Below are 57,671 nucleotides of genomic sequence, written 5' to 3'. Positions count from 1 at the left end.
CGTGGCTAGTAAAAGTACGGTCTTCCCAAGAAGCTCCCACTTCAATTTGGGAAGCAAATAAGTGGTGAGTAGTTCACAATGAAATGGAAACATACTATAATTATAAAGAACGATACCAGTTTGAGGAGAATGTCTATGAAAGATGATTTTTACAAGGATGTAGAACATAAGCGTGCTTCCCAGGCGAAAAAGGAAAAAAGCGACAAGAAGCAATCATCAACGGCGGGTGGGGAAGACACCAATAGCCTGAGCCGCGCAGAGCGCCATCGGCCGAAGGACAGGGATGGGCATAAGGCGACGCCCGGAGACCGGTTCAAAGCATGGAGGGGCAAATTCACCGGATATATCAACAGAGAAAATCTTGATAAGGGAAAGGCATTCTTTGCGGGCCGTCTTTCCTCCTACAATAGAAGATTCAAAGATGAGATCAAAGTATCGAAGGAAAAACTGTCGGAACTCAGGCCACAGAAAAACCGCGCCGATGCCGATGGAAACGGGGAGAGGCGAAGGGACAGGCGGCTTGTGCCCGCCATAATCGCAGGCGTTCTCGTCCTCCCTCTGACAATTATATTGGGAGTACTCATCATCAGCAACTTCTGGCCATCGGGAAATGGGACCGGAGGCGTTGCGGATAATGCCGGGGAACCCACCGAAGAGGCTTCTGAAGCACCTTCGGAGGAAGTCGATGAGGAACTTGAAGACCAGAAGGCTGAGATGGAGCGTGAGCTGGCCGAATCCAGGGAAGAGACGGATCAGAATGACTTGGGTACCGGCGCCGTGGAACTCGATTTGAGCGAGGATCAGGAGGCCGAACTTGAAGAGGCGGCTGCCACAGCCATAGAGGAGAAGGAGGCGGGAGAAGCCCCCGAGTCCAGCACAAGCATTGTGGAAGAACCTGAAGCCCAACAGGAAGAGGAAACTGAAGAAGCGCCGGAAGCACCTGAAGAGGAAACAGCCGAAGAGCCTGAAGAAGATTCTTCAGACGAAGAGACGCCTTCTGGCAGCACCACTCATATAGTGCGTCCCGAAGACAACCTGTTCCGCATCGCAATCAGGTACTATGGCAGCGGCAGTTCAGAGAACATCAGAAAAATCCAGGAAGCCAACAACGGCGTGGATGCCGATTCATTGTCAGTCGGACAGGAACTGGTGATACCAGAATAGAAAGGTGTTAAACATGAAGCATATAGAAACCATCATCATAGGTGCGGGGCCGTGTGGCCTGTCTACGGCCATAGAGCTGCAGAATAGGGGGATGGACTACCTCGTCATTGAAAAAGGGAATATCGTCGAGGCCATCTACAACTACCCGACCCATCAGACATTCTTCTCTTCGAGCGAGAAGCTCTCCATAGGCGATTTCCCATTCATTACAGAACAACATAAGCCGAAAAGAAACCAGGCGCTGGTCTACTACCGTGAGGCAGTAAAGCATTTTGACCTGATGATAAATACTTATGAAGAAGTCTCATCCGGCCGGAAGGCTGGAGACGAGTTCATACTGGAGACATCCAAAGGCCGCTATAGCTGCGATCATCTCGTGATTGCCACAGGCTATTACGGGCAGCCGAACAAGCTGAACGTCCCGGGGGAGCAGAAGGATAAAGTATTCCACTACTTCAAGGAGGCCCATCCCTTCTTCAACCAGAATGTACTCGTGGTCGGCGGAAAGAATTCCAGTGTGGACGCAGCCATTGAACTCGAGAAGGCCGGCAGTAATGTTACAGTCGTCTACCGACGGGGTGCCTATTCCAAAAGTGTAAAACCATGGGTACTGCCACAGTTTGACTCCCTTGTTAAACATGACAAGATAGAGATGCACTTCAATACGGAAGTTGTCGATATCAAGGATGACAGCGTCGTGCTTGAAAAAGAGGGTGAAACATTCGAAATACCAAATGACTACGTGTTTGCCATGATTGGCTATCATCCCGACTACCGGCTGCTGAAGTCGTTTGGAGTCGAGCTCAATGAGAACGAACATGGTGTTGCTCCGATGCATGACAGGGAAACGATGGAGACCAATGTTGATAATCTCTACATTGCAGGTGTAATAGCCGCAGGCAATGATGCCAATACCATCTTCATAGAGAATGGCAGGTTCCATGGAGGTGCCATTGCCGAAGACATCTTGAAGAAGAAATAAATGCATTAAGAATGCCCTTTGCCTCCCACAGGCAAAGGGCATTCTTAATTTTTAATGCTGGAAAACCTCTTCGAGCGCTTCTCCATCAAGTGCGTTGCACAATGCGAGAAGCAGTTTGATCCGTGCCTTCTGTCCGTTCAGGCCATTTGAAAAGATGATCCCCCTGTTTTTAAGATCATGACCGCCACCCTCGTAATCATAGTAGCTGCCGACGATGCCGTTGAAGGATCGCGAGACGAGAACGGTACTGATGCCGGCATCCAGTGCCCTCTGGAGGCCGTCGAGTGCACTCGGTGGCAGGTTGCCCTGCCCCAGTGCCTCGATTACAAGCCCGTCGTACCCGCCCTCGACCAGGGCATCGAAGAAGGTGCCTTCCAGGTCGGCATGGGCTTTGATGAGACCCACCTTCCAGCTCGAATCGGCAAGTTCGAACTGGTCCTGGACACTCACCTGGTGATGGTAGTGGATGTCATCCTTCGTCAGTATGCCGATCGGCCCGTGGTTCGGGCTCTGGAAAGTCGCGATATTGGATGTGTGTGTCTTGGTGACGTTCCTGGCCGTATGTATTTCGTCATTGAAGACGACAAGGACGCCTCTTGAGACAGACTGGTCGTCCATCGCAGTACGCAGGCTGGACAGGTAGTTGTACATGCCATCAGAACCGATTTCATTGAACGAGCGCATTGCCCCTGTAATCACCACAGGCTGGGGGAGATCCAGGGTTAGGTCGAGGAAATATGCAGTCTCTTCAAGCGTATCCGTGCCATGGGTGATGACAAAGCCGTCATAATCGTGTGCTTCCCTTCGGATGATGTTCCTGATTTCGATCATATCGTCCAGGGTCATATGGGGGGATGGCTTCTTCACGGGGTAGCTCTCCTCAAGAATGATGCCCAGATCCTCTGCCCGGTCCATCTTCACCGGATTTTCAGCCCCTGAGGTGATCAGGCCTTCAGTTGAGGACATGCTGATCGTCCCCCCCGTGTGAATCGCCAAAATTTTCTTCTGCATATGACTTCCTCCTAAACGAATTTATAAAACTATGATAAAATAAACTGGAACAATGAACAAGGCGGGTTTATATGAATATGAAAATCAATATCGCGATTGATGGTCCTGCTGCAGCAGGCAAGAGTACGATTTCCAAACGTGTGGCCAAAAGAATGGGTTACATATACATCGATACCGGCGCAATGTACCGTGCGGTCACCCTCCATGTCATCCGGAATGGGAAGGGTATCATCGACCAGTTGGATGATGTGGATATACGTTTTGGCACCGATGGCACTTCCATATATCTGAATGGTGAAGATGTATCCGGGGACATACGCAGCCAGGAAGTGACGAACAGGGTAAGTGAAGTTTCAAGCCTTGCCACGGTAAGAAGTTATCTTGTCTCGATGCAGCGGAAGATTGCCGAAGACAAGGGCGTGGTGATGGACGGCAGGGACATCGGCACCACGGTACTGCCCGATGCGGAACTCAAAGTCTATATGAAAGCTTCTCCTGAGATACGGGCAAGGCGCAGGTTGAAGGAAGAAAAGGAGCGGGGCACCGATATCAACCTCGAAACGTTGACCGACCAGATCATCCGGCGGGACGATTTGGATATGAACAGGGAGATTTCCCCACTTGTAAAAGCACATGATGCAGTGCTGCTCGACACAAGCCATATGAGCATTCCTGAAGTCGAGAACAAAATCATCAGAATGGCTGAAGACCTGTTGAGGGAGGACTAGAGATGCTGTACAACACAGTTAAAACAATCGTTAAAAGATTCTATCACACAAGATATAAAATCCGGGTGATCGGTGAGGACAGGATTCCACCCGATGGTCCTGTAGTAATCTGCAGCAACCACATCTCCGAGTTGGATCCCCCTCTTGTGGCCATCAGCGTCAAAAGGGAAATGTCCTTCTTCGCAAAATCGGAATTGTTCAAAATACCAGTCCTCGGCTACCTTATCAGCCGCCTGAACGCACTGCCGGTGGAGCGCGGAAAGGGTGACAGGGCTGCACTGAAGAAATCCATCGAAGTGCTGAAGGAGGGGAACATGCTCCTCATCTTTCCGGAAGGCAGCAGAAACAAGTCAGGAACACTGAAGGATCTGCAGCAGGGGGCAAGCTTCATGGCCGTGAAATCCGGTGCAAAGATTGTGCCGACTGCAATTAAAGGCAACTATGATAGGAAAAAAGGTGTTACAATAATATTTGGCAAACCTATTGATACCGCTGCATTGATTGCAGAAGGCAAGAACCGCAAGGAAATAACGGAAAGAATCAGGGAAGACATCAACAATCTTCTAATTTCCGCATAATTACTTGACAAATCAATATATTTGTAAGAACTTAGATATATACACTTTTTAGTAATGTAATTGGAGGCAGGCATATGACGACAGATAATATTATGAACGAAGAGAACAATGAAGAAAGCAATGAGGAACAACTGAACGAGGAAGTGAACACTTCCGAAGAGACGGATGCAAATACTTCTAGCGAATTTGAAATCGGTGATACTGTAAGGGGCACCGTTTACAAGATAGAAGATAAATTCGTAAAAGCGCACATCGAAGATTCCGACTTTGAGGGTATCGTTCCAATCAGTCAACTCACCAACAAAAGAATCGAGCGCCCCGAAGAAATTGTTTCTGAAGAAGATACAATCGAAGGCGTAGTCATCAAGGTGGAAAACGAGGAAGACCGCAAGAATGTCATTTTCTCCATCAGAAAGCTCGATGAAACAAATGCCTACGACAGTCTTCAGTCTGCAAAGGATAATGACGAGACGATCACAGGTACAGTAATGGAAGTTGTAAAAGCTGGACTTGTCGTGGATGTCGGTGTCAGGGGATTCATTCCTGCTTCACTCTTATCCGATGCGTATATCGAAGACCTCGACCAGTTCGAAGGACAGGAACTGGAAGTCAAAGTGGAAGACATTGAACCGGAGAAGAACCGTGTCATCCTTAACCGCAAACGCATCGTCGAAGCCGAAAAAGCGGAAGAGCGCAAAAAACAGCTCGAATCCCTTGAAGCAGGCAGCATCGTTGAAGGTGAAGTTGTCCGCATCACTACTTTCGGGGCATTCATCAATCTCGGTGAAGTTGACGGGCTCGCGCACATTTCAGAGCTTGACTACAGCAGGGTTGAGAAAGTCGAAGATGCAGTGAACATCGGCGACAAGGTCCAGGTGAAGATCCTCGACGTAGATCCTGAACAGGAACGGATCAGCCTTTCCCTCAAACAGGCACAGGAGAGCCCTTTCAATACGTTCGTGAATGAACATTCAGAAGGTGATGTCCTTGAGGGTACTGTGAAGAGGCTTGTCGACTTCGGTGCATTCGTCGAAGTGACACCAGGTGTCGAAGGACTGGTTCATGTATCTGAAATCAGTCATGAACATGTTGCTACGCCATCCGATGTACTGAAAGAAGGACAGACGGTGACAGTTAAGATCCTCTCACTCAATGAGGATTCCGAAAAAGTATCCCTTTCCATCAAGGAAACATCCGAGAGACCATCCAGAGAGGAACAGACCAAAGTTTACCGGGATGATTCGGATGATGAAGGTCCAACACTTGGAGATGTATTTGGCGATCGTTTCAGGGACCTGGATATCTAGAACGACTTCAAATCAATAGTACAGCAATTGACTTAAAGAGCGATACTATCGCTCTTTATTTTATTTTTATGTTAAAATGACCTTAAATATAGGAGGTAGGATATGTACAAACCAACAATAGCCGTAGTAGGGAGGCCGAATGTCGGCAAATCCACCCTGTTCAATCGCATCATTGGTGAAAGAAAAGCGATTGTGGAAGATACGCCGGGCGTTACACGGGATCGCCTCTATGCTTCGGGGGACTGGCTCAATCATGAATTCAATGTCATCGATACAGGTGGAATAGAGATAAAAGATGAGCCGTTTCAGGAACAGATCAAAATGCAGGCAGAAATCGCGATATTGGAAGCAGATGTCATCCTGATGATCACCAATGGCAGGGAAGGGGTTACAGAGGATGACCTTTTTGTTGCCCGTATTCTGCAGAAGTCCAAAAAACCGGTTGTGCTTGCGGTAAACAAAATAGACAACTTTGAGATGCGCAACGAGATATATGAATTCTATAACCTGGGTCTCGGAGATCCTTTCCCTGTCTCCGGCTCCCATGGACTCGGGCTCGGTGATGTGCTCGATCAGGCGGTCGAACACTTCAAATCCATAGAGGAAGAGGTAGAGGCAGACGACTCCATCAGAGTTTCCCTGATCGGCCGCCCAAATGTCGGAAAGTCGAGCCTCGTCAACGCCATCCTTGGAGAAGAGCGGGTCATCGTCTCGGATATTGCAGGCACGACACGTGATGCAATCGATACAGAATACTATTATGATGATGAGCACTATACACTGGTCGATACTGCCGGCATGCGCAAAAGAGGCAAAGTCTATGAAGCTACGGAAAAATACTCCGTACTGAGAGCGAACCGTGCGATAGAAAGATCGGATGTCGTCCTCGTAGTCATAAATGGGGAAGAGGGCATCATCGAACAGGACAAAAGAATCGCCGGACTCGCCCATGAAGCCGGACGTGCGGTTGTGCTTGTAGTGAACAAGTGGGATGCTGTTGAAAAAGACGACAAAACGATGAAGAAGTTCGAAGACAAGATACGGCAGGAATTCCAGTTCCTGGACTATGCACCCATCACTTTCGTCTCTGCATTGAACAAGTCACGTCTTGCGACACTCTTCCCATTGATTAAACTGGTCAACGATTCCCATAAGAAGCGTGTCCAATCAAGTACACTGAATGAAGTCCTTGTAGACAGTGTAAGTATGAACCCGACGCCTACCGACAAGGGACGCAGGCTCAACATCTACTACGGTACCCAGGTCAGTGTCGCTCCGCCGACGTTCGTATTATTTGTCAATGATGTCGAGCTGATGCACTTCAGTTATCGGAGATATTTGGAGAACCAGCTGAGAAAAGCTTTTGATTTTACTGGTACACCAATACACATCCTCAGTAGAAAAAGGAATTAGGAGGGGACAGGCCTTATGAAAATTACAGTGGTTGGCACCGGAAGCTTTGGTACAAGCCTCGCGATGGTGCTTATCGACAATAATCATGATGTGCTCATCTATGGCAGGAACGAGGATGTCGTCAAGGAGATCAATGAGAGACATACAAATACCAAATACCTGAAGGATGTCTCCATACCCGATGGGGTCAAGGCGGTTTCCAACCTTGAAGAGGGGGTCAGCCATGCTGAAATCATCGTCCTTGCGGTCCCTGTCAAGGCGGTAAGGAGCGTGACGAAGGAAATCAACACGCTTTTGACCTCCCTTGGCAAAAAAGTATTGATTGTTCACGTCGCAAAAGGGTTGGAACTGGATACCCATCTAAGAGTATCCGAAGTCATTGCTGAAGAGACGACCGGGGATACCGTCCATGACATCTGTGTACTCAGTGGACCAAGCCATGCCGAGGAAGTTGCCAGAAAATCTCCAACAACTGTAAGTACGGCTTCACTCAAACCTGAAAGTGCCAAGGTCATCCAGGATGTCTTCATGAACAAGTACTTCCGCGTCTACCATAACGATGATATGACCGGTGTGGAAATCGGAGGTGCATTGAAGAATATCATTGCACTGGCCATCGGTCTGCTGCATGGACTGGATTTCGGCGATAATGCCAAAGCAGCGATCATTACCCGCGGACTGCAGGAGATCGCAAGACTGGGTACACGTATGGGGGCCAACCCTCTTACTTTCCTGGGACTTACAGGCATGGGTGACCTCATCGTTACAGCGACGAGCATGCATTCCAGAAACTATAGATGCGGAATCATGCTCGCAGAGGGCAGAACCATAGAGGAAGCGCAGCAGGAGATGGGCATGGTGGTGGAAGGCGTCAATACCACTCGGGCGGCATATGAGCTTGCGGCACAATATGATGTCGAGATGCCGATTACAAAAGTACTCTATCAGTACCTTTTTGAAGACATCAGTGAAGAAGAGGCCTTCTATGCATTGATGATGCGCGAGAAGACCGGGGAAACCGATGAACTGAAAGAAGTGCTGGAGAAACAATATAAAGATTGGACTAGAGAGTGATAAGATGTTTGATATATCGAGAATGGATTTAATGTGGATATCGTTCTATTCATTGGGTGCAATGGCCCTCGCCGCTGTACTTATCTATGTCGCAAGATACAAGATATCTTCCAGGATCATCAGCACCATCGTGTCGCTGGTAGCCTGGGCACTGCTCATCATCGCATTCCTGCTGATGATTCCTGTACTGGGGGGCAGTACCCATGCGTAGACTCAGATTGATCTTCGCCACCCTGGCCAGCAGCCTCCTGATGGCAGGCTGCCTGTATCCGGAATCGGAACAGGTCCAGAACCAGATGCCTGAAGAGATGCAGATAGAGATGGTGCAGAACGCAGTGGACCAGTTCAGGGAAGACTCCGATGGCCTGCTGCCGATAAAGACGACGGAGGGCCAGAGGGAATACCTGGAGTACCAGGTTGATTTCGAAAGGCTCGTGCCGAACTACCTTGAAGAGAGGCCGGAGAGCGCCTATGAGATGGGCGGCCATTACCAGTATGTGATTATAGATGCCGAAGAGGACCCGAAAGTGAAGCTTGCAGACTTGCGGATTACAGAAGAGGTCAGGTCCCTGAACATCCGTCTGAGGGCCATGGGCGAACATGTCGAACTGGATGATCCGATTGGTCCGAATGTGTATCCGCTGGACCTCGAGTTCTATAACCTGGATGGCAACCCGACCGTAACCAGTCCATACACAGATGCTTCTTTGAATGTATACTATAATGGCGGTGAGGAATTCATCGTGGACTACCGCGAGGACATAGCCAGAATCATCAACGAAAACGATCTGTCATTTGAAACCGGGGAGGATGTCCGTCATGTCCTGTATGAATATACACCTGTCGTCCCCCTCTATTCACCGGAGATCACCGTCAACGATGAAAACGAGCCGATCTTCATGACGAACCGCCACAAAAGCGATTGATACGGCTTTTTTTGGCTCCAAAACGGTGAAATCCGTTGCAGTGCAACATCCACTGTGTTAAAGTCAAAACATAATGATAATCATGGTTATCATTATAGTCATATAAGGAGGTGGATCTGATGAACAAAACAGATTTGATCAATGCTGTCAGTGACCAAGCTGACCTCACGAAAAAAGAAGCAGGTGCTGCTGTCGATGCAGTATTTGACACTATTCAGGAATCATTGAAAAATGGTGAAAAAGTACAACTGATTGGTTTCGGTAACTTCGAGGTACGTGAACGTTCAGCAAGAAAAGGACGTAATCCACAATCTGGAGAAGAAATTGAAATTGCAGCATCCAAAGTCCCTGCATTCAAAGCAGGCAAAGCACTTAAAGATGCGGTAAAATAATTGATTACTTTAGGCCTAACGTCATGGTTAGGTCTATTAATTTATAAGGTGATATTTGTCATGAATGCTCTAAGGAAAGAACTAGAATCCGACCTGGGTTCCAACTCATGGATCCTCGACCTACATAATGACCCTTTTTTTGAGTTTTTTTCAAATAGGGAATATATCCTTCATAGCCCCCATGTGAACCAGGCGGTTCTGCTTTTCAATACTGCCCTCAACTTTCTGGATACTGTCCCGGATGATGACAGCAGGGAACTGCATGTGCTGGCTGGTGATTATCTGTTCAGCAAGTTCTATATGATGCTGGCCGAACACGAGGAATACAGGGTGCTTCATGATATGATGGATATGTCAAAGGCACTGAGTTCAAAAAAATCCGAATTGGCAATGACTGGTGAGAGCACTCATCCGGAAGAGTTGAAATGGCTCCTATATGGACCAATGCTCTATCTTATCTCCAATGAATACATAGACAGACGTTTGACTGATGTCATAGATGGCCAGTTGGAGCAGCTGGATATCACTTCGCTTCCATACATAAACCCAAAGTAAAGGTGAGTTGAATGGATAAAGAGAAAAAAGTTCAAAACATATTTAATTCTATTTCCACTGATTATGATCTGATGAACAACATCATCAGCTTCAACCAGCACAATCTATGGCGGAACAGGACAATGAAGGAAATGTTTGTCAAAGATGACCATGACATATTGGATGTGTGCTGTGGCACCGGAGACTGGACGATACAACTGGCTGAGGAAGCACCGGAAGCAGAAGTCATCGGTCTGGATTTCAGTGAAAGGATGCTGGAAGTCGCGGCCGAGAAGACAGCCGACCATTCCAATATAGAACTGATCCAGGGGAACGCCATGGCACTCCCATTCGACGATGGTTCTTTCGACTATGTCACGATTGGTTTCGGACTCAGGAACCTTCCCGAATACAGAAAGGCAATAGAGGAGTTCCATAGGGTATTGAAGCCGGGGGGTGCACTTGTAGTCCTCGAGACTTCCAATCCTGAAAACAGGCTGGTCAGCAAGGGATTCGATTTCTATTTCGGCACAATCATGCCGACCTTGGGCGGAATCATAGCCAATCGGACCAAGGAGTACGAATGGCTGTATGAATCGACAAGTTCCTTCCTTTCGAAAGATGCGCTCAGATCAATGATGGATGAGAGCGGATTCATCAACCTTAAGGTCATCTCCCATACTTTCGGCACCGCCGCCACCCACATCGGATACAAGCCGCTTGGGCGGGTGGGTCGCAATTGAAGACGGTAAAGCAATATCTTTCTTCAGATTTCGAAGCGGTCACCAGCATCATCAAGGAGCACCTCAATCCAAATGAAGTACTCGTCAACGATAAAAGTTACGAACTTTTCATATCGGGCGGCAAGAAGATTCGTCCCACATTCACCCTGCTCGTCGGAAAGCTTGGTGAAAGCGACAAATTTCCCGATGTGTTGAGGGCAAGTGCAAGCCTGGAGCTGATACATATGGCAAGCCTCGTACATGATGACATCATCGACAACAGCGAATTGCGTCGGGGCAGGTCCACTGTATATTATGAACATGGATATCTCCAGGCGGTCAATACAGGAAACTATCTTCTGTCCACCTCCCTCTCACTGGTGAGCACCATAGAGCATCAGGCGCTCCATGCAGCCTTTTCAAAAGCGATCCGGGATATCATCGACGGAGAACTTTTCCAGCTCGATCATCAATTCAATGCACACCAGACCATGGATGACTATTACAGGAAGATATACAGGAAGACGGCCCTGCTGATAGAGCTCAGCATTAAAATGGGGGCTTACGCATCCAACCTCGATCAAAGAACACTGGATGCACTTCTTGATTATGGCTACCATATCGGAATGAGCTTCCAGATTGTAGATGACTGTCTGGACTTCATCGGAAATGAAAAGACGCTTGGCAAGCCCAAATTCTCCGATCTGGAGAATGGACATTACACACTGCCGGTGCTGTTGCTGAGGGATGAAGACCCGCTTTTCAGGCGGCGGCTGGAAGCATTCGATGGAGGAGCGGAACAGCTCGATGGGCTCATCGAAGAGCTGCTCCGCTCCAATGCAATAGATCAGGCGATTGCCATCAGCAACTCCCATATTAGGAAAGCCCTGGTTGCCATTGAGGGGATTGAAGAGCCAATCAGGAAATATTTGCAGGAAATTGCAGAAAAACTTTCAAATCGTCTGAATTAAATTGAAAAATCAAAATTGATAATGTTAGAATGATATGGACTGGATTTCAACTAAAGGAGAATACAAAATGGAAAAAACGTTTCTAATGATCAAACCGGACGGTGTCCAAAGAAACCTGGTAGGCACTATCGTGTCACGCCTTGAAAACAAAGGGTTCAAATTGGCAGGTGCCAAGCTGATGCAGGTATCCGAGGACCTGGCAAAAACCCACTATCAGGAACATCAGGACAAGCCGTTCTTCGGTGAGCTTGTGGACTTCATTACTTCAGGACCTGTTTTCGCCATGGTACTTGAAGGGGAAAACGTAATCGAGACTGCACGTCTAGTTGTCGGTTCGACAAATCCTCAGCAGGCGGCTCCGGGTACAATCCGTGGGGACTTCGGACTCACAGTAGGCAAGAATATCATTCATGGTTCAGACTCCACTGAGAGTGCAGAGCGTGAAATCTCACTCTTCTTCGATGACAGTGAAATTCTTGATTACAACCTGTCCAACAGTGCCTGGATCTACTAGAGGGAATCGAATAGCAGAAGCTGGGTAAAGCACTCAGCTTTTTTTAATATCCATAAATAAGAGGAGGCTATAAAATGAGATTTATGACAGCGGGTGAATCACATGGGCCGAAACTGTCGGCCATAGTGGAGGGATTCCCAGCGAACCTTCCGATTGATAAGGAAAGGATGACTGCGGAACTCATAAAGAGGCAGGGCGGCTATGGCAGGGGACGCCGCATGCAGATTGAGAAGGACACTTTCCAATTCGGCAGCGGCATCAGGCACGGCAAGACTCTGGGAAGCCCGATCATGATTGAAATCACAAATGATGACTTCAAGCACTGGAGCAAGATCATGGGCAGTGAACCGTTGACTCCCGAAGAAGAGGAGTCCATGAAAAGGGTCATCACGAAACCACGGCCGGGACACGCCGACCTTGTTGGCGGGATGAAGTACAACATGCGCGACCTTCGCAATATACTTGAGCGCTCATCGGCACGCGAGACTGCCTCAAGGGTCGCTGTCGGTGCATTGTGCAAGGAACTGCTCCACGCGCTCGATATACGCATGTTCAGCCGTGTAAACCAGATCGGAACTGTCAAGGATGAGGGCGATTACAGCATCGAGGAACGCGCCACCCGTCCTGATGCCTCTTCTGTGCGCATGGTTTCCGAAGAAAAAACGAAGGAAGCCGAGCAACTCATTGACGAGACGAAGAAAAAGGGTGATTCCATCGGCGGCATAGTGGAAGTCATTGTAGAAAATCCCATCCCTGGACTCGGGAGCTATGTACATTATGACCGTAAGCTTGATGCGAAGATCGCGGCAAGCATAGTCAGCATCAATGCCTTCAAAGGCGTGGAATTCGGCATCGGCTTCCTGGCAGGGGAAACCCCCGGGTCACAGGTACAGGATGAAATCCTCTACAGTGAGGAGCAGGGATACTACAGACGTACCAATAATCTCGGCGGTTTTGAAGGTGGCATGACGACCGGCATGCCTGTTGTAGTCAAAGCTGTCATGAAGCCGATTCCTACATTGTATAAGCCGCTCTTCAGTGTGGATATCAACACCAAGGAACCATTCAAGGCGACGATTGAACGCAGTGATGCATGTGCTGTCCCTGCAGCCTCCGTCGTATGTGAACATATGGTAGCCATCGAGATGGCAAGAGCCATTCTTGAAAAGTTCCCTCATGATGATTTTAATGAGCTGCAAGAGGCGGTTTCCCAATACAAGAACAGAGTGAGTGAGTACTAGGATGGAAATAAGGACAAATTATGCTGATGACAACTACACGATCCACGTAGACCACGGCATTCTGGAAAGCCATCTTGCAGATTACTCGGAAGGTTATGATGATGTGCATTTCCTCGTGGACCAAAATGTATATGAACTGTACAAAAACAGCGTACTGTCCTTCATAGACAGTCCCATCATACTGGAAGGCGGCGAGGCATCGAAATCTTTCGATGCCTTCAAGCATATTACCGAAGTCCTGCTGGAAAGGGGCATTCAGAGGCACCATCTGATCGTAGTGGTCGGGGGCGGGGCCGCGGGAGACGCAGGCGGCTTTGCTGCAGCGACGGTACTGCGCGGTGTCGACTATATCCAGGTGCCCACCACACTGCTTGCACATGACTCTTCCATAGGCGGCAAGACAGCCATCAACAGCATCCATGGCAAAAACCTGATCGGTGTCTTCTACAGACCCAAGGCGGTCATCTATGACCTGACTTTCCTCGAGACACTGCCAAATGATGAAATACTCAGCGGCTTCGGGGAAGTGTTCAAGCATGCCCTACTGAATAGTGAGGAGAGTGTAAGGGACCTGATGGCCAAAACACGTCAGGAGATCTCACTCGATGTCATGAAACCTTTCATCATCAGTGGCATAGAGACAAAGATGCATCATGTACTGAACGATGAAAAGGAGTCCGGAATCAGAAAATATCTTAACCTTGGACACACCCTTGGACATGCCATAGAATATAAATATAAAATGCCCCACGGCATTGCGGTCGTACTCGGCCTCTATTTCATGATGTTCCTGTCCAACAGAGTGGAGGGCCGGGAGCTGTTTGACCTTGATCATTTCAGACAGTATTTCATCCATCATGGCTATCCGATCCAGAAATTGAAGGCCATCGATGAAGAAGAAATGATGTCACTCATGGGAAGGGACAAGAAAAACCAGAGCCGGCGGGCAACCGGATTTGTACTGATGAAATCCATAGGACAGTGCCATTTCATTGAAATAGAAAACACCGAACTAAAAAAATATCTTTCTTATTTAAAGGAGAGCTTATGAAGTCTTTAATGAACAGCAAATTCCACGGTACTTTGAGGGTGCCGGGAGACAAGTCCATCACCCATCGCGCCCTCATGTTCGGCGCACTTTCTGAAGGAGCGACCCACATCCATCATCCGCTGCCAAGCGAGGACACCCGCCGCACCATGGAGTGCATGCGGGCCCTTGGAGCCGAAGTGGAGGAGAAGCCGGAAGAATGGGTGGTCACTTCACCAGGTGCCAAGAAGCTTCATTCACCCCGTAAAACGTTATATACAGGAAATTCCGGCACTACGACCCGCCTGCTCACCGGCCTGCTTGCCGGCCTGGGTCTTTCTGCTGAAATGGAAGGGGATGAATCCATCGCGAAACGGCCAATGGACCGCATTAAGCGGCCTCTTGCTGAAATGGGCGCCGATATCACCCTGAAAGACGATAAGTTTCCGCCGATCATCATCAGACCGGCTGAACTTTCCCCGATCAGCTATACGATGCCGATCGCAAGCGCCCAGGTGAAGAGCGCCATATTGCTGGCTGCCCTCTATACTGAAGGGACGACTGTCATCCATGAACCTTCTCCTTCGCGAAACCATACTGAAATCATGCTGAAACAGTTCGGTGCAGATGTTTCGGCAGAGAACGGCGTAATCAGTCTTGAAGGCGGAAATGATCTGTCGCCATCTGATGTGACGGTGCCGGGGGATATTTCTTCAGCTGCCTTCCCTATAGTACTGGCCGTTCTGAAACCGGGTTCCAGCATTTCAATTGAAAATGTCTCCCTCAATGAAACCCGTTCCGGAATTCTCGATGTACTCGAAATGATGGGAGCCGATGTGACGATCGAACAGACCTCCAGTGAAGGGGAAGCAATAGGAACAGTCCATGCCTCCTATACGTCAAACCTCAAGGGGTTTGAAATCTCCGGCAGCATCATCCCGCGCCTCATCGACGAAATCCCCATCATCGCACTGCTTGCTGCATTCAGCTCCGAGACATGTACAATAAGGGATGCAGATGAGCTGAGATACAAGGAGACGGACCGGATCCGCGCTGTCATCGACGAACTTTCAAAGTTCGGCATCAGGTTTACAGAACATGATGATGGATTCACTGTTCACCCGGGCCAAGTCTCCATAGAGGAAAATACAGAGACGAAAGGGTATAATGATCACCGCATCATAATGATGCTGATTATTTCTTCCATAGTCATGGATACGCCGATAGAAATCGATGATATATCTGCGATTGATATATCCTATCCCGGATTTATGGAGGACCTGGAAACATTAAGGAAGGATGCCTAAATATGCAGGACCAGATATATGAGATTATTGATCAACTGAAAAAAGGGGAATACCCTGAAAAGAGATTGGAAGCGGTGCTTGGCAACATCGGCCAGCTTGTCGATGAAATGGACCTTGAGGCGCTCTTCATCCTTGGAGATACACTTGTGGCCTCAGGACTCCACAAGCCGGCAGAAACCATATTCTCCCATCTTCACGACCATACCGGACATGATGATGAAGTACTGTCCTACCTCGTGGACATACTGATTACAGACGGCCGCCTCGATGAAGCATTGAGTCTGGTGAATGAAGCGGAAAAAACCCCGCCTGTGCTCATGCTGAAAGCGGAAATCTTCCAGCAGCTCAATATGAGTGATGTTGCTGTAAGATCACTTCTTGAAGCCAAGGGGTTGAGCGATGATCCCATACTGGATTTCGCCCTGGCTGAAATCTATTATGAGGATGGAGAATTCCCGGATGCCATCCGACACTATGAAACGCTCATCAGCGATGGAATCCAGGAAGTGAATGGCGTGGAGTTGAATCTGCGCCTTGCCGAGCTGCATATGAATCAGCTGGACCTGGAGAACGCCCAGATGTACTTTGATGCTGCGGATGAAAAGTACTATTCCAACGACGACTACTACAGAAAGGCGCTTATGGAGTATCAGCTGCAGTCGTATGAATCAGCCAAAAACCTACTTGCCCAGGTGATAGAGAATGAGCCCTACTACGTCAATGCCTATATCCTGCTCATGAATGTCCACGAGACGGAGCACAACCTCGATGCGGCCATAGAACTGCTGGAGGATTATATTAAAGAGGACGATACGGAACCCCTGTTCTTCTTCCATCTGGGGAGACTCCATTTCCGCAACGGGGAAGAGGGCAGGGCGATTGAGAACTTCAACAGGGCAATCTCACTCGACCAGGATTATGATGATGCCTATCTGATGCTTTTCGAGACACTTCTGAAAACCGGACGGACATCAGAAGTCGGAACATTTACATCAGGACTCGACATCCACGCACTCTCTGGAGAAAGTCTGTACCTGCTTGCAAAGATCCAGCAGGAGAATGAAAATGACGAAGATGCGCTCTCCCTGTATCAGGAGGCATCAAAACTGATCGGGGATTCCATCGAGTTCTATACGGACTACTATGAGTACCTTACGGAAATCCGTCATCCTTCAAGAAGGGATGTACTGGAAAAACTCATCATTATGGAACCTGACAATGTAGGTTGGCAGTTCGAGAAGGAGCGTTTGGATGATGAATATGACCAAGTATAGAAAAGATTTCATTGACTACATCCTGTACAATTATGACTTTGACGACCGGACTGCGGTATGGATACTGAACTTCATCAAGTCGCACCCGACGGTATCGAAAAATGTCGTCTTTCTTGATGAAGGCACCGTGGACAGGAAATTGCGTATCGCCGACAGGGAAAGTGGGAGCCCGACGCTCCTCTTTGAAAAGGGGAATACGGTCACTGTGGATGGTGAGGTCATCTTCCATGAATTGAACATGAACCAGGATCATACACTGTTCCTGCATTTCAACCTCAGTCGTCATGATGCACGCTATCAAAAGGTGAAATCACTGGAGACGTACATGGACAGGACACTGGAGAAGATGGGGCACGAAGCCGTTAAAAGACAGATAGACGAGGCACTCGATGCAAAAGACCATAGGAGATTCATCAGGCTGACTGAGTATCTCAATCAGATAAAATAATTGGAAAAGGTGAGAGAATGCTCTACAACCATCAGGACCTGAAAGTATTGAAGGATGAAATAGAATTTGTCGATACTGCAGTGATTCCCTTTGCCAGTGCGGATATGAACGATGGTTCGAGGTCCAATGCCAGCGACATGGAAATGATTCAGATGGTGACGATACAATTGGAGAAACAGCTCAAGGGCCGTCTTTTCATCACCCCTGCCATAATGACCGTAGACCAGATCACATCAGTGCTTGAAGCGTATATCGAACAGTTGAAGTCCTATGGCTTCAGGAAAATCGTCGTCCTTACCCATCATGATTTCACCATGGAGGATGCGCATTTCATCGTCCTGAACCGGATTCCTCTGGAGGACATGGACATCGAGATGAAAATGAGCCTCATCAATGATGAGGTCAAGGATGTCATGAAAAGAATCATATCAATCTGGAATCTCAAGAAATAGGCAGTTTTACACGATTATGCCATCCGTCAATATCAAAAGTTGAGATAGCTTATTGACCGGTATGAGCTAATAGGCTAAAATTGAAATGTCCTAGTTATATTAATATGTAAAAGAACGCGCGTTTGAGGGGGGAAATATGAATGTCGCAAAAAGTAACAAGACGCCAATTCCTGAACTATTCCTTGATGGGAGTAGGATCTTTCATGGCGGCTGGTGTTATATTGCCAATGGGAAGGTTCGCACTGGATCCACTGTTCCAGGAGGAGGCAGCAGGCTCCATGATTACAACAAGTGTGTCAGCTGATGAGATTACGGAGACGCCGGTCAAGGTTGACTTTTCCTATGAACAGCAGGATGGCTGGTATGAAAGTGAAGTCACTGATTTCGTCTGGGTATACCGTGATGGGGAGGATATCATCGCCCTGTCCCCAGTATGCAAACACCTCGGGTGTACGGTGACCTGGGCGGGTGACGAAGCGAATCCGAACCGTTTCTTCTGCCCATGCCACAATGGCCTCTACGAGAAGAATGGTCAGAACGTACCGGGTACACCTCCAAGAGGGCCGTTGGACCAGTATGAAGTCGGCGTGTCCGATGGTTACATCACAATTGGCGAAATGAAGGCCAATGAACTCGTAAACTAGTATAGGAGGGAAAAATGTGCTTAACAGAATCTATGATTGGATAGACGATCGCATTGATATCACTCCTATATGGAGGGATGTTGCCGACCACGAAGTGCCGGAACATGTTAACCCCGCGTACCACTTCTCGGCGTTCGTCTATTGCTTCGGCGGGTTAACGTTTTTTATTACAGTTATACAGATTTTATCAGGAATGTTCCTGACAATGTATTATGTGCCTGACATCGTCAATGCATGGAATTCAGTCTATTACCTGCAGCATGATGTTGCAGCCGGATTGATCGTCAGAGGCATGCACCACTGGGGCGCCAGCCTGGTAGTAGTAATGATGTTCCTACATACTCTAAGGGTATTCTTTACAGGTTCATACAAAGCGCCACGCGAACTCAACTGGGTCGTCGGCGTACTGCTCTTCCTGGTAATGCTCGGACTTGCATTTACAGGCTACCTGCTGCCTTGGGACATGAAGGCATTGTTTGCCACAAAAGTAGGTTTGGATATTGCAGAGAGTGTACCGTTTGTCGGTGAATGGATCAAGACACTGCTTGCTGGTGATGAAACCATCATCGGTGCACAGACGCTGACACGTTTCTTTGCCATCCATGTATTCTTCCTGCCTGCTGCTCTATTCGTATTGATGGCGATCCATTTCATCATGATACGTAGACAAGGTATCTCAGGACCACTATAGGAATGACAAGGGAGGTAAAATGATATGAAACGTGGAAAAGGGTTGACATTCGTCGGCGATTCACGAATACAGAAATATGACAAACCAAAACTTAACCGCGACTATTCGGAATTCCCGGGTCGTACTGAAGAGTTCTATCCAGACTTTCTTCTGAAGGAATGGGTGACCGGTGCAGTATTCCTCATCGGTTTCCTTTGTCTGACAGTAGCGCATCCAGCACCACTCGAACGGGTGGCAGATCCGACAGATACAGGATATATACCTCTTCCAGACTGGTATTTCCTATTCCTTTATCAAATTCTTAAATACACATATGCATCAGGACCATTCAACATCATCGGTGCCATGGTCATCCCAGGTCTCGGTGTGGGCGCACTTCTCCTTGCACCTTGGCTCGACAACAACAAGGAGCGCCGCTGGACGAAGCGTCCCGTAGCAGCTGCCATGATGCTCATCTCATTCGGCATCATCTTCTATACTACATGGGAGTCGGTTGCCTACCATGACTGGGAAACACAGAACCAGCAGGGACAAATTGTATTCTCCAATCTGGACACTGAAGACCCTGTCTTCCAGGATCTGATACGTTCGAACTGTACAAGCTGCCACGGTGGCGAATTGACTGGTGGATCGGGACCCAACCTGATCGAACCGGACCTCAACGCTGAAACAGTGAATGCATTCGTAACAAACGGTTCTGGTGATATGCCGGCATTCGAAGACCAGTTGACAGAAGAAGAAATCCAGCAGATTTCCGAGTTTGTTGCGAATCTTGAGCTGACATCGCGAGATGAGGCAGAGAATTCTTCGAACTGATGACGATATAGAATAAGAAAAAGCCCTAGCAATAGGGCTTTTTTTAATAGGAGTTCATCCCAAATGTATAAAATTATCGACCTGATGTACAACAGATGGTTCCTGATCCTGCTCCTCATATCCAATGGGTTGGGAACGATATACGGCTACTGGTGGTACAGGGGACAGCTTTCCGATACAGAGTGGTATTTCCTCCCCTTTGTTCCGGACAGCCCGACAGCGACCCTCTTCCTCTCTGTCCTCATCATCATGATCCTCCTCGGGAGGAAGTGGGGCCTGATTGATGCTTTGGCATTCACAACACTGATTAAATATGGCGTCTGGGCAGTGGTCATGAACCTGCTCACCTTCATCGAAACTGGCTTTGTGTCATGGATTGGCCTGATGCTGATCGCCTCGCATGGCATAATGGCCTTCCAGGCAATCCTGTTCCTGCCACATCTTGAAATCAGACCCGTACATCTCTATATTACAGCCATCTGGCTCTTCCATAACGACATCATAGATTATGTATATGGACAGTATCCAGTCTATGGCAACCTGGCCCAATATGAGGACCACATCGGCTATTTCGCCTTCTGGCTGAGCGTGTTCGTGCTTGTGCTGCTCCATCAGCTTGTGCCAAGGCGTTCTGATTGACTATATAAGAAAAATTGGAGTAAAATAAAGTATGAAAAACTTTTGGAGGTTGGAATCCACGTGTATATAATTTTATATTTTGTGATTTTAATGGTTGTTCCAATGCTCGCGCAGATGAACGTCAAGTCCACATTCAACAAGTACTCCAAGGTACGTTCCACGAGTGGTCTTACAGGGCGCGAGGTTGCCGAGGAGATCCTCAGGGAAAATGGCATCTATGATGTCTCCGTAGAAAGAGGCCAAGGCTTCCTGAGCGACTATTACGATCCTAAGAATAAGAAGCTCGTCCTTTCCCCACACAACTATGATACACCGAGTGTGGCCGGAACGGCAGTTGCAGCCCATGAGGTCGGACATGCTATCCAGCATGCGACAGGCTATGCATTCCTGAACTTCCGTTCTGCACTTTTCCCTCTCGCACAACTGGGGAGCAACTTCTCGTACTTCCTGATCATTGCAGGCATGATCATCACGTATGCCCAGAGCAATGCAGGCGGAGGCCTTGGGGACATGCTTCTGTGGGGCGGAATCGCCCTTATGGCATTCGCCGTCCTGTTCCAGATCGTAACGCTGCCCGTCGAATTCGATGCATCGAAGCGGGCGATGAATCAGATTGAATCACTGAACATCGTCAACGAAAAAGAATACCGACATGCCAAGAAGGTATTGAATGCAGCAGCAATGACTTATGTTGCAGCGACTGCAGTTGCCGTGGCTGAACTTGTAAGATTCATTCTGATTGCCAGAAGCGGCAACTAGAAATAATTCAGGAACCCGTGAAGGGTTCCTTTTTTATTTGTCCGGAATTCTGTTAATATTATTATGATATGATATGAAGCCTTCCGCCATCATATGACGAAACACCGGAATCGGCTTCACACCAGACAGAACATTATCTATAATCAATACTAGCAACCTAAAGAATGGATGATAATATGAAGATCGCATTGATTGCACATGATGAAAAGAAGGATGACCTCCTCAGGTTCATAGACAAGCACATTGAATTTTTCAGGGAACAGGTACTGTATGCGACAGGAACGACCGGCGGCAGAATCATCAAGCATACCGGCCTTGACGTTCACAGGTGCAAATCAGGGCCGCTTGGAGGTGACCAGGAGATCGGTGCCATGGTCGCAAACAACACGATAGACTGCATCATCTTCTTCAGGGACCCGCTTACTGCGCAGCCCCATGAACCGGATGTCAGCGCCCTGCTGCGGCTCTCCGATGTATATGATGTGCCTCTGGCCACCAATGAGGGCACTGCTGAAGCTGTGCTCTATCACCTGAGCCATAAAGACAGGGGGTAGCGAGGATGAAGATAGGCATAACCTGCTACCCGAGTGTCGGCGGCAGCGGCATCATCGCCACTGAGCTCGGCATACAGATGGCCAGACGCGGACATGAAGTCCACTTCATCACTTCAAATGTCCCGTTCCGCCTGGACGCGAATCATCCGAACATATACATCCATCAGACGGATATAAACGATTACAGTGTGTTCCGCTATCCACCCTATGATATCACCCTGGCAAGCAAGATTTCCGAAGTCATTGTAGAATATGACCTGGATGTCATCCATATGCACTATGCCGTCCCCCATGCCGTATGTGGCATACTGGCACGCCAGATGGCCCAGAAGGATGTAGGCATCGTCACTACGCTCCACGGGACGGATATAACGGTTCTCGGTCATGACATGTCCCTGGTCAGTGCAATACGGTTCGGCATCAATGGATCCGATGTCGTCACAGCCGTCTCTGAAAGCCTGAACAAACAGACCCTTTCACTGATAGAGCCCGATAAGGAGATACAGACCGTCCACAATTTTGTTGACGAGAAGTACTTCAATATGACCGATCGGGAGGCAATCAAAACGGAAATGAAAGCAAGATATGGCATCCCGCAACAGACGAAAGTGCTGATGCATACGTCAAATTTCAGAAAGATAAAGCGTATCGATGACATCGTAAGGGCGTTCCATAGTGTCCATGGAAGAATCGACAGTGTGCTTGTGCTCGTTGGGGACGGTCCCGAAATGAACAGTGTCAGGCTGCTGGTGAAACGCCTGGGACTGCAGGATGCTGTCATATTCGCAGGCCAGCAGACGGATGTGAGGAGATTCTATCTGATGAGTGACATCTTTCTGCTGATGAGTGAAAAGGAGAGCTTTGGACTGGCATTGCTGGAAGCGATGAATTGCGGTGCGGTCCCGGTCGGCACTGTTGCCGGTGGCATAAGCGAGGTCATCCAGCATGAGAGAACAGGATACCTTGTGGAAATCGGGGATTACGCCCGGGCAGGGGAGCGCATCATCAATATCCTGGAGGATGAAACCCTGTACAATGAATTCCAGAGCCGGATGCTCGAGGATATCAAAAGACGCTTCCATTCGGATGTGATCGTCAGTAAATACGAATCCTTGTACAGGCAACTGATCGGAGAAGATGGCAATGCATGAACTTTTTAAGGTAGGCAATAAGATACTGACCACTTTGGAAGCAAATGGATATAAGGGATATTTTGTCGGGGGATGTGTCCGCGATCATCATATGCAGCGTTCCATTAATGATGTGGACATCACCACGGATGCGCTTCCGGATGATATTGAGCGCCTCTTCGAGCGCACCATCGATGTTGGAAAAGAGCATGGCACAATTATTGTGCTCATTGACGACACAACATTTGAAGTGACTACGTTCCGTACGGAATCGGGCTACAGCGACTTCCGCCGGCCGGACCAGGTGGCATTCACAAGCCGGCTCAACAGCGATCTCGAACGCAGGGACTTTACAATGAACGCGATGGCCATGGATGAACATTTCCAGATCATCGATCCCTATGGTGGCAGGAGGGATATAGCAGAGAGGGTCATACGTACCGTCGGGCGTGCAGAAGAGCGATTCAACGAGGATGCCCTCCGAATGCTGAGAGCCGCACGGTTCTCGGCACACCTTGAATTCCAGGTCGCCCCTGAAACAGAACGTGCAATGGCTGAACATGCACAAAACCTCGAATACGTTGCTGTGGAACGGTGTGTTGTCGAACTCCTTAAACTATACAGGGGGCCAGGCGTTAAAGCGGCGAAGTCCCTCATGGTTGAAACTCATCTGAAAGATCATCTGGCTTTCCTTGAAAACATTCGAGATGAAGATTTTCTGGATACGGAAGTCCATTCATTGGAAAATGAGATTGCACTTCAGATGTGGAGGAACCCGGAACTGAGACGGCATCTTCATGAATTGAAACTTTCCAATGATATGAAAAAAGAGATACAGAGCACAACCGGGCTGATTGAAATGATCCATAGGCCGGCCACCGTGAAGGAGCTCGCCTACAGCCATGATATGAAAATATTGGAGAACGCATCTGCCATCATGGAGTCGAATGCCTTCAGTGAATTGGAGGAGAAAAGGGAACGCATCCAGTCGGCTATTGACCTGAAGCCACACTTGCCGATTTCGAATATTGCCGACATCGACCTTGACGGCAAAATGCTCATGACTTTCTTCAATGCGCGTGGCGGCAGATGGATCAGGAAGGTATTTTCAGCCATAGAAACAGAGATACTGGACGGCAACCTGGAGAATGATAGAAAGAAAATAATGGAGTGGGTGGATGCACATGTCGAATATGAAGCAGGAGATATTAAAATTATTGAAGAATGACCGGTTCGTTTCCGGCCAGGAAATGGCTGACAGGCTGGAAGTTTCGCGGACTGCCATCTGGAAGAACATAAATGCCCTGAAGAGCGAAGGATACAGCATCGAATCCGTTACGAACAAAGGGTACCATCTGACCGAGCCCCCGCGCTACATAAGTCCGACTGCACTGGAGCTCCTTGTGGCACAGTCGAGCCTGTTCAGCCATATGGAATACCTCCAGACGACAGGGTCCACACAGGTGGAGGCGCTCCAGAAGCTCGAACACCATGGCGGGGCCTACATTGTGGTGGCCGAGGAGCAGACAAGTGGCCGTGGGCGGTTCAACCGGGAATGGTCCTCCCCAAAAAACAGGGGACTCTACCTTTCCATCGTCCTCAGGCCCAACATACCCATCTCGGAGATCATCCGTTTCAACCTGTTCATTTCGCTCGCCATTTCCAAATCGATCGACCAGGCTTTCAGTATGGAAAGCGGGATAAAGTGGCCGAACGACATTTATATCAACAACAGGAAAGTTTCCGGCTTCCTTACCGAAGTCGTCAGCGAAAGCAGTGTGATCAATGCTATAATCTGTGGTATTGGCATCAATATATTTGAAGACGAGCGCATAGGGGCAATTCCGAATGCCACTTCAATCGAACGGGAGATGGACGCGGGCAGACATATGGACCTGGATGGCTTCATGGAAAAGCTCATCAATAATATCGAACACTACTATCATCGGTTCATCAATGAGCCATTCAGTGAAATCAGGGAAGAGTGGAAGGCCCGAGCCATCGTATTCAATAAGGAACTGAGGATTACTGAAGCGGGCGAGAGCTATATGGCGAAGGCACTCGACATCGATGATGATGGATTCCTGGAAGTGCTCGACCAATCAGGTGAAATAAGAAAAGTCATAAGTGCAGATATAGAACTATAGTGGGAACTGGTGATGAGATGCTGAATCAGAAATTTGCGGTAGTGGATCTGGAGACTACCGGCAATAATAAAAACAAAGATAGTATCATCCAACTGAGCATTGTTATTGTACAGAATCTGAAAATTATCGATCAGTACACTACTTTCCTGTCGGATCAAACGGAATTGACACCCTTCATAAAAGAGCTGACGAATATTGAAACCTCCATGCTCGAAGATGCACCGAAATTCAGGGATATCGCTCCCCGGGTCGCCAGTCTCCTCGATGGCTGCATCTTTACAGCCCATAATGTTGAATTCGACTTCGGGTTCCTGCAGGCTGCATTCAAGGCATGCGGCATCGACTATCAGCCCAGTCATCTGCTGGATACCGTGGAGCTGTCGAAAATATTCCTGCCGAGGCTTGAACGCTTCCAATTGAACGAAATCGCCCAGGCCCTCGGCCTGGAGCTGTCGAATGCGCATAGGGCGGATGAAGATGCGAAGGCTACAGCGGATCTGCTCCTTCATCTGCTGCGGAAGATGATATCACTCGACACGGAGACATTGAAGCATCTGTATCATTTGTCGAAGCCACTCAAATATAACCTGTCGGATGTCATCTTCTCCATCGTCGCAGAGTCGGGCACAGGCGGGGTCGAAGACCTCGAGCGCCATGGGAACTTCTATATAAAACGCCCAAAGCCGAACAGCAAAAAAATGGAGGCCGTTACTGTCCGGGAACTGTATGAAAGCTACATTGCACATTCCGGCAGACAGTACAGGACGGAGCAGCTGCATCTCGCCAATGAGATCTTCGAAGCGCTGGAACAGAAGGAGAACCTTGCACTGGAAGCATATACGGGCGTCGGCAAGACGATCGCATTCCTCATCGCGACCATCAGCTTCCATTCCCTCTATGGCCGAAGGGTGCTGATTTCAACATCCAAGAAGATTCTGCAGCACCAGATCCTCATTGAGGACCTGGCGGCACTGGAGGAGGCCGTCGGCATGCCGGTACCTGCTGTCGCATTGAAGGGCAGGGAGAATTATCTGAACCTGGATGCGTTCAAGCTCCTGCTGTCGATTGATGACAACAATACTGAGATCATCCAGCTGAAAATGAAACTCCTCGTATGGCTCCTTGAGACCGATACGGGCGATTTGTCGGAAATCCATTTGAAAGGTCCGGAGCGTGCCTACTACAGGACAGCCTCCATACAGGCAGGGGAGAATGCCAGACACTTCTTCTTCAACAGGGCGCTTTCCGAAGCGGCAGAGGCCACCTTCACCGTGACGAACCATTACTTCCTCACAGACTGCATCGACCACCTTCCGGATATCGATACAGTCATTGTGGACGAGGCCCATCAGCTCAAACGTTCACTCGAGGAACGGATGAAGACCACATTCAGCTATCAGACGATGAAGTTCTTCATCGGACAGATCGGCACACCGAGTCAGGAACGTCTGCTGTCGAACTATATCAGCCATAATGACGGAGCCTCCATCTATCTCCTCGAGGATATACTGAAGCATCTGAACCAGAACATAGACAAGATGTTCGGCGCCATCGCCGCCAAAAACACCAGTGATCTGCTGCACCATGTTGAAACGGGCATCCGGCATGCCTCCACCTTCCTCGGCGCTGTACGCGGCACCCGGAACTACCAGATCATCTACAACCATATGCACCACTATCAAAAGATGCTGTCGTCGCTCGGAGGGGCCATACGGCAGGACCGGTATATCCTGGAAGGAAACATGAACCTGCAGAAGATAAAAGTGCATGTACAGCAGGAAGACATGGAGTCCATCAGGAAACGGACAGGGCACATCGCAGCCACAATCATGCTGTCCGGCACACTGGAAGTGAATGGGGGATTCGACCACCTCGACTACTGGTATGGCGACAGGCCGTTCCGATCACTCATCATCCAGAAAGAAGACCTGTTCGGCGGAACGAAAATATTTATTCCGGAGGATATCCCTTCCTATGATGTCAATGATGACGATTTCGTCTCTGCCATCGTAGAGTACATCGCCATCTACCTGAGTGAAACGGACCAGAAGCTTATGGTGCTGTTTTCCAATTTCGAATTGCTGGATAAGGTGTATGAATATACGGAGGATGTCCAGACATTCGAAGACTTCGTCATATTGAGACAGACCCGCATGACCACAAGCGAGAAGCTGCTCTCACAGTTCAATCAGCTGGACAAGTGTGTGCTGCTCGGAACATCAAGCTTCAACGAAGGCATCAATATGCAGACGCAGGGAACGAAATGCCTGATGCTGACCAAGCTGCCATTCCCCGTCCCGAAGAAATCGGATTTCAGAAACTTCTATAAGAATGATCTGCCGGAAGCTGTATTCCAGTTCAGGCAGATTGCCGGGCGGGTACAGCGGCGGCCTGAGGACCGGGGGCTGCTGCTCCTGTTCGACAAACGCATTCTCGACAAGAAATACAGGAATTCATTTCTGAAGTACTTTCCCACTGAAAATATCGTTCAGGGGGATGGAGAGTCTTTCAAAGCACTGCTCCGTGATTTATAATGACTATATCAACTCTAAAGGAGAAGGAATATGCAACTCTCTCAACGCATCAAAAACATTACTCCCAGCCAGACATTGGCCATTACAGCCAAATCCAGGGAACTGAAGGCCCAAGGGGTTGACGTCATCAGCCTCAGTGCTGGAGAGCCGGATTTCAATACACCTGATGAAATCATAGAAAAGACTTATGAATCCCTCAAGGCCGGTCAGACGAAATATACATCGGCGTCAGGCATCACGGAGTTGAAGGAAGTCATCGTTGAAAAGATGAAACGGGACAACAGCCTAGACTACGATGTATCGGAGGTCTTTGTCGGCACCGGGGCTAAGCATGTGCTGTACAACCTCTTCCAGGCAACGCTCGACCCGGGGGATGAGGTGCTTATCCCAACCCCATATTGGGTAAGCTATACGGAGCAGGTGAAGCTCGCAGAGGGCAAGCCGGTCATCATGGAGACGGATGAATCGACCTCATTCAAGATCACTCCGGAAATCATCGAGCGCCATGTGACCGACAGGACACGCATGCTCCTCCTGAACTCTCCGAGCAATCCAAGCGGAATGGTCTACACGGAAGCCGAGCTGAAAAGCCTCGCAGATTATCTTGAACAGACGGATATCGTAGTGGTCGCGGATGAGATATATGAAACACTCGTCTATGATCACCCGCATATCTCCATCGCCACTTTCAGCGACAAGATGAAAAAGAACACGCTCATCGTAAATGGTGTCAGCAAGTCGCACTCAATGACCGGATGGCGCATCGGCTATGCGTGCGGCGACAGCGATGTCATCAAGGGCATGACCGCCCTGACCAGCCATTCCACATCCAATCCGGCGACACCGTCCCAGTGGGCGGCGGTGGCTGCCTACAATATGGACAGTGCATACCTCAAAGAGTACAACCGTACTTTCAACGAAAGAAGGGACAGGGCCTACGAGAAGCTGATGGAGATTCCATACATCGACTGCATCAAGCCGGAAGGCGCCTTCTATCTGTTCCCGAATTTTGCAGAGTGCGCCAGACAGTGCGGATTCGACAGTGTGGACGCATTCGTTGAAGCTGTTCTCGAAGAAGTGCATGTGGCAGCAGTACCGGGGTCCGGCTTCGGTTCACCGGACAACATCAGGCTCAGCTATTCGCTCAGCATCGAAGATATGACGGAAGCATTGGACCGCATCAGAAAATTTGTAGAACAACATACCAAAGGAGTTTAACATGAAGATTTCAATCAACCAGGCACCCAAATATGAAGGCCAGCAGGTAACGATCGGCTGCTGGCTTCTGCAGAAGCGCGGCAGCGGTAAAATCCAGTTCCTGCAGCTCAGGGACGGCACCGGCTTCATGCAGGGAGTCGTGGTAAAGGAGAATGACGCAGACCTCTTCGATAAGGCGAAGGCCCTGACACAGGAGACTTCCATGTATGTTTCCGGAACAATCAAGGCGGATGACCGTTCCGAATTCGGCTATGAGATGGAAGTTGACGGCATAGAGGTCATCCATGCCTCGGAAGGCTATCCGATTACACCGAAAGCCCATGGTCCTGAATTTCTCATGGACAACAGGCATCTGTGGCTCCGTTCCAAGAAGCAGCATGCAGTCATGAACATCAGGAACCAGATCATCAAGAGCACGCATGACTTCTTCTTCGAAAACGGCTATAAGAAAATCGATCCACCGATCCTGACGAGCAGTTCTCCGGAAGGAACGACGGAACTGTTCCATACAAAGTACTTCGATGAGGATGCATACCTTTCACAGAGTGGACAGCTCTATGCAGAGGCGGCTGCAATGGCACACGGCAAGGTCTTCTCGTTCGGTCCGACATTCCGTGCGGAGAAGTCCAAAACGAGAAGACACCTGATCGAGTTCTGGATGATAGAGCCGGAGATGGCATTCTACAACCACGAGGACAGCCTCAAAGTGCAGGAGCAGTATGTCGAGTACCTCGTGCAGCAGGTGCTGGAGCACTGCAGGCTCGATCTTGGCATATTGGACCGTGATACAAGCGTTCTCGAGAAGATCCGTGCACCTTTCCCACGCATCACGTATACGGAAGCCGTGGAACTGCTGCATGAAAAAGGCTTTGATGATATAGAGTGGGGCGAGGACTTCGGTGCACCACATGAAACCGAAATCGCAAACCACTTCGATAAGCCCGTCTTCATCACGAACTATCCAAAGGAGATCAAATCCTTCTACATGGAAGAGAACCCGGAAGATCCACGCACCGTCCTGTGTGCTGATCTGATCGCCCCTGAAGGATATGGAGAAATCATCGGCGGCAGTGAAAGAATCCATGACTACGATACCCTCAAACAGAAGATTGTCGACAGCGGCCTCGATCTTGACGCCTATGAATGGTATCTCGACCTCAGGAGATACGGCAGCGTGCCGCACTCCGGATTCGGTCTGGGTCTGGAACGTACAGTGGCATGGCTGAGCGGCGTGCAGCATGTCAGGGAGACTGCACCATTCCCACGCCTGCTCAACAGATTATATCCATAGACAAAAATATCGCCGGCAGGCGATATTTTTATAAGGAGACACAGCATGTTTGAAGAATATGTAAGATATATGAATATACCAGTGAACAAAGTGCTGCTGGACTGCTATTCCACATTGGAACTTGATGAATCCGGCTTCGTCGTGCTCGTCAAGCTGATCGATATACACCACAGGTCATCGCAGCTCCCGGAGTTTTCACACCTGTCCAAAGGGACAACGATGTCCGAATCCCAAATAGCAAAACTGATACAGGAACTGATACAGAAGGAGCTGCTTGAGGTGGAGACCATCAGGGAAGACGGCAAATATATCGAACGTTTCAATCTGGACCCCCTCTACAGGAAACTCTCCCGTCTGCTGGAGTCATCGGAGCCCGAAAAGGCGGAGCCGTCGGAAATCAGGTCCCTGTTCGAATATGTCGAAGGATTGTACGGACGGGTGATCAGCCCGAATGAATTCGAAAGGATCAACAGCTGGCTGGAAGATTCCAAGTACAGTCCGCAGGTCATCAGGGATGCCGTCGATCTGGCGTACCAGAACCAGATCACCTCACTCCAGTATGTAGAACGCATCCTTAACCAGACGGGCAGGGAGGAGCCGGCTGAAAAGGCCGACCGCATGCCTGTACGTTCATGGCTGGAAGGAGAAGATGTTTTTGATCAGTAAAAAGAAGACCGTCGAGATGATCGACAAGATAGATGCGATGTTCCCGGATGCGGAATGCGAACTGGTGCACCGGAACCCTTTCGAACTTACCATTGCGGTGCTGCTGTCTGCACAATGTACGGACAATCTTGTGAACAGGGTGACTCGGGACCTGTTCGAGAAGTACAAAACACCGGAGGATTATCTGGCCGTGGAACTGCCGGAGCTTGAGAATGACATCCGTTCCATCGGCCTGTTTAGAAACAAGGCCAAAAATATACAGAAACTGTGCAGGGATGTCATCGACCGTTTCGATGGAGAGATACCCGGCAACTATGAGGATCTGGTAAGCCTTGCCGGAGTGGGGCGGAAGACCGCCAATGTGGTGCTTTCAGTGGCTTTCGGCGTTCCGAGAATCGCCGTTGACACCCATGTCGAACGCGTGTCGAAAAGACTCGGCATCGCCCGCTATAAGGATTCAGTGCTGGAAGTGGAGCGGACGCTGATGCAGAAGGTGCCTGAAGAGCGGTGGAGCAAGACCCACCATCAGCTGATCTTCTTCGGACGCTACCACTGCACAGCCAGAAATCCCAAATGCGAAACCTGCCTGCTGCTTGAGGACTGCAGGGAAGGGCAGAAGCGCATGAAGCGGAAGAATGTCCAATGACGATTGAAGAGATGTACCAGAAGCTGCTTGAAGAGGCGAGGAATCCTGACCATGAAATGTATGATGCCTACCGGTCGGCCATAATTTCCGATATTGACGAAGTTCTGGAGGATATGTCCAAAGAGGCACATGACGCGGTGCTCCCCTTCAACTTCAAGGAGCGCATGGACTATATCCTCTCCCGGCCATACCAGTATCACAGCATCATCCAGCTGAAGGCTCTTCACGATGAATTTAGAAAGAAATACGCTTCATACCGGATAAGGAAGCGCACATAGAAAAATCCCATGAGAAAACTCTCATGGGATTTTTATTGTTATGCAGCTTCATCCGTCTCTTCCTCAACCGGTTCATCCGCCGGTTCCTCAGTCGTTTCTTCAGAAGCAGGCTCTTCGGTTTCAGGTGCTTCGGTCTCCTCTTCAGTCTGCTCTTCAGTAGCAGGTTCCGACTCTTCCTCCGTCGGCGCTTCAGTCGGTTCTTCGGTTTCCTCAACAGTCGGCGCCTCTTCCTCAGTTGGTTCCTCGGTCGGCGTCTCATCAGTCTGTTCTTCGGTGGCGGGTTCCGTCTCTTCGGTCTCTTCAGGTTCTTCGGTAATCACCTGGTTCGGCTCATCGACGTCCTCCTCCGGCTGCTGGCGTTGGGTATTGCGCTGCTGGCGCTGTTCATTTTCATATGTCTGCAGGCTTTCACTGCCTCTTACAGCAAGTTCATCACCGTTGACTTCAACCACACTGTCAGGCCGTTCGAAGTCCTGGCCGTTGTAGGTGCTGATCGACTGCATAATGTCCCTGAAGAACCACTGCGGTGTAATGTGTTCGTCCGCTCCGACAAATGAAGTATCCCCGCCTTCCTCGTTTGCTGTGAACCCGGTCCACAAACTCATCGTGTATTCAGGTGTATAGCCCACAATCCAGGCGTCCTTGGCCGCATTGTCGGGGAGATTGTATTCTTCCTTGAGTTCATCACCATAGGACGTCGTACCGGTCTTCGCTGCGATGTTCAGACCATTCATCGGAATATAGTCGGCGCTGCCGTACGGTTCGAACGTACCCTTCAGCATATCCGTCAGCATATAGGCGGTGTAGTCCTCCATCGCCTTTTCCGATTCGTGTTCGAACTCGACCGTCTCGCCTTCATCCGTCACTACGTAACGGATCGCCTGGGCTTCATTGTATGTGCCGCCGTTGCCGAGTGTGGCATAGGCTTCTGCCATCTGCAGGGGCGTGAACTGGGAATTGTCGCCGCCGCCCAGCACATCATTGAAGGTCAGTGGAATGTCCTCCTCCTCTTCAGTGCTGTAGTCCAGTCCGACGCTTTCTGCAAATTCCTCCGGTGCGTTCTCTCCCTCTTCCTCCATCACTGTCTCGAATGTCTTGACAGCAGGGATGTTGAGGCTCTGCCTCAGGGCGTCGCGCATGGTGACTTCCCCGTGGTCCTGCATGTCATAGTTGTAGATTTCATGATCGAACCCTTCCGGCTGGTATTCGGCCTCATCTTCAATCGTCTGGTCCGTACGCCATTCGAGGTGTTCGATGGCGGGTCCATAGGCGAGGAACGGCTTCATGGTCGACCCGACGTTCCTTTCGACCAAGGCCTGGTTATGCATGACCACCTCGCGGTAGTCGCGGCCGCCGGAGATGGCGACCAGGTTGCCGGTCTCCGTATCGAGGATCGTCGAGGCGAGGTTGAAATGCTCGCTTTTGAACTTTGGATTGTAGTAGTAGTCCCTGTCGTTGACCATCGTCTGGAGCTGGCTCTGGACACCGCTGTCCATGTTGGTATAGATCGACAGGCCGCTTGCCAGCGCCTCGCCGAGCTCCATGTTCCTGAACTTGTCGTTCGTCTGGAGCTCCCGCTTCACGACATTGATATAGGAGGCGTATTCCGGGTCCTCCGGTTCATTCGATGCACGCTCATCTTCGGAACGCGCAACCAGATTGGCTGTGATATCCGTGTTGATCGCTTCATTGTACTCTGCTTCCGTGATACGTTCATGGTGCAGCATCAGGTTCAATACGGTATGGGCACGCTTAGTGCCGAGTTCTGGATCGACATACAGGTTATACCTGTTCGGCAGCTGCGGGAGACCCGCCAGATAGGCGGTTTCCGCCAGGTTCAGCGCTTCGAGCTCCTTGTCGAAATAATAGAGGCTGGCCGTCCGGATCCCGTATATGCCATCTGAGTAGTAGATCTTGTTCATGTACATCTCAAGGATCTCATCCTTGGAATATTCCTGTTCGAGCCGATAGGCGAGGTAGGCTTCCTGCGCTTTCCTCTCAATCGTCTTCTCCTCCGTGAGGAAGACCCGCTTTACGACCTGCTGGGTGATCGTGCTGGCCCCCTGGCTGCCGAACCCATCGGTGACGTTGTTGATCACTGCCGCACCGAGCCTCACGAAATCGATGGCGCCATGCTCGTAGAAGCGGTTGTCCTCCACAGCAAGAATGGCATCCGTAACCTGTTCTGGTGTATCTTCAATATCAGTCAGTTCCCGCTTCTGCCCCCCGTACAGGGTGGTGACGAGTTCATCATCCTTGTCGTAGATCTTCGCCGGTATCGGGTCCTTCAGCTTCTCTTCACTGAAGGCCGGGGACTTGGATGCATAGTATGCAAACAGGAATGAACCGACGACAAGGAAAATCAGACCGATGAGAACCACCCATAGTAATATGCGTTTGATGAGGGAGGCTCTGGAACGCTGCCCCCCTTTTTTGGGAGTGCCGTTTCCCGCCTTCTTCCTCTTGGTCCTTTTATAGTTCTGTTCCATATTCTATTCTCCATTCTCGAAATAAAATTCGTCGACTGCGTCAAGGTAGCTGATCCGCGGATTCATCCCCTGCTTCAGCAGCAGGCTCGCATCTTTTATGTCCGTGTATCTGATGGACTTCCTGCCGCCTGTGAGGAATGCTTCCCAGAAGGGGAGGAAATGCTCGATCGGCATCAGGTATGTTTCATCATATAATGAAAACTTGATGATGATGAACACGACGCCCCCCTGATCGTGGCAGCGCTTCATATGGTCCACCTGATGCGCGTGTATGTTTATGAACGGGAAACGCTTATCATTGCCCGTCTCCTTCGCCTCGAAATCTATATATCTGCCTCTGTATATGCCGTTGTAGTCGCTTGTCGAAGGGACCTTGAAATAGGCTTCATCAATTTTCGCCTTTCTCCTTGAGGGGTAGTCCACATTGACGATCTGGACCGGCGTCGGCTTCTTGTGTATGACGGCGCGTCCCCTCTCGAGATAGTATGCGTTCGTCTGGTCCAGATCCTTCTCCAGCGTCATCCCCCTGGAGCCGTACTTCACTTTGCCATCCAGCGTGCGGGTCCTGCGAGCAGAACCTTTTGGCCGCGGTTTGATGCCCTTGGGATATTTCATGTACATCGCCTTCCATTATTCTGTATGATGATAATATAACATTATACAACAGATCAATGGAATTAAACCATTGATAATTATAGGGAGTGTGGCAGTTTTGTCAAGAAAGGCATCTTTTGAGGACCTGCGGGCGCTGCTCGATGAAGTCGACCGCAGATATGATAAGGCGAGATCGGGATATGAATTTGATTTTGCGACCGAAGTCGAACCGTTCCTCGAGGAAAACAAGGGGCTCGTCGATGCCATCGGCGGGATCGGCACCGACTTCAGATTCAGCCCGGCGACACGGGAGAAGGTCGTCGAGGAGTTCATGGAGCTCCTGATGGCCTGCCATGCAGGGCGGTTCAGCCTGAAGCTGTACCGGGAGAAGTACAAGTTCATCAACATGTGGCTCGCCCATGCAGACAGGGAGGGGTTGTTCCGATGAAGACGCTGATTGCAGGGTACCGTCCATACGAGCTCGGCATCTTCAAGGACACGCAGCCCGAAGCTGAAGTTCTGAAGCAGTTCATGCGGGAAAAGGTGCGGGCATATGCCGAGACCGGCACGGAATGGTTCATCATACAAGGGTATACTGGCATCGAATTCTATGCTGCTGAAGCCATCATGGCACTCCAGGAGGAGTACGGATTCAAGTACTGCGTGCTGAAGCCGTTCCACAAGTTTGACGAGAGGTACAAGGAGGAGGACCAGCTGAAGCTGAACCGCATCTTAGAAGCCAGCGATTTCCACAACTTCATCTTCGACCGACCATACGAGTCGCCGAAGATGTTCAGGATGATCAACCGTTTCCTGATCGAGCATTCCGACCAGGCACTTGTCGTGTTCGATGAGGAGGTGGAGTCGAAAACCCGTTTTATATACGAGCAAATGCTTGAATTCCAGGAGGATAATCCGTATAATATTGAAAGAATACAATTTGACGAAATCAATGCTTTCATAGATTCCGCTTATGAGAGGTGATATAATGAACGAATATACGCTGAAGCTTTCGGCAAAGGATATATTCGAAAAAGAGTTCGAGAAGTCCATTAGAGGGTTCAAGCCCATTGAAGTGGACAGCTTTCTCGATGATGTCATCAGCGACTATCAAAAAATGGCTGACATGAACAACAACCTCAAAAGGCTCGAGGAAGAGAACGCACGGCTGAAGAAGGAAGTTGAAGAACTCCGGATCCGCGTGGCAACGAAATCGAGGTCGGTGGACAACCAGGCACAGACGCATCAGATAGACATCCTGAAACGGCTGAGCAATCTGGAGAAGAAGGTGTTCGGCCAGTCCAAGGTCAATTAGTTTAAAACGGTATCTCGGATAATCGCTATGCATCCAAATGCATAGAGGAAAGTCCATGCTCACACGATTCTGAGACGATCGTAGTGTTCGTGCCTGACGAAACAATAAGTCAGGGCAGCCTCCAAGGCTGACGGCTGTGAACGGGCCTAAGTGCGATGCATATGGCCCAAGTAGCTGTAAAAGTGCCACAGTGACGTAGCTCCTGCAGAAATGCAGGAGGTGGAACGCGGTAAACCCCTCGAGTGAGCAATCCAAATTAGGTAGGAGCACTTTCCAACGGGAATTCAACCTGAGGAAAGATACTACACTGTAGTATAGACAGATGATTATCACCACTGTGCGAGTGTAACTAGTGCACGCCCCAGCACAGCGGTACAGAACATGGCTTACAGAGATACCGGACTAGATACGCTCTCCATTTGTAATGGAGAGCTTTTATTATATAATCAAACAAATAATACATATAAAAGAGAGGGTTTTTGGATGCAGTTCAAATTGCTGGCAAACACACCAATGGGAATAGAGCGGGTCGTGGCGGATGAGATCGAGGCGCTCGGCTACGAAACACGGCTGGAGAACGGCCGCGTATACTTCGAGGGGGATGAGACGGCCATCATCCGGACCAACCTGATGATGCGGACCGCCGACCGCATACGCATCATCATCGGTGACTTCAGCGTGGAGACATTCGACGAGCTGTTCGAGAAGACCAAGGCGCTGCCATGGTCGGATATACTCGGACCCGCCGCGGCATTTCCCGTCACGGGACGCTCCCACAAGTCGACGCTCTACAGCGTGCCGGATGTCCAGAGGATCGTAAAGAAGGCCATCGTCGAGCATCTGAAGGACGCCTTCAGCATCAAAACGAAGCTGCCTGAGACCGGCCCGCGCTATAAGGTCGACATCTCCATACTCAAGGACCGCGCCGTACTCACCATCGATACGAGCGGGGATGCCCTCCACAAGCGGGGATACAGGACCGGTCAGGGTGAGGCGCCGATCAAGGAGACGCTTGCTGCCACCATGCTCAAGCTCGCCAACTATGATGGCTCAAACACCCTGCTCGATCCATTCGCAGGATCCGGCACCATCCCGATCGAAGCGGCCATGATGGCCCTGAACATCGCACCAGGCTCAAATCGGACATTCGACGCTGAGAAGTGGGACATCATACCGGAAGAGGACTGGAAGCGCGAGCGGATGGCGCTTGAGGAGGCCGCCCACTATGACAGGGAAGTGCGCATCCTGGCATCCGACATCGATCCGGAAATGATCCAGATCGCCAAGGACAATGCCATGGAAGTGGGGCTGCTTGATAACATCCACTTCGAAACACGGGACATCCATGATCTGGAACTTGAGGAGCATCATGTACAGATCGTCACCAACCCGCCATACGGGGAACGTATCGGGGAGGCCAAGGCAGTGGAGGAGATGTACCGCAAGATCGGTGAAATGATGGCGAAGGATCCGACACTGAGCGTCTACCTCATGACATCGAACAAGATGTTCGAGCATATCGTCGGCAAGAAGGCGACGAAGCGCCGCAAGCTGTTCAACGGCTACATCGAAACGACATACTTCCAATATTGGGGAAAACGGGGGGAATGAAGCATTGGCTGCGACAGAGACACTGGAAATCCTATACAAACTGAAGAAGGAAATACTCAAGTCCGAAAATGAAGACCTTGTTTCCCAGATCGACCATGCGATTATGAAGACATACAAGGATCAGCTGGTCTTCTCCTTCATCGGGCATTATTCCGCCGGGAAGTCGAGCCTGATCAACCATATGCTGAACCAGGAGATACTGCCGTCCTCCCCGGTGCCGACCACCAGCAACACCGTCTCGGTTGAAATCGGGGACAGCGAGGAGATACAGGCTTTCGTCGACCAGTACCGGTATATCCCGCTTGAAAACTACGAATCCTTGAGGAAACTGAATACGCGGGACCTCGACATCACCTCCATCTCGATGAATGTGCCGCATGCACTTTTCCGGGAACGGACCGTCTTCCAGGACACCCCGGGTGTGGACTCCAACACGAGCAGCCACGGGGAGAGCACCAACCGCTTCCTCCTCAACAGCGACTACATCTTCTTCACAGTCGAATACAACCATGTGGAGAGTGAACACAACATGAAGCTGCTCAAGGAGATCGCCGACCTCGACATCCCGTTCTCACTCATCATCAACCAGATCGACAAGCACGATGACCGGGAGCTCTCCATGGACACCTTCCTCTCCCGCATCAGGCGGACACTGGACCAGTGGAGCATCGTGCCTGAACATGTATTCACGACTTCGATCTATGACTCGCCATATAACGAAATCAACCAGGTGACGAAGCACATCTCGGAAATCGAGGCGGCGCGGGACGCCTATGAAGCGGCATACCACGAACGGATCATCAGGAACATCGAGGACAGGCAGCTCCAGTACCTCGAGGATGCAGAAGCGGACCTCTGCGGGCAGCTCGACATATCCGGGGAGCCGACGCGTGAAGCGGTGGAATCGCACCTTGCCTATCTCGGGAAGGAAGTGGAGAAGGGCGGAATTGCCCGCCTTCATGAGGATCCGGAGGCACTGCGCACGCATGTCCAGAAGGCGCTCAAGGATATTACGGCAAACAGCTACATATATCCGCACCAGGTGAAGTCGGCCATCACCGATTTCCTGAAGGTGCTTTCCGGTGAGATACAGCCGGGCGGCCTGTTCGGCAAGAGGAAAAAGGCGAAGATGCTCTATGAAGAGTATAAGGAGAAGATCGGGCAGGAGATTGCACCTGTGCTGCAGACCGAAATCAATGCTCCGGTCAACGGCATGTTCGATTCCCTAGGTCTTGAGGGTGCCCCCTTCAAGTATGAATGGAATCCGGATGTCCTGATCGAGGAGGAGATCACCTCCCTCTCATCAAACTACATCATGAACTACCTGGACAAGCTGAAGCGTGGGATTGAATCCGACATCTCATCAAAAGCGATGGAACACATGGAGGGGCTTGAAGCAGGGGCGTGGGATCAGAAGGACAGCGACGACCACCTGACGGAAGAGATCCGGCTGTACACATCCCTCGGAGATGTACTTGCCCTGAAGGAATCGCTTGAGACCGACAACTACAGGCATTTCTACATCCATCTGGATGATGAGATGGAACGGCTCAAGCTGACGGAGCCGATCAGCCACGACTTCGGCGAGACGGAGCCCGAGAGGGCATACTACAACGACAGCGATGGACCGGCGGAAGTGGAGGAGATGGACACACCATACTTCACCAGATTGGCCGGGATGCTCGAGGACCATCCAAGGTATGAAGAATTCCGGACGATCATCGAGGACAAGCTTGAGCGCATCAGGAACGGTCAGGTCAACATCAGCGTCTTTGGTGGATTCAGTGCCGGCAAGACGACCTTCATCAACGCCCTGATGGGGGAGGCCCGCCTGACGACGAGCCCGAACCCGACAACGGCGACGATTACGGAAATTGCGGATGGCAATGAGAGCCATGCCCTCTACAAGACTGAAGAAGACCTCGTCCAGTCGCTTGCAGTCATCACGAACAGGGAGGGTGAATCGGTCGACGACTTCCTGCCGTGGATCAGAAAGAATAAAAAGGCGGTCAAAGAGGCCTATATCCCGTTCCTGAACGGCATCGAAACCCACTATGCGCGCCACCGGGAACACCTCGGCACCGATGTTGTGATGCCGACAGATGAACTGATCGAAAAGATCAGTGCGGATGAGGAGGCGATCTTCATCCATAAGGCCTTCCTGTCCATCAGCAATGAATTCACGAACAACTTTTCCGTCATCGATTCCCCCGGAATCAACTCGATCAATGAACGGCATACGAAAGAGACGCACAACATCATCTCAGCGAGTGACATGATCATCTACGTATCCTACTACAACCATGTCTTCAGCCGTTCCGATGAACAGTTCCTCCAGTACATCAAGTCCATCAAGGGGGACGACTTCCCGGTCATATTCATCGTCAATGCCGTCGATCTGATGAAGTCGGAATCGGATCTCGACAAGGTGCTCGACTACATCCGATCCGCCCTCGGCCAGCTGAATATAAAGAACAGGGTCTTCCCGCTCTCTGCGAAGCAGGCACTTGAAGGTGGGGACGGACGGTTCGATCATGCGAAGGAGGAGATCGTTTCCCTGGCGCACCGCAATGCCTCGATGATACAGTACCAGTCACTCGAGGAGACGGCCGGCCAGCTGAAGCATGCCATAGCGGGCAACATGAAGCGGTACCATAATCAGCATGAGGAAAAGGCGCACATCGAAGCCGTCAGGAATCAACTGATTTCGGATCTCGAACAGTTCACCGCACACAGCGCGGCGCCGACGCTGCATCAGGAGCTCGACATCATCCTCTCCCATGTGGAAAAGCAGCTGACGCTGAAGCTGTATGATCACCTGAAGGGACTCGTCTCCGCGTCTGATATGAGGAACAGGAAGTTCATTGCAGAGAACAGGACCTTCATCATCAACAGCATCAACCAGCAGTTGAGCCTCGAGATTGCGACCAGCTTCAATGCAATCTATCATAAGGCGGACAGGGAGCTTGAGCAGGACATCAGAAAATTGAACGCGTCGCTCAGGGAGGCACAGACCGCCCATCACATCGAAACGGTGCAGGTCGACCGGCCGCAGCCGGAAGCGGGAGCCGATCCGGACCGTCTGCTCGATTTCCAGAAGCCGCTTCACCAGGCAAGGAACCAGCCGAGGGACTTCCGCACCCTGCAGCTCGATCTGGCAAAAGCCCTCGTGCAGTCCATGGATGCGGAGAACATGCAGGCCGATATGAGCGCAATGATCGATGGCTATCTCGAAGATGTGGACCGGAAGATGCAGGAACCACTCGAGAGCATCCGGCAGTCCCTGAAGGAGCCATTGCCGGAAATAAGCGATGCGGAATATGCCGAAGACAGGAAACTGGATCAGGCAATCGAAAATTTGGAGGGGATTGAAGCATGACGATCATAGACGGAAGTACCCACGCAGGTGACCTGCCTGATGATCTTATACTGGTCGACTGCAGGAATGTGATGGACGACCTGGAGGCATCATGGCGGAAAGTGGCCGACCATCCTCTCAAAGGGGCTGTCCATATCCCCCAGAGCCCGTGGATGTTCGATTCACCCGGGCTGAACCGAGGCAGGCATCCGATACCCTGCAGGAGTGTGGTCGAAGCCCTGCATCAGGCATTGAAACAGGAGGGCGGGACACTGCTGCTCGTCGATGATGAAAAGCAGTTCTTCCACACACGGCTCTACTACCTATTCAGTCTCTACGGCTTCGATGCCCTTTTGTGGAATGATTCGCTGGAGCGCCTCAAGTCCCTGTCAGGGAAGATCAGGGATAGTGCTGCAACACTTCCTGCTGAAGACCTGGAGCGTAGGGGCACATTTGATGATGCCGACAAAAACCTGCTTGCAGGCATGGATGAAGTCAAGGCGGCTGTGGATGACAGGGACGTGCTGCTGATTGACGTCCGGGCACGCGCGCGGTACCTCGGTGAAGAGGAGCCCATCGACCGGAAGATGGGGCACATACCAGGGGCTGTGAACATTCCCTATGGGGATGTCTTCCGTTCGGGAAGGATGGATTTCGATGCACTCGAAGATATGCGGGGCTTCCTCGGCGGCTTCAGTGAGATCATCGTCTACTGTGGCTCGGGGATGAGCGCGACGCCGCCGTTCCTCGTCCTTCATGAAATGGGACTGCCGGCAAGGCTCTACGGCGGCAGTTTCTCGGAGTGGATTACGGACGGGGCCAACAGCGTTGAAACAGGGGAGAGCCCCCTCAATGAAAGGATCGTTTCACAAAATGAATAACAATATACTGGTAGTGGACGGCATGGCATTGCTGTTCCGCCACTTCTATGCAACAAGCTTCCGCCAGCAGTTCATGTACAATGCCTACGACAGGCCGACCAACGGTGTCCAGGGGGTCGTCCGCCATGTCCTGAAGCTGGTCGAGACCCTGAGGCCGCAGCAGCTCATCATTACATGGGACATGGGGGCGCATACCGTGAGGAATGAATGGTTTGCAGACTATAAGAAGGACAGGGTGGCACCGCCCGATGAACTCATTCCCCAGTTCGACTATGTGAAGGAAGTGCTTGATGATCTGAACATGTTCCAGATCGGCCTCAAGGGCTATGAAGCGGATGACATCATCGGCACCCTTTCAAAGACATATAAGGATATCGTCATCGTGAGCGGCGACCGTGACCTGCTCCAGCTTCTGGATGAAGACAATGCATTATGGCTCACCAAGAAGGGTTATACGGTGTATGACCAGTACACGAAGGCCCGGTTTGAAGCGGAGCACGGCATCACACCCGACCAGTTCATCGACGTCAAGGCGCTGATGGGGGATGCCAGTGACGGATACAAGGGCGTCAAGGGTATAGGGGAGAAGACGGCCTTCAAACTCATCCGTGAATTCGGAAGTGTGGAGGACCTCCTCCTGAACCTCGACCAGCTGACACCTGCTGTGCGTACGAAGATCGAGACGGATATCGACTCCCTGAAGATCTCCCACAGGCTTGCCAGAATCATCACCGATGTACCGGTAGACCTGGACCTCGTCGAATCACGCAGCACCCTGAACATTTCAAAACCTGAAATCCAGACCATCCTGGATGCACATGACCTCAAGATCAGCAGCAAATATGTGCAGACCCTGGATCTATAGGAGGTGGGGCAGTGGCAAGAGCATATATAGATGCGGCAGCATCGAAGAATCCTGATATGGCCGCCGGCGCGGTTGTCTTCAAGGATGAAGGGACCACCCTCGAGTTCACCACCTTCCTTGGGGAGATGGACAACCACGAAGCGGAATGGGCTGTATTGGCGTTTGCAGTGGATAAGGCACTGGAGCATTCCCTCAATTCGCTGATCGTCCATACGGATTCAAAGGTGATCGCAGACAGTTTCGACAGGAATCATGTAAAAAATCCAGTATTCAAAAAATACTTCGATCAGATTTCACAGCACCTTGATAAATTCGACCTGTTCATCGTCAGCTGGACGCCGAGGGGCAGTAACCGGCGGGCAGACGAACTGGCGAAGGAAACTTTGTACAGGAACAGAAAAGGCTGATCCAGGAGATCAGCCTTTTTTTATACAGGACATTTCGGTATAATTGATTGAGGAGGTTGAAAAGTGAATCTCGAAGTATTGGATAAGATCAATGCCCTTGAAGAAAAGTATTGCCAAGGCTGTCTTCTTAAGGAACTGAACCGTTCCGAAGGCACCCGGACGGCTGCACATAATTTCTGCATCCACGAGTGTTCTGTAGGCATCGCCATACGGTCACACGGGAATAAGCTGCAATAGGAGGATTACAATGGAAATCGTTAAAATTGAACCAACGCCAAGCCCGAACACAATGAAGATCACTGTAAGCGAAGAGAAAGCGGAGATGAAGTCATCCACATACCGTCAGGTGACGGATGAAGCGCCTGATTTCATCAACCGGATTCTTGAACTCGAAGATGTAACGAGCGTCTTCCACGCCCTCGACTTCGTCTCTGTGGACAAGTCCCCGAAAGCCGACTGGGAGACCCTGATCCCGGAAATTGAACAGACGTTCACATCCCGGGAACAGGATGTAAAAAAAAACCAAAATTAGAGAGTGATTTCGGGGCCGTCTCCACACAGGTCCTGACATTCAAAAATATACCCTACCAGATTAAACTGAATGATGGGGAGGAGCACCGGAAGCAGCTGCCCGGCCATTTCCTGAAGGCGGTGGAGGAAGCGACATTGCCGGAGGATAATATCATCCTCCTCAGGAAGTGGGAGGACTATGGCACGCGATATGGTGAACCTGAAGAGATATTCGGGGAACTGCTGGAGGAACTGGATGCACTCTATGATGAAAAGAGGCTTGCAGAGCTTGTCCAGGAAGCCCGGACGAAGACGACACCTGAGCCGAAAAGGTATTTCAGAGTTTCCGTCGACGACTTCCGGTCAAAAGAGAACTGGAAGGATCGTCTGTGGCTGCTGAACCACATGGAGACGCCGACGGAAGCGGATTATGAAGTGCTTTCACTTGCACTTGAGGACGAAAAGATGCAGGTGAGGAGGGAAGCCGTCAGTCTGCTTGCCATGATTGAGGAGAAGGCGACGCTGCCATATCTGAAGCGTGCGCTCGGTGACCGTTCGGTGCCCGTCAGGAGGACGGCGGGAGATGCCTATAGTGATCTCGGGTATAAGGAAGGACTCGAGGACGTCTATCCTCTTCTGGATGACAGGAGCCCCATCGTCAGATGGCGTGCCGCAATGTTCATCTACGAGGTGGGGGATGAAGAGAGCCTGCCACATCTTAAGGCACATACGGACGAGCCACAGTATGATGTCCGTCTGCAGATCGAAATGGCCATCGCCAGAATAGAGCAGGGGGAAGCTGCCCTCGGCAGTGTCTGGAAACAAATTCAAGAAAGGGAGCGGTAGTATGAATCCATATGAAGCATACATGAAGGAAGTAGCCCAGCCAATGCGTGAAGAGCTGACCGGGAGGGCGTTTGATGACCTGACGACACCGGAGGAAGTGGACCAGTTCATGAACAGTCTGGAATCAGATGAATCAGCCTTCGTTGTCATCAACAGTGTCTGCGGTTGTGCAGCAGGTCTTGCAAGACCTGCTGCTGTAACAGTAGCTGAACAGAATCCTGTGCGCCCTGACAGGAAGGCGACCGTGTTTGCCGGCCAGGACAAGGAAGCGACTGAACGCATGCGCGAATATATCGGGCAGGCACCTTCCAGCCCATCCATGGCCTTGTTCAAAGGCCAGGAACTCGTTCATTTCATGCCGCGTGAACATATTGAGGGCAGGGACGTCAATGATATTATGATGGATATCAAAGAGGCTTTTGACGACCATTGCTCATAAAAAAACAGGAAAGGCTCAGCCTTTCCTGTTTTTATTGACATTATGTGTCCTAGTCGTAGATGCTCATCGAGATCATGTATAAAGCGAGCAGCGTAAGACCGATTGTCATGATAATTTCCATAAGCCACACTCCAAAAAGAATTTTATTTATTCGAATTCACGTATTCATGTATTATTATAATATAAACAAGCATAAAAAGAAAAGGGGAGGATATGATGAATCGTTTCGATCAGACATACCATGGTCTCCTGGAGAAGATCATGGAAGAGGGCAAATACAAGGACGACCGGACCGGCACCGGCACATATTCCATATTCGGCCATCAGATGAGATTCAACATGGCTGAGGGATTCCCATTGCTCACTACAAAGAAGGTACTGTTCAAAATGCTGGCAACCGAACTGATATGGTTCATCCGCGGGGATACGAACATACGTTTCCTGCTCCAGTACAACAACAACATCTGGAATGAATGGGCCTTCAAAAACTGGGTCGAGTCGGAAGAGTACCAAGGTCCGGATATGACCGATTTCGGAAATCGTGCACAGAAGGACGAAGACTTCAGAACAGTCTACCAGAAGGAGATGGAAACCTTTAAGAGACGTGTTCTGGAGGAGGATGCCTTTGCCGAAAAATATGGTGACCTCGGCAATGTATACGGACGCCAATGGCGCGCATGGGAAGGCCCCGACGGCAGCTTTACCGACCAGCTGAAGGATGTGGTGGAGAGCATCCGGACCAACCCGGACTCAAGACGCCATATCGTGACCGCATGGAATCCGGCAGAAATCGGGACGATGGCCCTCCCCCCTTGCCATGCCTTCTTCCAGTTCTATGTCAATGACGGCATGCTGAGCCTCCAGCTCTACCAGAGAAGCGGGGATGTATTCCTGGGCGTGCCGTTCAATATCGCAAGCTACGCCCTGCTCCTGCATCTGGTTGCGAGGGAATGCGGGCTCCGTCCACATGAGTTCATCCATACACTCGGGGATGCCCACATCTACAGCAACCATGTTGACGCAGTGGAAACACAGCTTCAGCGGGAAAGCTTCACAGCCCCGGAAATAAAAATTCATGGTGACCGGTCCATGTTCGAACTGGACTATGAGGACCTTGAAGTCGTGGACTATGAATCACATCCTTATATCAAGGCACCAATCGCTGTATAGGAGGAAGGAAATGGTATCGTTAATCGTATGTCATGCAGAGCAGAATGTCATCGGATTCAGGAATAAGATGCCGTGGCATCTGCCAAATGATCTCAAGCATGTAAAAAGACTGACACAGGGGAATACCATCGTGATGGGACGGAAAACCTTCGAATCACTCGGACGGCCGCTGCCCAACCGGCGCAATGTTGTACTGACCGGCAACCCGGAATTCGCTGCAGAAGGTGTCGATGTCATCCATGATGTGGCGGAGATTGAAGAACTGGACGGAAAAGTATTCATATTCGGCGGCAGTGGCGTCTATCGCCAGACGATGCAGCTTGTCGACGAAATGCACGTCACCAGGATACATGAAACCTTTGCCGGAGATACATTCTTCCCGGATTATGATATGGCGAAATGGGAACTTGTATCGAGGGAAGAAGGAACCGTCGATGGGAAGAACAGGTATCCCCACGAATTTCTTCATCTCAGGCGTAGAATGGATTAGCGGGGAGGGACCTTTTGAATATTTGGAAATGGCTTTTCATCGGACTGTTGGTATTGAATGCAGCAATAATCATATGGCTGCTCACAGCTTTAAACGGTAATTATGACGCCCCTTCGCCAGAAAATGATAATTATGTTCCTGAAGAATCGGGTATAGAGATAAAGATGAACAACGATGCCATGGAGTCCATCCTCAATGATGCCATCGATGATGATAGTCTTGCCATCACCATAGACGAGCAGCAGATTGCACTGGATGTCATCAGGCAGGTACTTGGATTATCCATCGAAACTTCCATCGAACTTGAACCTGTTTCTACGGGAGAGGAAGTGGTGTTTGAACTGGTGGACATCAATATTTCGGATCTCCCGCTTTCACAGGATATGATGTATGACCTGATCAGAGACCAGAGCGACCTGCCCGAAGGAATTAGTTTCAGGGAGCAGGAACGGGCACTGGTGATTGATTCCGGCGTGTTCACAGAGCAGCTTGAATGGGATGTGAAAGTCGATTCAATTGATTATGAGAATGATGAGTGGTATTTTTCTATAACAAGATAATTAAGAGGTGAGCAATTTGGCAATAGCAACATTAGCAGGTGGATGTTTTTGGTGTCTCGTAAAACCCTTTGACCAGTTCGAAGGTGTAAACTCTGTAGTTTCAGGATACTCGAACGGACATGTGGAAAACCCGACATACCAAGAGGTGACCAGTGGGACGACAGGGCATGTCGAAGCAGTTCAGATTGATTTTGATGAAGATGTGATGTCCTATGATCAGCTGCTTGATATATTCTTCAAAACATTCGACCCGACAGACACGGGTGGCCAGTTTGGAGACCGGGGACCGCAGTACATGCCTGCGATATTCTATCATGATGACGAACAGAAACGTGTTGCCGAATCAAAAATAGAATCACTTGATTCACAGAACATTTTCAACGGACCCATCAAGACGCCTGTTCTTCCCTATAAGAACTTCTATCGGGCAGAGGAAGAGCATCAGGATTTCTATAGGACGAACAGCGCACACTATAATGCATACTTCAAGGGTTCCGGAAGAAAATCATTTTTAGAAGAGCATTGGGGAGTGGAGTAGATGGCAATTGAAAGAGATGAAAAGGAACTGACAGCAGAAGAGTACAAAGTGATGAAGGAGAACGGCACAGAACCGCCATTCCAGAATGAATACTGGAACCATTATGAGGATGGCCTGTATGTGGATAAGCTCAAAGGTACACCACTGTTCACTTCACGCGACAAGTTCGCTTCCGATTGTGGATGGCCAAGTTTTGCCAAAAGCATCTCAGAAGATGTTACAGAGCATTTCGATGATTCCTTCGGTATGCGCCGGACGGAAGTCAGAAGCGAAACTTCCGACAGCCATCTCGGTCACGTATTCGATGATGGTCCAAAGGAACTTGGCGGTCTGCGCTATTGCATCAATTCAGCGGCATTGGAGTTCATTCCAAAAGATGAGCTTGAAGAAAAAGGATATGGTGAATACTTGAAATACTTCGAGTAGACTTTCAAAAACTTACCTGGACAGGAGAGAATTCAAATGTTTAAAAATCTATTTGGAAAAAAGAATGATGTAGACAAAGATATCGAAATCACAAGTCCAATAAATGGGAAGTATGTCAAACTGGAAGATATTCCCGACCCTGTTTTTGCCGAAAAGATGATGGGTGAAGGGTTTGGTGTCGAGCCCACCGATGGAGAAGTCGTGGCCCCGGTATCAGGCACCATCATGCAGGTTTTTCCCACGAATCATGCAGTCGGCATCAAGACCCAAAACGGATTGGAAGTGCTTATCCACATTGGTCTGGAGACTGTAGCGATGGAAGGGAAGGGTTTTGAAGGGCACGTATCAGAAGGCGATAAGGTCGAGAAGGGGGATAAGCTTGTTACATTCGATATGGATCTAGTAAAATCGGAAGCGAACAGCACAATTTCCCCTGTAATCATTACAAACAGTGATATTCTCGACTCATTCGAGCTCAAGGAAGTTACAGATGTAGACAGAGCGTCTACTGTTGTAGCGAAGGCCTCCATCAAATAATGAAGAACTATTCCTTCTATCAATATATCAAAACACGAAGAGGGGAAGCTTCACCTATCGGCCGATTGGCCGAGCATATTGCGAGAGATGCGATGTTTCCAAAGTACTCCGACGACTACCTTGAAATATCAGACTATCTTGAGAGGAACCCTTACGAGGACATGCCGCTTTCGCATTATGATACAGCTTTTGAAGACTATCGCAACTGGCTGCAGCATTAGCTGTTGTAGACTTAACACTATTAAAGGAGAATTTTAACCATGAGTATTCACATCAATGCAAAAAAAGGTGACATTGCGGACACGATCCTGCTGCCGGGCGATCCGCTGAGAGCGAAGTATATTGCAGAAAACTTCCTGGACGACGTCGTCTGCTACAACGAAGTGCGTAATATGCTCGGCTTCACCGGGTACTACAAAGGAAAACGTATTTCCGTACAGGGTACGGGAATGGGTGTACCGTCAATCTCCATATATATCCACGAACTCATGGAGGAATATGGTGTCAAAAACCTGATCAGGGTCGGCACATGTGGAGCAATACAAAAAGATGTAAAAGTAAGGGATGTCATCCTTGCACAGAGTGCTTCAAGCGACTCATACCAGAATAGAAAGCTGTTTAAAAATATTGAATATGCGCCGACATCAGACTTCGAACTTCTGCTTTCAAGCTACAATGAAGCGAAGAAGAAGGGGCTCAACGTCAAAGTGGGCAACATCTTTACAGCAGACTCCTTCTATGATGAGAATGGAAATATCGAGCAGCTGGCCCAATATGGTGTGTTGGCGCTGGAAATGGAATCAAGCGCGCTGTTTACAATCAGCAAGAAATTCGATGCAAGGGCATTATCCATCCTGACAGTGTCCGACCATGTATTAACAGGGGAAGCGACATCAAGTGAAGAACGCCAGACGACATTCAATGACATGATTGAAGTGGCATTGGATGCGAGCCTGCCTTTCATCGAAGAAAACAAATAGTGGAATTCAGGAACAGTGCATGGCACTGTTCTTTTTCTTTAACTTTGATACTTAAACTGGTAAACTAAAACTTAATTATTCAAGTAGAAATTAGGTGTAAGTTTTGAACGAAGAACATGAGCGTCATGAGACGAAAAAACCAGGTGGACGCCGGATCAGCATTAAACTTTTCTGGTTCATCATCATTCTATTGACGTCGGTCATTGCTACGGCGATCATTACTGCGCTCAGTCTGGAAGCTGGGACTGAAAAGGCCGTCAATGTCGGTACGGATACAAGAAGTGAATTTTCCAAATTATATAATGTCTACGATACGATCAATTCCAACTACTACGAAGATGTAGACCGGGACGCACTGATCGAATCTTCCATCCAGGGAATGGTTGAAGGACTGGACGATCCATACAGTGAATATATGAACAATGACGAGATGGAAGCCTTCCAGGAAACGGTGACCGGAGATTTTGAAGGCATTGGAGCTGAAGTGATGCAGGAGGGCAACCGCATCATCGTAACTTCACCAATGCGTGGTTCTCCGGCGGAAGAGGCCGGCCTTGAACCTGGTGATGAAATCATTGCGGTCGATGGCGAGTCCATTGAAGGCTGGACGACTCAGGAAGCCGTCCAGCTCATACGAGGTGAAAAAGGCACGGATGTTGTTCTGACCATTGTAAGGGGCGAAGGGGATCCGATTGACATTACGATTACCAGGGACACCATCCATATCGACAGCGTTACGTATGAAGAGGTGGATGGCGTCGGGCATATCAGTGTGAACCGGTTCCAGAGAGGCACCACCGAAGAATTTGAGAGCAAGCTGAATGAGGCCGCCGAAGACGAAGTGGAGGATGTCATCATCGACTTCAGGTACAATCCTGGCGGGCTGCTGGATGAGGCAGTCAATATGATCAACCAGTTCATTGACGAGGGCCAGGTTGTACTGTCTCTTGAAGACAATAATGGTGAGCTTACGGAAATAACCACAAGCCAGGAGGCAAATCCGAACACAGAGGACTTCAACGTATACATCCTGATCAATGAAGGGTCCGCGAGTGCTTCTGAAGTGTTTGCTGGAGCGCTGGATGACCTCACTGATGCAACAATTGCAGGAACGGAATCCTTTGGAAAGGGGGTCGTCCAGCAGACAGTTGAATTTGGCGATGATTCCCTTCTGAAATACACGAATACCAAGTGGCTGACGCCAAATGGCCACTGGATACATGACGAAGGAATCAATCCGGACATCAAACTTGTCAATCCTGATTACTATAGAGTCGATATGCTGAGTCCTGATGAAGTTTACACAGAGGGCATCTCAAATGAGACTGTTCCCTCCATTAAAGTCGCCCTGGATACACTCGGATACGAAGTAGAAGATTTTGATGAAGATTTTGATCCTTCACTCACCACAGCAGTTGGGGAGTTCCAAGCAGATAATGGTCTGGAAATGACTGGAGATGTAATAGGCGAAACGTCAACCACCCTGATGAGTGAATTGAGGGACTACATCAACGACAATGACGCGCAGCTTAATTACCTGGTGGACTATATCAATGGAGAGTACACTGAAGAAGAAATAGAGGAGTATGCGGAAAACCAGGCAGAACACCTCGAAATCGAGGAGCCTGAAGAGTCCCACGGTGATGGGGAAGATGCGGAAGAAGAAGCTACAGAAGAGCAGCCTGCTGAAGAGGAATCTACAGAGGAAGAGACGACAGAAGAATAATATAGGGCCGTATGAACATAGTGTTTATACGGCTTTATATTGTATCCATTGTAAAAATAGTTTAAAGTAATTAGCATAAAAGAGTTTTGGAGGAAAGTATGGAACCAAAAAAGAGAAAAGTTGTCCTCACAGGCGGTGGCACCGTCGGACATGTAATGCTTAACAAACTGCTCATACCCTGCTTTATAAATAAGGGGGTTGAACCCTTATATCTTGGTTCGAAAAAGGGCATTGAAAAGGAAATCATCGGTGCAACATCCATTAAATACTACAATATATCGAGTGGTAAATTGAGACGATACCTTTCTGCAGAGAACTTCAAGGACGTGTTCAAAGTCATGAGGGGCATCAGTGATGCCCGCAAAGTATTGAAGAAGGAGCAGGTAGAATTCGTTTTTTCCAAAGGTGGTTTCGTCAGCGTACCGGTGGTACTGGCGGCAAAGTCTCTCGGTATCCCGGTGTATATCCATGAGTCTGACATCACTCCAGGACTGGCCAATCGCATTGCAGGAAAGTTTGCCACTAAAATCTATGTCACTTTCAAAAAGACTCTGGAATATCTTCCAAGCGGTAAATCCGAGTACCTGGGGCCTGTTATACGGGATGAACTCAAGAGAGGCTATAAGGATATCGGATATGAATTGACCGGCTTCAGTTCTAAGAAACCCATCATGATTGTAATGGGAGGTTCCCTCGGCGCACGTTCAATCAACAACTTCATCAGGGATAACCTCGAGGCATTGACGAAAGAGTGGCAGATCATCCACCTGTGCGGCCGCGGCAACTACCAGGAAGGGCTCGATAACCCAAATTACAGGCAGTTTGAATTCGTAAAAAAAGAACTGCCGCATCTTCTTAAAATATCGGATATTGCGGTTGGACGCAGCGGTTCAAACGCAATCTATGAGTTTCTGCTGAATGAAAAGCCGATGATACTCATTCCATTGCCGCTTTCACAGAGCAGGGGGGACCAGATGGAGAATGCCGAGTATTTCAAAGAAAAGGGCTATGCCGAAATCATCCAGGATGAGGCCCTGGATCTTGAGGTGTTCCAGACCACCCTTTCCCGCATTGAAGGCAACAAGGAGTCCATCGTGGAATGTATGAAGAAGTTTGAGGGCGGCTTCAAACCGGAATCACTTGTCGACCTCCTGCTCAGCGAGGAGGGGAGTCGATGAACCGTCTGAAGAAACTGTCGCTCTTCCTGGTTTTCACCCTTATTTTTGGCATCATTGCCTATTTTCATGAATCCCGCCTTGGACATTGGATCGATACCGAAGTCTATGAATTCATCTATGCTTCCGAAAGCTTCATCACTACGGCGCTGATGCTCGGTTTCACCCAGGTCGGTGAAGTCCTGTCGATGGTCATCCTGTCTCTTATAATGATCACCATCCTGATGCTTTATCGTCTGAAGTTCGAAACACTGTTTATGATTATATCAATGCTCGCAAGCAGCATTCTAATTCCAGTAATGAAGAATTCATTCGACAGAGAGAGACCATCCATGCTGAGGCTCATCGATATCACAGGGTTCAGCTTTCCAAGTGGACATGCGATGGGGTCCACAATCTTCTTTGGTTCCCTGATGACCCTGGTCAAAAATAGTGGATTGAACAATAAAGGCATGCTATATGGCGTGTGCGCCTTTTTTATACTGATGATTTCCTCTTCAAGAGTATATTTGGGCGTGCATTATCCTACCGATGTAATCGCCGGAATTGTTGCGGGTACAGCTGTCGTAGTTGCCACGAGCTTCATCATGCATAAAAAACTTGACAGATTATCGTCACCTATATAGAATGTAATTGAAAATGATTATCAATGAGAATGAATAAGCCCCCCTTATTTAACAGATCATTTTCAAGACAAGGTTATATATCCATAAACATATGGCAACGTCCACAAGGACGTTGCCATTTCTTTTATTTTACTCATATAATATCATTGAAAAATAAACCGCCCATTGGCTAGAGAACAGATAAGGATGCATATCGGAACTGGCTAAAATGTTATGATGGGGAAAAACGGATGATAGGAAGATTACAATGAAACATATTCTGGTTGTTGAAGACGAAATGAATCTTGCACGCTTCATTGAACTTGAACTGGTGCATGAAGGTTATCATGTCACGCTTTCAAATGATGGAGAAGATGGCTTAAACAAGGCACTCGATTCCGAGTTTGACTGTATACTGCTTGATCTGATGCTTCCAAAGCTGAATGGACTTGAAGTTTGTCGGAGGCTGAGGAAGGAGAAGGATACTCCGATCATCATCATTACGGCTAAAGGAGAAACATATGATAAGGTGATCGGCCTGGACTATGGAGCCGATGACTATATTGTAAAACCATTTGAGATAGAAGAGCTGCTCGCAAGGATACGTGTCATCATGAGAAGGTCCAGTTCACAGGAGGATAAGCGGGAAATACTTGAACTGCATGGTATCACAATGGATACTTCCGCCTACCATGTCACTCTGGATGGCAAGGAGCTCGACCTGACCAAAACGGAGTATGAACTCCTCCACCTATTGATGAAGAATGCAGGTGTGGTACTGCAGCGGGAAACCATTCTGGACCACGTTTGGGGCTATGATAGTGAAGTGGAGACGAATGTGGTAGATGTCTATATCAGATATCTGCGGAATAAACTCAAACCTTTCGACAAGGACAAACTGATAGAAACCGTCAGGGGAGTAGGGTATGTGATCCGGTCATGAACAAGCAATCCTTGAAATACAGATGGTTGCGGCTTTCGACGTTGATCATCTCCATCACATATCTGATATTCAGCTCTCTGCTCATCTATTTCACCAGCATGTATCTGAAGGACCAGGAATTCCGTTCAGTGGACAGGAGCCTTGAAGAACTCGAGAGCCTGTATGAATCGCAGCCAATCAATACCATTAGTCAGAATGAAATCTACTCAAGCCTGTATGATAGGCAGAAGATGGTCCTCTACACCCAGAGCGGTGAAGAAGTTTTCAGTGCCACGACAGGCATTCCAATGAATTTCGAAAGCAACTTCGAACCCGTGCCTGATAGAGAAATTTCACCCTTGAACAACGAAGATGGGAGCTTCCTCAAAGGAAGCGTGAAATTGGATTCGCAGTACTGGAACGGATACATTTCAGTAATCCATCCACTCGACTACTATAATTCTGTAATCAGGATGATGGTCTTCATTGCCATTATAGTGGGCTTCATGTCCATTTTGTTCACATCAATCATCAGTTATTTCTTTTCAACGCAGATGGTGAAGCCCATCAGGAATATTGCGTACCAGTTGAGACGGATTGAATCCGAAGGCTTCTCAGAGCGTCTTCAGATAGAAACCAACACAGAAGAGACAGATTATATGGTCGACTCGTTCAATCATATGATGGATTCCCTTGAACGCTCATACAATCAACAGAAGCAATTCGTTGAAGATGCCTCGCATGAATTGCGGACTCCTCTTCAAATCATCCAGGGCCATTTGAATCTGATCAGCAGGTGGGGGAGGCACAAGCCCGAAGTATTGGATGAATCATTGAAGATCTCCATTGATGAACTCCAACGCATCAACAAGCTGGTCGAAGAACTGCTCCTGCTTACAAAAAATGATGGCAAAACAACAGAAGTGATGGAGGAAGTGGAAATCAACCAAGAAATAAAAAGCAGAGTGGATGCTCTGAGGAAACTGCATCCTGATTATACTTTCACTCTAGACCTTGATGAAAATCCCATAAAGTTCCATATAAACCCTTATCATCTGGAACAGATTCTGGTGATATTCCTTGATAACGCCACAAAATACGACCATGAACGGAAGCATATCATTGTTACCACGGAGAAGAAGGGGAACCATTTCGACATCGCCATCACCGACCATGGCATCGGTATTCCCGAAGACGAAATCGAGGCGATATTCGACAGGTTCTACAGGGTCGACAAATCAAGGAGCAGGGAGCTCGGGGGCAACGGTCTTGGACTCTCGATAGCAAGAAAACTTATTGATAACTATAAGGGGAAAGTATGGATAGAAAGTGAGGAAGGGCATTTTACAAAAGTGACCATGCGTTTCCCTCTGGAAAATTAGATAATTGTTCTAATAACAGCCATTATTGCCTTTAAAACAGCATACCATAGTGCTAAAATGGTACTGTATAAGTTAAAAAGATTCTAAAGAGGGTGGCAAAATGCAAGAGAGAGAACTTGAGAACGCCCCGGTACGCTTCGGTACCAATATGGGATTGCTTCTCGAGCTTCATGACATGTATCAAGATGATCCGGATAGTGTAAGCGATGAAATGCGCTTCCTATTTGAAAATATCGGTTCTGGCCAGCCAGGCACCGTCCAATCGGATATCGATCACAGTAAAGTGAAAAGCCTATTGCGTCTGATAGATAACATCAGGCTGTTTGGACACTTGGAATCAGACATCTACCCGCTCTACAGACCAGATGTCAAAAATATTCCAAGCCTGGACTATGAAGATTATAACCTTACAGAAGATGATCTTAAAAAACTGCCTGCTTCACTGGTAAGCGTGCATCTTGGGGACTACTATGACAATGCCTATGAAGCTGTAACACAACTCCATTCGCTGTATACTGGCCCGCTTGCATATGAATATATGCATATCAATGATACAGAAGAGCGCCAGTGGCTGAAAGAAACAATCGAAACACAGGAAGAAGTCTCACTTTCTCCTGAGGAAAAGAAACACCTGTTTGAAACTTTGGCAAAGGTTGAAGGCTTCGAAAAATACCTTCATAAGAACTTTGTCGGTGCCAAACGATTCTCAATAGAGGGTCTTGATTCCTTAGTGCCGATGCTCGACCATCTGCTCAGTCTCATGGCTGATGAAGGTATTCCCAATCTTCAGATCGGCATGGCACACCGTGGCCGCTTGAATGTCCTGACACATGTCCTGGAGAAGCCTTATGAAATGATGATCAGTGAATTCATGCATACGGACCCGATGAAGTTCCTTCCTGAAGACGGTTCCCTGGAAATCACACAGGGCTGGATGAAGGATGTGAAATATCACCTGGGTGGCGCCAAAACCAGAAGTGATAAAGGGCTGGAGCAACGTATCAGTCTTGCCAACAACCCGAGCCACCTGGAAGTCGTTGGGCCTGTCGTTCTCGGCAAAGCAAGGGCGCAGCAGGAAACTACTGACCATGCCGGGAAGCCTGAACAGGATTACAACAAAGCGATTGCAGCCATCATTCATGGGGATGCCGCCTTCCCTGGACAGGGAATCGTCTATGAGTCCCTTAACCTCGGCAAGCTGGAAGGCTATAGTACCGGCGGATCCATGCACATCATCGCCAATAACCGGATTGGATTTACAACAGAGGAAACAGATGCCAGATCGACAGTATATGCCTCAGATGCCGCATTAGGATTTGATCTGCCTATACTGCATGTCAATGCAGATAGACCCGAACATGTACTGCGTTCAATCGAAATCGCACTCAAGTACCGACAGAAGTTCAACAAGGATATCGTCATTGATGTAGTGGGCTATAGAAGATACGGCCATAATGAAATGGACGAACCTTCAGCGACCAACCCACTTCTATACCAGGAAGTGAAGTCCCACGATACAATCGACGAAATCTACGGTTCCCAGCTTGTCGAGCAGGGAATCATTTCCGAAGACGAAAAGGATAAAATCATCCAGTCTGTCTTCGACGAAATGAGAGCTGCACATGATAAGATCGATAAGAAAGATACAAATGTAGATGAAAAACTGCAGACTCCCCAGGCAATTCTGGAGGGGCAGGAAAATCCAGTGGATGAAATTTCACGTGAACGCCTCAAGGAAATCAACGACGACCTCTTCAAATACCCGGA

64 protein-coding genes and 1 other RNA gene (1 of these 65 running past the window's edge) are annotated in these 57,671 nt (G+C 49.2%); 62 read left to right on the top strand and 3 right to left on the bottom strand.

Annotation, left to right across the window (positions count from 1 at the left end; all coding sequences use genetic code 11):
• The first annotated feature begins 135 nt into the window (after window positions 1-135).
• Window positions 136-1,164, top strand: a complete 1,029-nt coding sequence (locus BO53_RS0101890; RefSeq protein ID WP_031544874.1) for a LysM peptidoglycan-binding domain-containing protein — start codon at window positions 136-138, stop codon at window positions 1,162-1,164.
• Between the two features lie 13 nt (window positions 1,165-1,177).
• On the top strand, window positions 1,178-2,146 hold the full coding sequence (locus BO53_RS0101885) for a YpdA family putative bacillithiol disulfide reductase (protein ID WP_031544871.1): 969 nt from the start codon (window positions 1,178-1,180) through the stop codon (window positions 2,144-2,146).
• Window positions 2,147-2,197: 51 nt separating this feature from the next.
• Here BO53_RS0101885 and BO53_RS0101880 read toward each other — a convergent pair whose 3' ends face one another.
• Entirely contained in the window at window positions 2,198-3,157 is a 960-nt protein-coding gene (locus BO53_RS0101880) for an asparaginase (RefSeq protein ID WP_031544869.1), read from the bottom strand.
• A gap of 71 nt (window positions 3,158-3,228) precedes the next feature.
• On the opposite strand from BO53_RS0101880, the gene cmk reads away from it, so the two are divergent.
• The 33 genes from cmk to BO53_RS0101715 all read left to right on the top strand — a co-directional run bounded on the left by cmk (window position 3,229) and on the right by BO53_RS0101715 (window position 32,078).
• On the top strand, window positions 3,229-3,885 hold the full coding sequence (gene cmk, locus BO53_RS0101875) for a (d)CMP kinase (RefSeq protein WP_031544867.1): 657 nt from the start codon (window positions 3,229-3,231) through the stop codon (window positions 3,883-3,885).
• A gap of 2 nt (window positions 3,886-3,887) precedes the next feature.
• Window positions 3,888-4,463, top strand: coding sequence for a lysophospholipid acyltransferase family protein (locus BO53_RS0101870; RefSeq protein ID WP_031544865.1), 576 nt, complete (start codon window positions 3,888-3,890; stop codon window positions 4,461-4,463).
• 74 nt (window positions 4,464-4,537) lie between these two features.
• Window positions 4,538-5,770 (top strand): 30S ribosomal protein S1, encoded by a 1,233-nt coding sequence (gene rpsA / locus BO53_RS0101865; protein ID WP_084184827.1) that lies wholly within the window; start codon window positions 4,538-4,540, stop codon window positions 5,768-5,770.
• Window positions 5,771-5,872: 102 nt separating this feature from the next.
• Window positions 5,873-7,183: a ribosome biogenesis GTPase Der gene (gene der / locus BO53_RS0101860; RefSeq protein ID WP_031544861.1), complete on the top strand. Its 1,311-nt coding sequence runs from the start codon at window positions 5,873-5,875 to the stop codon at window positions 7,181-7,183.
• Between the two features lie 15 nt (window positions 7,184-7,198).
• Window positions 7,199-8,257 (top strand): NAD(P)H-dependent glycerol-3-phosphate dehydrogenase, encoded by a 1,059-nt coding sequence (locus tag BO53_RS0101855; protein WP_031544859.1) that lies wholly within the window; start codon window positions 7,199-7,201, stop codon window positions 8,255-8,257.
• A gap of 4 nt (window positions 8,258-8,261) precedes the next feature.
• A complete protein-coding gene (locus BO53_RS0101850) occupies window positions 8,262-8,468 on the top strand; it encodes a DUF2768 domain-containing protein (protein WP_031544857.1) in 207 nt (68 codons plus the stop codon).
• Window positions 8,461-9,183, top strand: coding sequence for a hypothetical protein (locus BO53_RS0101845; RefSeq protein ID WP_031544855.1), 723 nt, complete (start codon window positions 8,461-8,463; stop codon window positions 9,181-9,183). Before BO53_RS0101850 ends, BO53_RS0101845 begins: the two co-directional genes overlap by 8 nt.
• A 119-nt stretch (window positions 9,184-9,302) precedes the next feature.
• A complete protein-coding gene (locus BO53_RS0101840) occupies window positions 9,303-9,575 on the top strand; it encodes an HU family DNA-binding protein (RefSeq protein ID WP_031544853.1) in 273 nt (90 codons plus the stop codon).
• A gap of 60 nt (window positions 9,576-9,635) precedes the next feature.
• Entirely contained in the window at window positions 9,636-10,130 is a 495-nt protein-coding gene (locus tag BO53_RS0101835; RefSeq protein WP_031544851.1) for a hypothetical protein, read from the top strand.
• Between the two features lie 11 nt (window positions 10,131-10,141).
• The gene (locus BO53_RS0101830) at window positions 10,142-10,852 is read left to right on the top strand and encodes a demethylmenaquinone methyltransferase (protein WP_031544849.1); all 711 of its coding nucleotides are present in this window, start codon (window positions 10,142-10,144) and stop codon (window positions 10,850-10,852) included.
• Complete coding sequence (locus tag BO53_RS0101825) at window positions 10,849-11,802, top strand: polyprenyl synthetase family protein (protein WP_031544847.1); 954 nt, start codon at window positions 10,849-10,851, stop codon at window positions 11,800-11,802. The genes BO53_RS0101830 and BO53_RS0101825 overlap by 4 nt, the downstream gene beginning before the upstream one ends.
• A 67-nt stretch (window positions 11,803-11,869) precedes the next feature.
• Window positions 11,870-12,316 (top strand): nucleoside-diphosphate kinase, encoded by a 447-nt coding sequence (gene ndk / locus BO53_RS0101820; protein WP_031544844.1) that lies wholly within the window; start codon window positions 11,870-11,872, stop codon window positions 12,314-12,316.
• Window positions 12,317-12,390: 74 nt separating this feature from the next.
• Window positions 12,391-13,557, top strand: coding sequence for a chorismate synthase (gene aroC, locus BO53_RS0101815; protein WP_031544842.1), 1,167 nt, complete (start codon window positions 12,391-12,393; stop codon window positions 13,555-13,557).
• A gap of 1 nt (window position 13,558) precedes the next feature.
• A complete protein-coding gene (gene aroB, locus BO53_RS0101810) occupies window positions 13,559-14,608 on the top strand; it encodes a 3-dehydroquinate synthase (RefSeq protein WP_031544840.1) in 1,050 nt (349 codons plus the stop codon).
• Complete coding sequence (gene aroA / locus BO53_RS0101805) at window positions 14,605-15,891, top strand: 3-phosphoshikimate 1-carboxyvinyltransferase (protein ID WP_031544838.1); 1,287 nt, start codon at window positions 14,605-14,607, stop codon at window positions 15,889-15,891. Before aroB ends, aroA begins: the two co-directional genes overlap by 4 nt.
• Window positions 15,892-15,893: 2 nt before the next feature.
• Window positions 15,894-17,165, top strand: a complete 1,272-nt coding sequence (locus BO53_RS0101800; protein WP_031544836.1) for a tetratricopeptide repeat protein — start codon at window positions 15,894-15,896, stop codon at window positions 17,163-17,165.
• Window positions 17,143-17,613: a YpiB family protein gene (locus tag BO53_RS0101795; RefSeq protein ID WP_245608170.1), complete on the top strand. Its 471-nt coding sequence runs from the start codon at window positions 17,143-17,145 to the stop codon at window positions 17,611-17,613. Before BO53_RS0101800 ends, BO53_RS0101795 begins: the two co-directional genes overlap by 23 nt.
• 17 nt (window positions 17,614-17,630) lie before the next feature.
• Window positions 17,631-18,065, top strand: a complete 435-nt coding sequence (locus BO53_RS0101790) for a DUF2487 family protein (protein WP_031544832.1) — start codon at window positions 17,631-17,633, stop codon at window positions 18,063-18,065.
• Window positions 18,066-18,205: 140 nt separating this feature from the next.
• Window positions 18,206-18,709: a QcrA and Rieske domain-containing protein gene (locus tag BO53_RS0101785; RefSeq protein ID WP_031544830.1), complete on the top strand. Its 504-nt coding sequence runs from the start codon at window positions 18,206-18,208 to the stop codon at window positions 18,707-18,709.
• Between the two features lie 16 nt (window positions 18,710-18,725).
• Window positions 18,726-19,400, top strand: a complete 675-nt coding sequence (qcrB, locus tag BO53_RS0101780; RefSeq protein WP_031544828.1) for a menaquinol-cytochrome c reductase cytochrome b subunit — start codon at window positions 18,726-18,728, stop codon at window positions 19,398-19,400.
• 24 nt (window positions 19,401-19,424) lie between these two features.
• On the top strand, window positions 19,425-20,216 hold the full coding sequence (locus BO53_RS0101775) for a menaquinol-cytochrome c reductase cytochrome b/c subunit (RefSeq protein WP_051682967.1): 792 nt from the start codon (window positions 19,425-19,427) through the stop codon (window positions 20,214-20,216).
• Between the two features lie 63 nt (window positions 20,217-20,279).
• Window positions 20,280-20,855: a DUF1405 domain-containing protein gene (locus tag BO53_RS0101770; RefSeq protein WP_031544824.1), complete on the top strand. Its 576-nt coding sequence runs from the start codon at window positions 20,280-20,282 to the stop codon at window positions 20,853-20,855.
• 60 nt (window positions 20,856-20,915) lie between these two features.
• A complete protein-coding gene (locus BO53_RS0101765; protein ID WP_084184825.1) occupies window positions 20,916-21,614 on the top strand; it encodes a zinc metallopeptidase in 699 nt (232 codons plus the stop codon).
• A 176-nt stretch (window positions 21,615-21,790) separates the two neighbouring features.
• Window positions 21,791-22,168 (top strand): methylglyoxal synthase, encoded by a 378-nt coding sequence (mgsA, locus tag BO53_RS0101760; protein WP_031544820.1) that lies wholly within the window; start codon window positions 21,791-21,793, stop codon window positions 22,166-22,168.
• Window positions 22,169-22,173: 5 nt separating this feature from the next.
• On the top strand, window positions 22,174-23,319 hold the full coding sequence (gene bshA / locus BO53_RS0101755; RefSeq protein ID WP_031544817.1) for an N-acetyl-alpha-D-glucosaminyl L-malate synthase BshA: 1,146 nt from the start codon (window positions 22,174-22,176) through the stop codon (window positions 23,317-23,319).
• On the top strand, window positions 23,312-24,526 hold the full coding sequence (locus BO53_RS0101750; RefSeq protein ID WP_031544815.1) for a CCA tRNA nucleotidyltransferase: 1,215 nt from the start codon (window positions 23,312-23,314) through the stop codon (window positions 24,524-24,526). Before bshA ends, BO53_RS0101750 begins: the two co-directional genes overlap by 8 nt.
• The gene (locus tag BO53_RS0101745) at window positions 24,483-25,445 is read left to right on the top strand and encodes a biotin--[acetyl-CoA-carboxylase] ligase (protein ID WP_031544813.1); all 963 of its coding nucleotides are present in this window, start codon (window positions 24,483-24,485) and stop codon (window positions 25,443-25,445) included. The genes BO53_RS0101750 and BO53_RS0101745 overlap by 44 nt, the downstream gene beginning before the upstream one ends.
• 17 nt (window positions 25,446-25,462) lie before the next feature.
• A complete protein-coding gene (locus BO53_RS0101740; protein ID WP_031544811.1) occupies window positions 25,463-27,979 on the top strand; it encodes an exonuclease domain-containing protein in 2,517 nt (838 codons plus the stop codon).
• A gap of 30 nt (window positions 27,980-28,009) precedes the next feature.
• Window positions 28,010-29,197, top strand: a complete 1,188-nt coding sequence (locus BO53_RS0101735) for a pyridoxal phosphate-dependent aminotransferase (protein ID WP_031544803.1) — start codon at window positions 28,010-28,012, stop codon at window positions 29,195-29,197.
• Between the two features lies 1 nt (window position 29,198).
• Window positions 29,199-30,488: an asparagine--tRNA ligase gene (gene asnS, locus BO53_RS0101730; protein WP_031544801.1), complete on the top strand. Its 1,290-nt coding sequence runs from the start codon at window positions 29,199-29,201 to the stop codon at window positions 30,486-30,488.
• Between the two features lie 45 nt (window positions 30,489-30,533).
• A complete protein-coding gene (locus tag BO53_RS0101725) occupies window positions 30,534-31,154 on the top strand; it encodes a DnaD domain-containing protein (RefSeq protein WP_031544799.1) in 621 nt (206 codons plus the stop codon).
• Window positions 31,144-31,800 carry an endonuclease III gene (nth, locus tag BO53_RS0101720; protein WP_031544798.1) on the top strand — a complete coding sequence of 219 codons (657 nt, stop codon included), beginning with the start codon at window positions 31,144-31,146 and terminating at the stop codon, window positions 31,798-31,800. The genes BO53_RS0101725 and nth overlap by 11 nt, the downstream gene beginning before the upstream one ends.
• Entirely contained in the window at window positions 31,797-32,078 is a 282-nt protein-coding gene (locus BO53_RS0101715) for a YpoC family protein (RefSeq protein ID WP_031544796.1), read from the top strand. Before nth ends, BO53_RS0101715 begins: the two co-directional genes overlap by 4 nt.
• 38 nt (window positions 32,079-32,116) lie before the next feature.
• On the opposite strand, the gene BO53_RS0101710 is transcribed toward BO53_RS0101715, so the two are convergent.
• Window positions 32,117-34,567 (bottom strand): transglycosylase domain-containing protein, encoded by a 2,451-nt coding sequence (locus BO53_RS0101710; RefSeq protein ID WP_031544794.1) that lies wholly within the window; start codon window positions 34,565-34,567, stop codon window positions 32,117-32,119.
• A 3-nt stretch (window positions 34,568-34,570) separates the two neighbouring features.
• Complete coding sequence (gene recU / locus BO53_RS0101705; RefSeq protein WP_156956072.1) at window positions 34,571-35,188, bottom strand: Holliday junction resolvase RecU; 618 nt, start codon at window positions 35,186-35,188, stop codon at window positions 34,571-34,573.
• Between the two features lie 91 nt (window positions 35,189-35,279).
• Between recU and BO53_RS0101700 the strand changes: the two genes are divergently transcribed.
• The 27 genes from BO53_RS0101700 to BO53_RS0101580 all read left to right on the top strand — a co-directional run.
• On the top strand, window positions 35,280-35,609 hold the full coding sequence (locus BO53_RS0101700; RefSeq protein WP_031544789.1) for a DUF1798 family protein: 330 nt from the start codon (window positions 35,280-35,282) through the stop codon (window positions 35,607-35,609).
• Window positions 35,606-36,145 (top strand): SLOG family protein, encoded by a 540-nt coding sequence (locus BO53_RS0101695; RefSeq protein WP_031544787.1) that lies wholly within the window; start codon window positions 35,606-35,608, stop codon window positions 36,143-36,145. Before BO53_RS0101700 ends, BO53_RS0101695 begins: the two co-directional genes overlap by 4 nt.
• A 4-nt stretch (window positions 36,146-36,149) precedes the next feature.
• Window positions 36,150-36,476 (top strand): cell division regulator GpsB, encoded by a 327-nt coding sequence (gene gpsB / locus BO53_RS0101690; RefSeq protein WP_031544785.1) that lies wholly within the window; start codon window positions 36,150-36,152, stop codon window positions 36,474-36,476.
• A gap of 10 nt (window positions 36,477-36,486) precedes the next feature.
• Window positions 36,487-36,870: RNase P RNA component class B (rnpB, locus tag BO53_RS13650), an RNA gene on the top strand.
• An 89-nt stretch (window positions 36,871-36,959) separates the two neighbouring features.
• On the top strand, window positions 36,960-38,087 hold the full coding sequence (locus tag BO53_RS0101685) for a THUMP domain-containing class I SAM-dependent RNA methyltransferase (RefSeq protein ID WP_031544783.1): 1,128 nt from the start codon (window positions 36,960-36,962) through the stop codon (window positions 38,085-38,087).
• Window positions 38,088-38,091: 4 nt separating this feature from the next.
• Window positions 38,092-41,466: a dynamin family protein gene (locus tag BO53_RS0101680; RefSeq protein ID WP_031544782.1), complete on the top strand. Its 3,375-nt coding sequence runs from the start codon at window positions 38,092-38,094 to the stop codon at window positions 41,464-41,466.
• Window positions 41,463-42,326, top strand: a complete 864-nt coding sequence (locus tag BO53_RS0101675) for a sulfurtransferase (protein ID WP_031544780.1) — start codon at window positions 41,463-41,465, stop codon at window positions 42,324-42,326. Before BO53_RS0101680 ends, BO53_RS0101675 begins: the two co-directional genes overlap by 4 nt.
• Window positions 42,319-43,191 carry a 5'-3' exonuclease gene (locus BO53_RS0101670; RefSeq protein ID WP_031544778.1) on the top strand — a complete coding sequence of 291 codons (873 nt, stop codon included), beginning with the start codon at window positions 42,319-42,321 and terminating at the stop codon, window positions 43,189-43,191. Before BO53_RS0101675 ends, BO53_RS0101670 begins: the two co-directional genes overlap by 8 nt.
• 11 nt (window positions 43,192-43,202) lie before the next feature.
• Window positions 43,203-43,598, top strand: a complete 396-nt coding sequence (locus tag BO53_RS0101665) for a ribonuclease HI family protein (protein ID WP_031544776.1) — start codon at window positions 43,203-43,205, stop codon at window positions 43,596-43,598.
• A gap of 63 nt (window positions 43,599-43,661) precedes the next feature.
• Window positions 43,662-43,835 carry a zinc-finger domain-containing protein gene (locus tag BO53_RS13645; protein WP_084184823.1) on the top strand — a complete coding sequence of 58 codons (174 nt, stop codon included), beginning with the start codon at window positions 43,662-43,664 and terminating at the stop codon, window positions 43,833-43,835.
• A gap of 10 nt (window positions 43,836-43,845) precedes the next feature.
• The gene (locus tag BO53_RS14180) at window positions 43,846-44,130 is read left to right on the top strand and encodes a NifU N-terminal domain-containing protein (protein WP_308809860.1); all 285 of its coding nucleotides are present in this window, start codon (window positions 43,846-43,848) and stop codon (window positions 44,128-44,130) included.
• A complete protein-coding gene (locus BO53_RS13280) occupies window positions 44,094-44,954 on the top strand; it encodes a virulence factor (protein WP_342665359.1) in 861 nt (286 codons plus the stop codon). The genes BO53_RS14180 and BO53_RS13280 overlap by 37 nt, the downstream gene beginning before the upstream one ends.
• 1 nt (window position 44,955) lies before the next feature.
• Complete coding sequence (locus tag BO53_RS0101650) at window positions 44,956-45,393, top strand: BrxA/BrxB family bacilliredoxin (RefSeq protein WP_031544774.1); 438 nt, start codon at window positions 44,956-44,958, stop codon at window positions 45,391-45,393.
• A gap of 213 nt (window positions 45,394-45,606) precedes the next feature.
• Window positions 45,607-46,563, top strand: coding sequence for a thymidylate synthase (locus BO53_RS0101645; protein WP_031544772.1), 957 nt, complete (start codon window positions 45,607-45,609; stop codon window positions 46,561-46,563).
• 10 nt (window positions 46,564-46,573) lie between these two features.
• Window positions 46,574-47,053 carry a dihydrofolate reductase gene (locus tag BO53_RS0101640; RefSeq protein ID WP_031544769.1) on the top strand — a complete coding sequence of 160 codons (480 nt, stop codon included), beginning with the start codon at window positions 46,574-46,576 and terminating at the stop codon, window positions 47,051-47,053.
• Between the two features lie 14 nt (window positions 47,054-47,067).
• The gene (locus BO53_RS0101635) at window positions 47,068-47,613 is read left to right on the top strand and encodes a DUF2140 family protein (protein WP_031544767.1); all 546 of its coding nucleotides are present in this window, start codon (window positions 47,068-47,070) and stop codon (window positions 47,611-47,613) included.
• Window positions 47,614-47,629: 16 nt separating this feature from the next.
• Window positions 47,630-48,151 (top strand): peptide-methionine (S)-S-oxide reductase MsrA, encoded by a 522-nt coding sequence (msrA, locus tag BO53_RS0101630; RefSeq protein WP_031544765.1) that lies wholly within the window; start codon window positions 47,630-47,632, stop codon window positions 48,149-48,151.
• Window positions 48,152-48,577 (top strand): peptide-methionine (R)-S-oxide reductase MsrB, encoded by a 426-nt coding sequence (msrB, locus tag BO53_RS0101625; protein ID WP_031544763.1) that lies wholly within the window; start codon window positions 48,152-48,154, stop codon window positions 48,575-48,577.
• Between the two features lie 36 nt (window positions 48,578-48,613).
• On the top strand, window positions 48,614-49,114 hold the full coding sequence (locus BO53_RS0101620) for a PTS sugar transporter subunit IIA (protein ID WP_031544761.1): 501 nt from the start codon (window positions 48,614-48,616) through the stop codon (window positions 49,112-49,114).
• Entirely contained in the window at window positions 49,114-49,335 is a 222-nt protein-coding gene (locus BO53_RS0101615) for a YozE family protein (protein WP_031544759.1), read from the top strand. Before BO53_RS0101620 ends, BO53_RS0101615 begins: the two co-directional genes overlap by 1 nt.
• Before the next feature lie 39 nt (window positions 49,336-49,374).
• Window positions 49,375-50,094, top strand: a complete 720-nt coding sequence (gene deoD / locus BO53_RS0101610; protein WP_031544757.1) for a purine-nucleoside phosphorylase — start codon at window positions 49,375-49,377, stop codon at window positions 50,092-50,094.
• Window positions 50,095-50,197: 103 nt separating this feature from the next.
• Entirely contained in the window at window positions 50,198-51,820 is a 1,623-nt protein-coding gene (locus tag BO53_RS0101605) for a S41 family peptidase (RefSeq protein WP_031544755.1), read from the top strand.
• A gap of 98 nt (window positions 51,821-51,918) precedes the next feature.
• Window positions 51,919-52,998: an undecaprenyldiphospho-muramoylpentapeptide beta-N-acetylglucosaminyltransferase gene (locus BO53_RS0101600; RefSeq protein ID WP_031544753.1), complete on the top strand. Its 1,080-nt coding sequence runs from the start codon at window positions 51,919-51,921 to the stop codon at window positions 52,996-52,998.
• Window positions 52,995-53,621, top strand: coding sequence for a phosphatase PAP2 family protein (locus BO53_RS0101595; RefSeq protein WP_031544751.1), 627 nt, complete (start codon window positions 52,995-52,997; stop codon window positions 53,619-53,621). The genes BO53_RS0101600 and BO53_RS0101595 overlap by 4 nt, the downstream gene beginning before the upstream one ends.
• Window positions 53,622-53,868: 247 nt before the next feature.
• On the top strand, window positions 53,869-54,543 hold the full coding sequence (locus BO53_RS0101590) for a response regulator transcription factor (protein WP_031544749.1): 675 nt from the start codon (window positions 53,869-53,871) through the stop codon (window positions 54,541-54,543).
• Window positions 54,540-55,904 carry a HAMP domain-containing sensor histidine kinase gene (locus tag BO53_RS0101585; RefSeq protein WP_031544746.1) on the top strand — a complete coding sequence of 455 codons (1,365 nt, stop codon included), beginning with the start codon at window positions 54,540-54,542 and terminating at the stop codon, window positions 55,902-55,904. The genes BO53_RS0101590 and BO53_RS0101585 overlap by 4 nt, the downstream gene beginning before the upstream one ends.
• Window positions 55,905-56,004: 100 nt before the next feature.
• On the top strand, window positions 56,005-57,671 hold the 5' portion of the coding sequence (locus BO53_RS0101580) for a 2-oxoglutarate dehydrogenase E1 component (protein ID WP_031544744.1). Its footprint extends 1,108 nt past the window's final position; only the first 1,667 of its 2,775 coding nucleotides appear in the window; it begins with the start codon at window positions 56,005-56,007; the stop codon falls past the right edge of the window.

The organism is Salinicoccus luteus DSM 17002 (genome assembly GCF_000712035.1).
Classification (GTDB): domain Bacteria; phylum Bacillota; class Bacilli; order Staphylococcales; family Salinicoccaceae; genus Salinicoccus; species Salinicoccus luteus.
The sequence above is the reverse complement of the archived record's forward strand: the minus strand, read 5'-3'. Positions and strand labels throughout refer to the sequence as shown.

What these genes read in the sequence shown, in the direction of transcription:
- BO53_RS0101585 (WP_031544746.1), top strand. Translation starts at nt 54,540, where the DNA reads ATGAACAAGCAATCCTTGAAATACAGATGGTTGCGGCTTTCGACGTTG.
- BO53_RS0101640 (WP_031544769.1), top strand. Translation starts at nt 46,574, where the DNA reads ATGGTATCGTTAATCGTATGTCATGCAGAGCAGAATGTCATCGGATTC.
- BO53_RS0101830 (WP_031544849.1), top strand. Translation starts at nt 10,142, where the DNA reads ATGGATAAAGAGAAAAAAGTTCAAAACATATTTAATTCTATTTCCACT.
- deoD (WP_031544757.1), top strand. Translation starts at nt 49,375, where the DNA reads ATGAGTATTCACATCAATGCAAAAAAAGGTGACATTGCGGACACGATC.
- BO53_RS0101785 (WP_031544830.1), top strand. Translation starts at nt 18,206, where the DNA reads ATGTCGCAAAAAGTAACAAGACGCCAATTCCTGAACTATTCCTTGATG.
- msrB (WP_031544763.1), top strand. Translation starts at nt 48,152, where the DNA reads ATGGCAATTGAAAGAGATGAAAAGGAACTGACAGCAGAAGAGTACAAA.
- BO53_RS0101750 (WP_031544815.1), top strand. Translation starts at nt 23,312, where the DNA reads ATGCATGAACTTTTTAAGGTAGGCAATAAGATACTGACCACTTTGGAA.
- BO53_RS0101795 (WP_245608170.1), top strand. Translation starts at nt 17,143, where the DNA reads ATGATGAATATGACCAAGTATAGAAAAGATTTCATTGACTACATCCTG.
- cmk (WP_031544867.1), top strand. Translation starts at nt 3,229, where the DNA reads ATGAATATGAAAATCAATATCGCGATTGATGGTCCTGCTGCAGCAGGC.
- BO53_RS0101600 (WP_031544753.1), top strand. Translation starts at nt 51,919, where the DNA reads ATGGAACCAAAAAAGAGAAAAGTTGTCCTCACAGGCGGTGGCACCGTC.
- BO53_RS0101890 (WP_031544874.1), top strand. Translation starts at nt 136, where the DNA reads ATGAAAGATGATTTTTACAAGGATGTAGAACATAAGCGTGCTTCCCAG.
- BO53_RS0101855 (WP_031544859.1), top strand. Translation starts at nt 7,199, where the DNA reads ATGAAAATTACAGTGGTTGGCACCGGAAGCTTTGGTACAAGCCTCGCG.
- der (WP_031544861.1), top strand. Translation starts at nt 5,873, where the DNA reads ATGTACAAACCAACAATAGCCGTAGTAGGGAGGCCGAATGTCGGCAAA.
- recU (WP_156956072.1), bottom strand. Translation starts at nt 35,188, where the DNA reads ATGTACATGAAATATCCCAAGGGCATCAAACCGCGGCCAAAAGGTTCT.
- BO53_RS0101880 (WP_031544869.1), bottom strand. Translation starts at nt 3,157, where the DNA reads ATGCAGAAGAAAATTTTGGCGATTCACACGGGGGGGACGATCAGCATG.
- BO53_RS0101850 (WP_031544857.1), top strand. Translation starts at nt 8,262, where the DNA reads ATGTTTGATATATCGAGAATGGATTTAATGTGGATATCGTTCTATTCA.
- BO53_RS0101835 (WP_031544851.1), top strand. Translation starts at nt 9,636, where the DNA reads ATGAATGCTCTAAGGAAAGAACTAGAATCCGACCTGGGTTCCAACTCA.
- mgsA (WP_031544820.1), top strand. Translation starts at nt 21,791, where the DNA reads ATGAAGATCGCATTGATTGCACATGATGAAAAGAAGGATGACCTCCTC.
- BO53_RS0101845 (WP_031544855.1), top strand. Translation starts at nt 8,461, where the DNA reads ATGCGTAGACTCAGATTGATCTTCGCCACCCTGGCCAGCAGCCTCCTG.
- BO53_RS0101740 (WP_031544811.1), top strand. Translation starts at nt 25,463, where the DNA reads ATGCTGAATCAGAAATTTGCGGTAGTGGATCTGGAGACTACCGGCAAT.
- gpsB (WP_031544785.1), top strand. Translation starts at nt 36,150, where the DNA reads ATGAACGAATATACGCTGAAGCTTTCGGCAAAGGATATATTCGAAAAA.
- BO53_RS0101885 (WP_031544871.1), top strand. Translation starts at nt 1,178, where the DNA reads ATGAAGCATATAGAAACCATCATCATAGGTGCGGGGCCGTGTGGCCTG.
- aroA (WP_031544838.1), top strand. Translation starts at nt 14,605, where the DNA reads ATGAAGTCTTTAATGAACAGCAAATTCCACGGTACTTTGAGGGTGCCG.
- BO53_RS0101715 (WP_031544796.1), top strand. Translation starts at nt 31,797, where the DNA reads ATGACGATTGAAGAGATGTACCAGAAGCTGCTTGAAGAGGCGAGGAAT.
- BO53_RS0101800 (WP_031544836.1), top strand. Translation starts at nt 15,894, where the DNA reads ATGCAGGACCAGATATATGAGATTATTGATCAACTGAAAAAAGGGGAA.
- BO53_RS0101710 (WP_031544794.1), bottom strand. Translation starts at nt 34,567, where the DNA reads ATGGAACAGAACTATAAAAGGACCAAGAGGAAGAAGGCGGGAAACGGC.
- BO53_RS0101775 (WP_051682967.1), top strand. Translation starts at nt 19,425, where the DNA reads ATGAAACGTGGAAAAGGGTTGACATTCGTCGGCGATTCACGAATACAG.
- BO53_RS0101685 (WP_031544783.1), top strand. Translation starts at nt 36,960, where the DNA reads ATGCAGTTCAAATTGCTGGCAAACACACCAATGGGAATAGAGCGGGTC.
- BO53_RS0101675 (WP_031544780.1), top strand. Translation starts at nt 41,463, where the DNA reads ATGACGATCATAGACGGAAGTACCCACGCAGGTGACCTGCCTGATGAT.
- BO53_RS14180 (WP_308809860.1), top strand. Translation starts at nt 43,846, where the DNA reads ATGGAAATCGTTAAAATTGAACCAACGCCAAGCCCGAACACAATGAAG.
- BO53_RS0101840 (WP_031544853.1), top strand. Translation starts at nt 9,303, where the DNA reads ATGAACAAAACAGATTTGATCAATGCTGTCAGTGACCAAGCTGACCTC.
- BO53_RS0101770 (WP_031544824.1), top strand. Translation starts at nt 20,280, where the DNA reads ATGTATAAAATTATCGACCTGATGTACAACAGATGGTTCCTGATCCTG.
- BO53_RS0101645 (WP_031544772.1), top strand. Translation starts at nt 45,607, where the DNA reads ATGATGAATCGTTTCGATCAGACATACCATGGTCTCCTGGAGAAGATC.
- BO53_RS0101870 (WP_031544865.1), top strand. Translation starts at nt 3,888, where the DNA reads ATGCTGTACAACACAGTTAAAACAATCGTTAAAAGATTCTATCACACA.
- bshA (WP_031544817.1), top strand. Translation starts at nt 22,174, where the DNA reads ATGAAGATAGGCATAACCTGCTACCCGAGTGTCGGCGGCAGCGGCATC.
- aroB (WP_031544840.1), top strand. Translation starts at nt 13,559, where the DNA reads ATGGAAATAAGGACAAATTATGCTGATGACAACTACACGATCCACGTA.
- aroC (WP_031544842.1), top strand. Translation starts at nt 12,391, where the DNA reads ATGAGATTTATGACAGCGGGTGAATCACATGGGCCGAAACTGTCGGCC.
- BO53_RS0101735 (WP_031544803.1), top strand. Translation starts at nt 28,010, where the DNA reads ATGCAACTCTCTCAACGCATCAAAAACATTACTCCCAGCCAGACATTG.
- rpsA (WP_084184827.1), top strand. Translation starts at nt 4,538, where the DNA reads ATGACGACAGATAATATTATGAACGAAGAGAACAATGAAGAAAGCAAT.
- BO53_RS0101650 (WP_031544774.1), top strand. Translation starts at nt 44,956, where the DNA reads ATGAATCCATATGAAGCATACATGAAGGAAGTAGCCCAGCCAATGCGT.
- ndk (WP_031544844.1), top strand. Translation starts at nt 11,870, where the DNA reads ATGGAAAAAACGTTTCTAATGATCAAACCGGACGGTGTCCAAAGAAAC.
- BO53_RS0101590 (WP_031544749.1), top strand. Translation starts at nt 53,869, where the DNA reads ATGAAACATATTCTGGTTGTTGAAGACGAAATGAATCTTGCACGCTTC.
- BO53_RS0101790 (WP_031544832.1), top strand. Translation starts at nt 17,631, where the DNA reads ATGCTCTACAACCATCAGGACCTGAAAGTATTGAAGGATGAAATAGAA.
- BO53_RS0101615 (WP_031544759.1), top strand. Translation starts at nt 49,114, where the DNA reads ATGAAGAACTATTCCTTCTATCAATATATCAAAACACGAAGAGGGGAA.
- BO53_RS0101695 (WP_031544787.1), top strand. Translation starts at nt 35,606, where the DNA reads ATGAAGACGCTGATTGCAGGGTACCGTCCATACGAGCTCGGCATCTTC.
- BO53_RS0101595 (WP_031544751.1), top strand. Translation starts at nt 52,995, where the DNA reads ATGAACCGTCTGAAGAAACTGTCGCTCTTCCTGGTTTTCACCCTTATT.
- BO53_RS0101725 (WP_031544799.1), top strand. Translation starts at nt 30,534, where the DNA reads ATGTTTGAAGAATATGTAAGATATATGAATATACCAGTGAACAAAGTG.
- asnS (WP_031544801.1), top strand. Translation starts at nt 29,199, where the DNA reads ATGAAGATTTCAATCAACCAGGCACCCAAATATGAAGGCCAGCAGGTA.
- BO53_RS0101745 (WP_031544813.1), top strand. Translation starts at nt 24,483, where the DNA reads ATGTCGAATATGAAGCAGGAGATATTAAAATTATTGAAGAATGACCGG.
- BO53_RS0101620 (WP_031544761.1), top strand. Translation starts at nt 48,614, where the DNA reads ATGTTTAAAAATCTATTTGGAAAAAAGAATGATGTAGACAAAGATATC.
- BO53_RS0101670 (WP_031544778.1), top strand. Translation starts at nt 42,319, where the DNA reads ATGAATAACAATATACTGGTAGTGGACGGCATGGCATTGCTGTTCCGC.